We start from the raw sequence: 55,737 nt of genomic DNA, 5'->3' as shown, positions 1-55,737 counted from the left end.
GGTCCGGGTGCCCCCAGCTACCACAGCCCTAGAGGTAGTCCGCCCGCTGCAGGCCGTATTTGGCCATCTTCTCGTTAAGGGTACGCCGGGGCAGACAGAGTTCTTCCATCACGCTGGCAATGGACCCCTTGTGGCGACGCATGGTGTTGTCGATCAGCATACGCTCAAAGGCTTCGACGTATTCCTTCAGCGGCTTGCCCTCGGTTGTCATGACCGGCTGCATCTCCTCGTGATCCGACATCAGCAGCGACGCGATGGTCCCGGAACCGCGGCGTGACTGCAGAACCGCGCGCTCTGCCACGTTGATCAACTGACGCACATTGCCCGGCCAGGGCGCCTGCAAAAGCTGCGCTGCTTCCTGCGCGCTGACCTGCGGGGCCTCGCAGCCGTATTCCTCGGCGAATTGATCGCTGAGCCGCGTGAAGAGCGTCAGGATATCCTCGCCGCGCTGGCGCAGCGGCGGCACGGTGATGCGCAGGGCGGCAAGGCGATAGAAAAGATCGGAGCGCAGGGCATCCTCGCAAGTTCGGCCCGCTTCCTGCAGGTTCGAGATCGCGACGATCCGTGTCTCGGCGGGCGTGCCCTGTTCGTTGATGACGCTGAGCAGACGGGCCTGCAGCGTCTCGGACAGCGCCTCGATATCCTCCAGCACCAGCGTACCCCCACGCGCCTCTTCAATCGCGGGCAGTTGCGCGTCCTCGGGCTGCATCGGACCGAAGAGACGTTTCGACAACGCTTCTTCCTCGTAGGCGCCACAGGAGACCAGCACAAACTTCTTGCCCGCTCGCGAGCCCACGGCATGGAGCGCATGGGCCACGAGGGTCTTGCCGGTCCCGGTCTCACCGTCGATGAGCACATGCCCGTCGGCCTGGCCCAGATCAAGGATATCCTCGCGCAGCCGCTCCATGACAGGGGACTGACCGATGAGTTTCTTCATCAGCTGGCCGCCGTCCGACAGTTCGCGTCGCAGCGCGCGGTTGTCCATCACCAGACGCCGCGCGTTCGTGGCCTTCTTGGCCAGCTCGCTCATCCGGTCGGGGTTGAACGGCTTTTCAAGGAAATCGAAGGCCCCTACCCGCATGGCTTCCACCGCCATGGGCACGTCGCCGTGTCCGGTGATCATGATCACCGGCAGGGCGCTGTCGTTGCCCATCAGTTTTTTCAGGAACTGCATCCCGTCCATGCCCGGCATCTTGATGTCCGAGATCACGATGCCCGGGTAATCCGGCCCCAGCTTCTTGAGCGCATCCTCGGCCGAGCCGAAGGTTTCGGTGTCGTAGCCCGAAAGCGCCAGCCACTGGCTGATCGATTGCCGCATGTCCTGCTCGTCGTCGACAATCGCGATTTTCATTGCCTGCGCCATTTTATCACTCCGCAGCTTCTATCGTGTTCTTCTCGCCCATGATGGGCAATTGCATTTCAAAGACCGCCCCGCCGTGTTGTCCGTTCCGGGCTGTAAGTCTTCCGCCTAAGTCGTTGACAATCCCCGACGAGATGGCAAGCCCCAGCCCCACGCCATCGCCCGCCTGCTTAGTCGTGTAGAAGGGCTCGAAAAGCGCGTCGAGGTCCTCGATCCCCGGTCCATTGTCCCGCACGGTCAGCGTCGCAGTTTCCCCCGCCGACAGGATGATCTCCACCTGCGGGTCACGTACCGATTTGGTGGCATCAAGCGCATTGCGCAAGAGGTTGACGATGACCTGTTCGATGCGCATCCGGTCGCCGATCACCATGACCGGCTCATCGGGCAGGATCCGGGCGATCTGCACCTTCCGCTGACGCAGCTGCGGCTCCATCATCGACAGGGCGGAGGCCAGCGCAGCCCCAATATCCACTGGGGAAAACGCCTCCTGCCCCTTGCGAGCGTAGGATTTGAGCTGGCGGGTGATCGCCCCCATCCGCTCGATCAGATCGTCGATGCGTCCGAAGGATGACAGCGCCTCTTCGGGCCGGTTGCGACGCAGCAGCAGACGCGCCCCCGCAAGGTAGGTTTTCATCGCCGCCAGCGGCTGGTTCAACTCGTGGCTCACCGCCGCCGACATCTCGCCCAAGGCGGCCAATTTACTGGACTGCTCAAGGGTCTGTTCGGCCACCGCAAGCGTCTCCTGAACGCGTTTCCGCTCAGCGATTTCCCGCTGGAGGGCGGCGTTCAATGCGCGGAGTTTGGCCGATTCACGCTGGAAGATCGCCAGCCGCCCCGCCGTGCGGCGGCTCAGGAAATAGAAGGTCAGCGCGAGGAGAATCGCGAACCCCATCACCTCCAGCGCCAGCACGCCGTTCACCCTTTCACGGACGCTGGCGTAGGTCGTGTAGCTGACCATGCGCCAGCCCCGGAAGGGAATGCGGTTTTCCAACCGCATCACCGCCTCGCCTTGGAGATAGGCGTCGGGCGGCAGCGCGGTCCAGTCGGCGGTGGCCTGGATGGCCCGCTCGATGGCCGTCTGCGGCGTATGGTTCGCCAGCGCCTCTGGCTCCGTAAGGCCCCGCCAGCGCGGCGAGGTCGCGAGAATGATCTGGCCGGTGCTGTCCATCACGATCACCGCGTCCGAGATCCCGGCCCAGGCGCGCTCAAACTTCTGCAAATCGACCTCAACCGCGATCACCCCCAGCGTGCTGCCGCCCTCCTGGATGCGGCGCGAATACATGAACTGGTACCCGCCCCCCTCGCGCTGGATGGTGGTGAAGATGGTGGCGTTCGCGCGGATCGCATCGACGAAGTATGGTTCAGACCGGTGCATGGAGCCCAGCCTGTTGCGGTCCGTCGCCGCCACCGTCCGCCCGTCGATGTCATAGAGCATCAGCGAGGCCGCGCCGATCTCCTCGACAAAGGAGATAAGCCGTTGGGTCGAGAGCGAATAATCCGCGTCCTGTAGTGCCTTGATAAGCGAGGGGTCACGCGCCAGAAGCTGCGGGACGATGGCGTTCTGGCGCAGCTCGGCCATCAGGTTCCCGCTGTAAAGCGCGATGCGCAGCTCGGCCCGGTTGCGGGTGGTGTCGGTGAAGCGGTCGGTCAGAAGCTTGTTGGTGACCGATATGACAATCACCGCGATGACCATCAGAATGCCGATGGCCAGCCGCACCCGCCAGGAGACGGTCAGTGTCGATTTGGTTTCCGAGGCCGGAGTCATTGCGTCAGTCTACGCGTCGCGGGTCGCGCACTCAAGTTACGCCGCCGTGAGCGCTCCAGCCAATGCGCGGAAGAGCGCCGCCCCGTCGGTGCCGCCGTGGCCGGCATCCGCCGCCCGTTCCGGGTGCGGCATCATCCCGAGGACGCGGCGGTTTTCCGACAGGATGCCCGCGATATCGGCCTGCGCTCCGTTGGGATTGTCGGTATAGGTAAAGGCCACGCGGTCCTCTCCCTGAAGCCGTTCGATGGTGTCCGGATCGGCGAAGTAATTGCCGTCGTGGTGCGCGATGGGGATATTGATCACATCGCCCGCGTTGTAGCCGTTGGTGAAATCGCTGTTCGAGGTCTCCACCCGCAGACCGACGGTCTTGCAGATGTACTTGAGCCCCGCGTTGCGCAACAGCGCGCCCGGCAGCAGGCCGGTTTCCGTCAGCACCTGAAAGCCGTTGCAGATGCCCAGGACATAGCCGCCACGCTCTGCATGACTCTTCACGGATTTCACGATGGGAGATTGTGCCGCGATGGCCCCACAGCGCAGGTAGTCGCCGTAGGAAAAGCCGCCCGGTATGCCCACAATGTCCACCTTACCGGGCAGATCCGTGTCCTTGTGCCAGACCATCTCAACCTCGGCTCCCGCCCGCTCGAAAGCGACCGCCAGGTCGCGGTCGCAGTTCGATCCAGGAAAAACGATGACGGCGGCGCGCATCAGGACATCTCCACCGTGTAGCTTTCGATCACCGTGTTGGCGAGAAGCTTCTCGCACATCGCCGTGACATCCGCCTCGGTGATCCCATCGGCCAGATCGAGCTCGATCACCTTGCCCTGCCGCACGCCATTGACGCCTTCAAATCCAAGCGCGCCAAGCGCATGCCGCACGGCTTCGCCCTGAGGGTCAAGAACCCCGTTCTTCAGCATCACATGCACCCGTGCCTTCATCGCGCGACCCCTCGCTTCATCTTTCCACTACAACTCCGGTCCGACGCCAGCCTCAGTTGATGAGCGTCGGCTTGGTGATCGGCGTCGAGGACTTGGGCAGCACGCCCAGCCGCCGCGCGACCTCCGTATAGGCATCGGTGAGCGAGCCGAGGTCCCGACGGAACACGTCCTTGTCCAGCTTCTGTCCCGTCTCGATATCCCACAGCCGGCAGCTGTCCGGGCTGATCTCGTCCGCAACGATAAGACGCATGAAATCGCCGTCGTAGACGCGCCCGATCTCGATCTTGAAGTCCACCAGCCGGATGCCGACGGCCATCATCACGCCCGACAGGAAATCATTCACCCGCAGCGCCAGGCTCAGGATGTCATCCATGTCCTGCTGGCTGGCCCAGCCGAAAGCTGCGATATGCTCCTCGGTGACCAGCGGATCGCCCAGCTTATCGTCCTTGTAGCAGTACTCAACGATGGGACGCGGCAGTTGCATGCCCTCCTCGAGGCCCAGCCGCTTGGCCATGGAGCCGGCCGCGTAATTGCGCACGATAACCTCGAGCGGGATGATCTCGCACTGGCGGACAAGCTGCTCGCGCATGTTCAGACGCTTGATGAAATGCGTGGGCAGCCCGATCTGGTTGAGACCGGTCATGAAGAATTCGGAAAGACGGTTGTTCAGGACCCCCTTGCCTTCGATCACGTCTTTCTTCTGCGCGTTGAAGGCTGTGGCGTCGTCCTTGAAATACTGGACGATGGTGCCCGGCTCGGGACCCTCGTAAAGGATTTTCGCTTTGCCTTCGTAGATCTTCTTGCGCCGGGCCATGGGCGTCCTTTCGGATTGGAGGGTCGGGGTGGCTCCCCCGGCCTGTTGGGGCCCTCTTAGTCTATGCCCCCCTGTCCTGCAAGCGCGTGAAGCGTCTTGTCATTACCGCGGCGCATGTCCATCTTGGAATGCAAAGGTCCAGACCAAGGAGTGCCCCGTATGACCACGATGAAAGACCGCGAAAACGCCTTCGAGAACAAGTTTGCCCATGACGCCGAGATGCAGTTTAAGGCGGAGGCGCGCCGCAACAAGCTTCTGGGTCTCTGGGCCGCCGACCTTCTGGGTAAGTCTGGCAATGATGCGCAGGCCTATGCGCAGGAGGTTGTAAAGTCCGATTTCGAGGAACCGGGCGACGAGGACGTCTACCGAAAAGTGTCGGGCGATCTGGGCGACCGGGCGGACGAGGCCACGATCCGCGCCAAGATGGTGAGCCTGATGACCGAGGCGAAGGCCCAGATCATGGAAGAGCACGACTGAGGCTTTTCCAGAGCGGAATTCAAGCGGCGCCTCTCCGAAAGGAGGGGCGCATTTCATTTGGGGATTTGAAGGCGTGAGGATCCTGCCACCCAAACCAGCCCGTCCGGCCCCTGTATCTTCGCTCATCATCAAGATGAAGATTATGAAGTTGCCTTGAATGGCGACCTGTGAAAGGGGATCCGCAAACACTCCTACAGGGCTTCAAAAATGAGCACCTCCTTTACCGATCTTCTTGCCGAGAAAGGCACCCTTCTTGCCGATGGCGCGACCGGAACGAACCTTTTCAACATGGGTCTGATGTCGGGTGACGCGCCCGAGTTGTGGAACACGGATGAGCCCAGGAAGATCATCGCCCTTTACAAAGGCGCGGTCGAGGCAGGCAGCGATCTCTTCCTGACCAACAGCTTCGGCGCGAACGCCGCGCGGCTCAAGCTGCACGATGCCGCCAAGCGCGCCCATGAGCTGAGCCGCGTTTCCGCAGAACTCGCGCGCGAGGTTGCCGATACCGCGGGCCGCCCCGTGATCGTTGCTGGCTCCGTCGGACCGACCGGAGAGATCATGGAACCCGTCGGCACGCTCAGCCACGCGCTTGCCGTCGAGATGTTCCACGAGACGGCGGATGGGCTGAAGGCGGGCGGTGCAGATATCGGCTGGCTTGAGACCATCAGCGCCCCCGAGGAATACCGCGCCGCCGCCGAAGGCTTTGCCATGGCGGGGTTGCCGTGGTGCGGCACGATGAGTTTCGACACCGCCGGGCGCACAATGATGGGCGTCACCTCGGAGGCCTTGGTCGATCTGGTCGAGGAGCTGGACAACCCGCCGCTGGCGTTCGGGGCGAACTGCGGCACGGGGGCGTCGGATCTGCTGCGCACGATCCTTGGCTTTGCGGGCAAGAACCCCGCGCGTCCGATCATCGCCAAGGGGAACGCCGGCATCCCGAAATACGTCGATGGCCACATTCACTATGACGGTACACCCGAGCTGATGGGCAGATACGCCGTGATGGCGCGCAATTGCGGGGCCAGCATCATCGGCGGATGCTGCGGGACGATGCCCGAGCATCTCAAGGTCATGCGCGAGGCGCTGGACACGACCCCGAAAGGCAGCGCGCCAGAACTGGCCGAAATCGTATCCGCCTTGGGCGACTTCTCCTCTGCCAGCGACGGGACGGGCGACGGAGCGCCCCCCGCCCGCGCGCGGCGCGGGCGTCGCAGGGGCTGAGGGACCGTCATAGCAGCGACAACTGCGCCCCCGGCAGGATCGGCGGCCGGAACAGGTCTGACCGCATGGGGGTGGCTGCCGTGGCAAGGCCCAGGCGTTTCATGGCGATATCGAACCGTCGCGCGATCATCTCGGCATAGGGCCCCTCGCCCCGCATGCGCCGGTGCCAACGCGAATCGTACTCTTTGCCCCCGTGCATCTCGCGCAGGCGGGACACGATCCGCGAAGCCCGGTCCGGAAAATGCGCGGCCAGCCATTCCTGAACGAGCGGTGAGACCTCGAGCGGCAGGCGCAGCATGATCCAGCTCGCGTGTCGCGCACCCGCATCGCGCCCCGCCTCGAGGATCTTTTCCAACTCCGGGTCCGTGAGCGCCGGGATCATCGGCGATGCCATGACGCGCACCGGAATGCCCGCCTCGGCCAGACGCCGGATGGTCTGCAGCCGCCGCGCGGGTGACGGCGCACGCGGCTCCATCAGCCGGCTCAGCTTGGCATCCAAAGTCGTCACTGAAATGCCCACCCGGATCAGCCCGCGCCGGGCCATACGTGCAAGTATGTCGATGTCGCGCTCAATCAGGCTGCCCTTGGTCACAATGGCCGTAGGATGCCCCGCCTCTTCGAGAACATTGAGACATTCCCGCATGATAGCGAAATCCTTCTCGACCGGCTGATAGGGATCGGTATTTGTTCCGATGGCAATCGGCGCCACACGGTAGCGTTTGTTCGCGAGCTCTCGCCGCAACACTTCGGCCGCCTGCGGGCGCGCAATCAGACGTGTTTCGAAATCAAGACCGGGCGACAGGCCGAGGTAGGCATGGGTCGAACGGGCGAAGCAGTAGACACAGCCATGCTCGCAGCCCCTGTAAGGGTTGATCGATCTGTCGAAGGGCAGATCGGGCGAACGATTGTATGTGATCAGCCTGCGCGGCACCTCGATGGCGGTATGCGTGCGCAGGACAGGCAAGGGTTCCTCGTCCTCGTGCGCCCAGCCATCGTCGATGACCTCCCGACGGTGGCGCTCGAACCGGCCTTCGTGGTTGCTGCGCGCGCCGCGGCCCCTGATCCTGAAATGTCGGCTCTCATCGTCCATGTGTCCGAATAGAACAAATATAGAACATTTGCAATGTATCTCCGCTATGGCCCCGCCACGCTTGAAGAATTCTCATAATCATCTGAAGAAAAATGCGTCGCACAAAACGCGGCCCATGTCGTAATTTGCGTATGATGACGCTGCGTTTCGTGACAAAAGCTTTTGTCAAACGGCCCCAGGCGCAGCCCTGCAAGCATGGCAGAAGGAACAACAGATGTCCGACGAAGACGAAATCATCCTCTCCGAACTGGATGACGAGGAACTGGTTCAGCAGATGTTCGACGACCTCTACGACGGTCTCAAGGAAGAGATCGAAGAGGGCGTGGAGATCCTGCTGGAGCGCGGCTGGGAGCCATACGACATCCTGACCAAGGCGCTCGTGGGGGGCATGACCATCGTCGGCGCGGATTTCCGTGACGGTATTCTCTTCGTGCCCGAGGTGCTGCTGGCCGCCAACGCGATGAAGGGCGGCATGGCCATCCTCAAGCCGCTCCTGGCCGAGACCGGCGCGCCCCGCGTCGGCAAGATGGTGATCGGCACCGTGAAGGGCGACATCCACGACATCGGCAAGAACCTCGTCGGCATGATGATGGAAGGGGCCGGTTTCGAGGTGGTCGATCTGGGCATCAACAACCCTGTCGAGAACTACCTTGAGGCGATGGAACGGGAATCGCCCGACATTCTAGGCATGTCGGCCCTGCTGACGACGACGATGCCCTACATGAAGGTGGTGATCGACACGATGGTCGAACAGGGCATTCGAGACGATTACATCGTGCTGGTGGGCGGCGCGCCGCTGAACGAGGAATTCGGCAAGGCCATCGGCGCCGACGCCTATTGCCGGGACGCCGCCGTGGCGGTCGAGACCGCCAAGGCCTGGATGGCGCGCAAGCACAACAGCGCCAAATCCGCCTGAGGGTGGTTTCACTCTTTGCGAAGGGCCCTGCCACGCGGCGGGGCCTTTTTGTTTGGAACCGGGGCCCTTATCTTTGAGAGAGAGGAATATGCCATGCCAACTTTCCGATTTGCCCTGATCCCGCTGTCCGTACTTGTCGCGGCCGGCATCACCGTCTGGGGCCTCCCGCTCGCCGGCCCGCAAGGGCTGGTCATCGCCCTGCCCCTTGCGCTGATTGCGGCTGCAGCCCTGCAGCTTATCCGCCGGTGATCCCTTCCGACGAAAAACTGATCGAGGCAGGCCTGCCGCTGGCGATCCCCCGAGGCCGCGTTCTGCTTATCGCCTGTGGGGCGCTGGCCCGCGAGATACTGGACCTGAAAAAGCGCAATGGCTGGGATCACCTCGACCTGACCTGCCTGCCCGCCAAGTACCACCTCTATCCCGACAAGATTGCCGAAGAGGTCCGCAAAGCGGTGACGGCACACCGGGCGGACTACGACGATATCTTCGTGGTCTACGCGGACTGCGGCACCGGTGGCCTCTTGCAGGCCGCCTGCGCCGAACTTGGGGTTGAAATGGTCGCGGGCCCCCATTGCTACAGTTTCTTCGAGGGCAACGACGCCTTCGCGGCAAAGGCGGAAGAGGAATTCACCGCCTTTTACCTCACCGATTTCCTCGTCCGGCAGTTCGACGCCTTCGTCTGGAAGCCCATGGGCCTCGACCGCCATCCGGAACTGCGCGACATGTATTTCGGGAATTACGAAAAGCTCGTCTACCAGGCACAGACCGACGATCCGGCGCTGACGGAAATAGCCAGGGATTGCGCTGAAAGGCTCGGCCTCGCCTTCGAACGTCGCTTCACCGGTTACGGTGATCTTGCAACGGCCCTCGAAAGGCTCTGAGGTCTCTCCTCTTTCTGGCCAGAAAAAGTCCCGGGGTCTGGGGCAGAGCCCCAGTCCGACGCTGCACGTCTTGCTTCCTTCGAAGACTTTCAGGCCACCGCCGCCGCACTCTCCCTGATCCGCTCGATCATCGCGCGCAAACCGTTGGAGCGCTGCGCCGAAAGGTGATCGTTCAGCCCCAGCCGTCCCATCTCGGCGCGGGCGTCGACCGCGAGCACCTCCGCCGGGGTCAACCCGTTGAAGAGCGTGCGCAGCACGGCGATGAGACCGGAGACGATCATCGCGTCGCTGGCCCCATCGAAATGCAGCCTGCCGTCCTCGAAGGTCAGATGGAGCCAAACCTGGCTGGCGCAGCCTTCGACCTTGGTGGCCGGTACGCGAAGCGCCTCTTCCAGCGGCGCCATCGCCTTGCCCTGCTCGATCACGTGGCGGTAGCGGTCTTCCCAGTCGTCGAGAAACTCAAAATCCTCGACCAGTTCTTCAAACGCGGCATTCGCCATGGGTTCTTGCCCTTCCAAGTCTATCCGTCGGCCCTGAGTTAGGAGCCCATCCCGCAAAGGTCCAGCCCCTTCCCAAGGAACCCCCAATAGGGTAGTCAAAACACGAGCAGAACTTCCCAGGGCAATCCCGATGCGCAAGACACTTCCCCTTCTTCTGGCCGCGACCCTTGTTCTGAGCGCCTGTGCCACGGTCAGGGAAAGCCGCATCAACCCGTTCAACTGGTTCGGTCAATCCCGGTCCGAGCGGATCGAGCAGGCGGAAAACACCAATCCGCTGATCCCCAAGGGCGGCGGGCTTTTCTCCTTCAACCGGCCCGAAACCCAGGTCTACCTGGGACAGCCCTTTGAAGAAGTGACGGACCTCACGGTCGAGCGGGTACCGGGTGGCGCCATCATCCGCGCGACGGGCCTTGCCGCTCGGCAGGGCATCTACGCGGTGCAGCTGACGCCAGTGAACGAAGAGGAAGAAGCCGTTGACGGGGTTTTGACCTACCGTCTGGAAGGCATCCGGCCCAATCGTCCGACACCGGTCGGGACCAAGCCCACGCGCGAGGTGATCGCGGCGCGCAAGGTCACCGATCAGCAGTTGCGCGGCGTCCGCCAGATCCGCGTCGAAGGTCAGCAAAACGCGCGGGTCGTGCGCCGCTGACCTGACCCTTGAAGGGTTGTCGCGTCAGCCTGCTGCCGTCACGATGATTTCCACGGTAAAGTCTGGCCTGGCCAGCTTCGCCTCTCCGCAGGCGCGCGCGGGCGCGTGACCCTCCGGAACCCAGGCGTCCCAGACCCCGTTCATCTCGTCGAAGTCGGCCATGTCAGCGAGCCAGATCACCGCCTGAAGGATGCGCGACTTGTCAGAGCCTGCCTCGGCCAGCAGCGCGTCGATCTTGTCAAGGCAATCCTGCGTCTGCCGCGCCACGCTTTCGCCCGCCGTGCCCACCTGACCGGCCAGATAGATCGTGCCGTTGTGAGCTACGATCTGGCTCATGCGCTGGTTTGTGTGATGCCTCTTGATATCCGCCATACTTCGTCTCCAGTTTCAAAAGATCAGACCTCGACCACCTCGACGTCGCTGCCGCGCGCCGTCAGAGCGATCTTGCCCTCGCAAAGCCGCAGCGCATCGTTGCCGAAGACCTCGCGCCGCCACCCGCGCAGGGCCGGAATGTCCCGCAATCCCGCCGCGATCCCGTCAAGGTCGGCGGCGGGCGCGATCAGCTTGGCCGCCACGCCTTCTTGCTCGGTCTTGGCTTTCAGAAGCACGCGCAGCAGATCGGCAAGGGCCGGGTTCACCTGCAACTTGTCCCGGCTGCGGTCCGGTTTTGGCAGGTCCTCGGGCTTGCAGCCCCGCGCCCGGTCGATGGCCTTGAGTATCCCTTCCGCAATGTCGCCCCGCCGTGCCTCGCGCAGCAGAAGCCGGGCGCGGCCCAGTTCCTCGTGATCGGAGGGCTTGAGGCTGGCCAGTTCGATCAGGGCATCGTCCTTGAAAACGCGGTTGCGCGGCACGTTGCGTTGCTGGGCGTAGTCCTCGCGGAAGGCGGCCAGTTCGCGCACGAACCCGAGGAACTTAGGGGAATTCGTGCGCGTCTTGACGCGTTTCCAGGCGTCTTGCGGGGCGGTGATATAGGTATCCGGCGTTGTCAGCGTCGACAGCTCTTCCGCCACCCAGCGCTCGCGCCCGTTCTCTTCGAGCTTCTCCGCCAGATATTCGTAAATCTGCCGCAGATGTGTCACGTCCGCCAATGCGTATTTCTTCTGGGCATCCGACAACGGACGCCGCGACCAATCGGTAAAGCGTGACGTCTTGTCGACGCCGGAATGGCAAATCTTGCGCACCAGCGTCTCGTAGCCCACCTGCTCACCAAAGCCGCAGACCATGGCGGCAACCTGCGTGTCGAACAGGGGCTCAGGGAAGACCTGCGCATCGACGTAGAAGATCTCGAGATCCTGCCGGGCGGCGTGGAAGACCTTGACCACCCCGGTGTTGCGGAAAAGCTCGTAAAGCGGCTCAAGCGAGATGCCGCCCGCCAATGGGTCGACAAGCACGGCGTTGCTGTCGTCCTTTCCGGGCATTGCAAGCTGGATCAGGCAGAGCTTGGAATAATAGGTTCGCTCGCGCAGGAATTCGGTATCGACGGTGACGTAGGCCTCGGCGGCGGCCGCGTTGCAGAAAAGGGCAAGATCAACAGTCGTTGTGATTGTTTTCATATGTTCTCTTTACTCGTGCGCCGGGCAGAACCGCTGTTCTGAGGACGCTATAGCACGCGATCCGCCTTGGCCAGTCAGCCTTCGATCAGGACCGGCGTGCGGTCTCCGGCGACGAAGCGGCGCAGGACCGCCGGATAGAGCCGGTGCTCCAGTTTCAGGACACGCGCCGCCAGCGTGTCGGGCGTGTCGCCCTCGGCGACCTTCAGTGTGGCCTGGCCGAGAATCGGACCATCGTCCAGCGCCGCCGTGACCTCGTGCACCGTGCAGCCGTGCAGGGCGTCGCCTGCCTCCAGCACACGTGCGTGGGTGTGCAACCCCTTGTACTTGGGCAGCAATGAGGGATGGATGTTGATCATCCGTCCCGTCCAGAGGTCGGTGAAACCGCCGGTAAGCTGGCGCATGAAACCCGCCAGGCAGATGATGTCCGGCCCATGGGGCGCGATCCGAGCGGAAATCTCCGCCTCGAAAGCGGGCCGGTCGCCCTTGAAGGGGCGATGGTCGACGACCTCTGTCGGGATGCCCCGGTCGCGCGCCCAGGCGATGCCGCCGGCATCCGCACGGTTGGAGAACACCAGACAGGGACGCGCCGGGTGATCGCCGGTCATGTCCTCGACCAGCGCGCGCATGTTCGACCCGCCACCAGAGAGGAAGATCGCAACCCGCTTGGTCAAAGCAGGCTGCCTTTGTAGCTGACACCCGACCCTTCGACGATCCTGCCGATCTCGACCGGGGCGTGACCGTCGCTCGCAAAGGCCGCACGGGCCGCGTCAAGTTGCGTGGGCGGCACGACCGCGACCATGCCGATGCCCGCGTTGAAGGTTTTTAGCAGTTCCGCCTCGGCCATGCCGCCTTGCGCCACAAGCCAGCGAAAGACCGGCGGAAGGTTCCACGCGCCAAGGTCGATCCCGGCCCCAAGCCCTTCGGGCAGGACGCGCGGCAGGTTCTCGGTTAGCCCGCCGCCGGTGATATGCGCCAGCGCGTGAACCGCGTCCGCTTTCAGCGCCTCGACGGCGCCTTTCACGTAAAGCCGCGTGGGCGTCAGCAGGGCTTCGCCAAGGCTGCCGTCACCCCAGGGGCATGGATCGTCCCAGCCAAGCCCGCTTAGCTCCACCAGCTTGCGCACGAGCGAATAACCATTGGAATGCACGCCATCGCTGGGCAGACCCAGCAGGATGTCACCTGCGGAAACGTCACGCGGCAGGTCCGTGCCACGCTCCATCGCGCCCACGGCGAAGCCCGCGAGGTCGAAGTCGCCGGCACCGTACATGCCCGGCATCTCCGCCGTCTCTCCCCCGATCAGTGCGCAGCCGGAGCGCGCGCAGCCCTCGGCGATGCCTTCGATGATCCGTGCCGCCTGGTCAAGCTCCAGCTTGCCGGTGGCGAAATAATCGAGAAAGAACAAGGGCTCCGCCCCCTGGCAGACCAGATCGTTGACGCACATCGCCACGAGGTCGATGCCGATGCCATCCACGTTGCCCGTGTCGATGGCGATGCGCAGCTTGGTCCCCACGCCGTCGGTCGCGGCCACCAGCACCGGATCGGCAAAGCCCGCGGCCTTGAGATCGAAAAGCGCGCCAAAACCGCCGAGGCCGGACATCGTGCCGGGCCGGGCGGTGCGCTTGGCCGCAGGCTTGATCCGTTCGACAAGGGCGTTGCCCGCGTCGATATCGACCCCCGCGTCGGCATAGGTGATCCCGTTTTTCGAAGTGCTCATGCCTCAATCCCCTCGCTGCACACAGGCGCTTGCCGAGGGGTTAGTGCATCGCCCATGGCTGTGCAACGGTAAGCCTTGACGAAAGTACGCATCGCGCATACCCAAAAGCCATGGCGGGCCTGTAGCTCAATGGTTAGAGCAGAGCGCTCATAACGCTTTGGTTGCAGGTTCGAGTCCTGCCGGGCCTACCATGACTGCCTAGCGTGCAGCACTCACGTACCAGTTCACCGTCATCTCGACCACCGTATCCCCCTCGGCGTCGCGGATGTCGACGTGCACGTCGAAGGCTACCTTGCCGTCGGTTTCGATGGCCTTCATCAGGTCGGCGCCTTTTTGCGAGGTCTTTGCCTCTGCCGTCAGCGTCCCCATGGCGACCTTCTTGAAGGTGATCTGGGAGGTCGCGGCGACCGGGCGCATCTGCAGGATCACCGGTGCCAGCGCACCCGCCAGGGCAGCGCCAGAAGCTGCCTCGCCCAGCGTGAACATGGCGCCGGCGTGCATTGATTTGATATGGTTCGACACCTCTTCGCGCTGTGCCAGCTGGGCGCTGGCCGTGCCTTCCCCGATTTCGAGCAATTTGACACCAACGTGGTTGGCGAAGGGCACGGCGGCGTCGAGATGGGATTTGATCATGTCATAGGGGGTCATGCGAAGTCCTCGGCTGACGCGGAAAGGTGTGTCCTTTTGCACGGACCCGAGCCGCAATGACAATCGTTCCGCCACGTCCTTCGGTCGAAAAGGGATTCTTAACGCCTCTGAACTACCAGTTCAGGGCGAACAGACAGAGGACTTTGACTTGTTACGCGTCAATGCGGTCACCGAGGATCAGATCGACGGGAACATGGCGATGGCGATGCTGCGCCAGTCCCCCCAGTGCATCAAGATCCTCGACGAAAGCGGCAGGCTCCGCTTCATGAGTGAGAACGGCCAGGACATCATGGAGATCGAGGATTTCGATGCGCTCTGTGGGCAGGACTGGTGGGACCTCTGGCCCGAGGAATCGCGCGAGACGCTGAAGAACGCCGTTGCCTCGGCGCGGCGCGGCGTGACCGTCAGTTTCGATGCCCCCTGCCCCACCGCCGGCGGCACGCTGAAACACTGGCGCGTCCGGGTGAGCCTCGTGAAGGGGGGCGAGCTTGACGGCATGATCATCGCCGCCTCCGAGGACGTCAGCGACAAGGTCGCAACGGAGGAAGCGCGCAAGGCGCTGGAGATCGACAACCTCGCCCTGCGCAGGTTCACACGCTTCGTCGCTCACGACCTGCGCGGCCCGATCCGGCATCACAAGCTTCTGGCAGAAATCATCGCCATGTCGGCCGCCCCCGACGCGGCGGACAAGGACGACGTGCCCGTGCTGGCCGACGAGATTGAGAAATCCGCGGGCGCCCTGCTGGACCTGCTGGCGGGGCTGGAAAGGCTGCACGCCGCCGAAGATGACGAGATCGAAAGCCTCGAGGCGCTCAGCATCGATGCGCTGTGTCACCGCGCGGCCGAGATGACCGGACATACCCGCCTGTCTCTCGAGACGGAATGCAACGATCTGATGATCCGTGCCAACGCAGGCCAGATGCTGGCGGTGCTCGCAAATCTCTTCGAGAACGCCATCAAGTACGGTGCCACCGACCTCGGCAGCACGGTGCGTGTGACGGCGGAGCCGGCGGATGAGAACCGTGTGCGGATCGTGGTGTCTGACAACGGTGCGGGCTTTGCCCCGGACCGGATCGAAGACGTCTTTCAGCCCATGGTACGGCAATCGAACAGCCAGGGCATTGCCGGATCGGGCCTCGGCCTGTCCCTCGTTGAACGGGTCATCGCCCGGCATCACGGAACGGTCCGGCGTCTTGGGGCTCGCGAGAAAGCATTGAGCGGCGCCATCATCGAAATGGTGCTTCCAGCGGCAGCGGACGACGCAGAAAGGTAGAGCTGAGATGCGGCAGGCAAGAATCTTGATCGTGGACGATTCCCAGATCGACCGGATGATCCTCAGGCGCGCCTTCGACAAGGCCGATCTCAACACGGTCGATCTGGAGGAAGCCGAGGATGCTGTATCTGCGATTGCGACCCTCGACCGGAGCGACTTCGACGCGATCTTTCTCGATGTCAACATGCCGGGCGAGAACGGCTTTCACGTATTGCGTTCGCTGCGCGAAAAGCGCGCGCGGACCTGGCCCCTGGTGTTCATGTACTCCTCCTCGGATCATCCCGACGACATCGAGCTTGCCTATCGGGAGAAAGCGACGGCCTATCTGTGCAAACCTTCGGAATTTTCGCAGGTCAAGGACATGATGACCGATTGCGTCAGCTTGATCAGCCGCGCCGCGGGAGGGGGCGGGGGGCAGCGCTATCAGGCCTGAGGCGAACGCCCTCCATCGGCTCTTGGCGGTCCTGTACAGTGAGAACCCGATGCCAGACCATGGTATCCGCGGGCGCGATGCTGTGAAGGGATCGACTTAGCGGGCGATCACGATATCCGCGCGCAGCCCTCCCAGTCGGGAGGATTCACCCAGTCGCAATACGCCGCCATGGGCGCGGGCAATGTCCGTCGCGATCGCAAGCCCGAGGCCCACACCGCCGCCCTGATCCTGATTGCGCGCCGGATCAAGCCGGGTGAAGGGCTTGGCGGCCTCCTGCCTGAGGTCCTCAGGGATGCCCGGACCATCATCCTCGACCCTGATGCGCAGCGTCTTGTCCGAGAGCATCACGGAAACCTCGGCCTTCGCACCGTAGCGGACGGCGTTGGAGATCAGGTTGTCGACAGCGCGCCGCATGGCGGTCCTGCGCAGGCTCACCATGCCGTCCCCGTCGCCCTCGGCGGGCAGGAGCGTCACGTCACGGCCAGCCCTCTGCGCGTCCTCGACGATCTGGCGGACAAAGACATGCGGATCGACCTTTTCGGGCGTCCCCTCAGCCGCGCCCTTGGCGAAGTTCAGGAACTCATCCAGCATCCGCTGCATGTCGTCCACATCCTGCAGCAGCGGCGCGGCTTCCTCTTCGTCCAGCATCGATAGCCCCAGCCGTAGCCGCGTGAGGGGCGTGCGCAGATCGTGGCTTACCCCCGAGAGCATCAGGGTACGTTGTTCGATCTGACGCTCTATCCGGCTGCGCATGTCGACGAAGGCATTGCCTGCGCTGCGCACCTCGACCGCGCCCGCTGGCGTATAGGGCAAATGCCGCCCCCTGCCAAAGGCCTCGGCGGCCCGCGCAAGCCGCTTGATCGGTCGCAACTGGTTGCGCAGGTAGATCGAGGCGATGAATGTCATCAGGACGCCGAAAAAGATGGTGTAGACAAAGAGCTGGTGCGGATTGCTGGCCGATATCCGCCGCCTGTCGAACTGAAGCTCCAATGGCCCTTTCTCGCTGTCGAGATAGAGCCGAACAAGCCTGTTGGTCCGCAGATCGACAGCGCGGAACCCCTCGAGCATTTCCGAGAACCGCTCCACGATGACGCGCCCGGAATAATCGTACCAGACCATTTTACTGTTGTCCGGGATATCCCGGGGCGGCGCCGGAATTACCGCGATGTCGAGCGGACCGAATTGCCTGTTCACTTCCTCGGACACCTCGTCGGGCGTGGCCGCGTCTTCTGCGGCGCGCATGATCAAGGCGATCTCGCGCAGCATGGTGTCGGTCATCTGGTGGGTCACGCCCTCGAAATGCCGCTGGGCAAAGACGACGGTGACGACAAGCTGGATGAACACGACCGGCAAGAGCAGAATAAGCGCGGCACGTCCGTAGATGCCGCGCGGCATGTAGTGTTTGAGCCAGACGAAGGACATGCGCAGGTCACCGACCGATCGTTTCCGCCATAGCCGGGGCCGAAACGCCCGCAGCCTGTTTGAGATCGGATAGTGCTGTGAAATGCCCGCCTCCGCAATGCACGGTACGGAAGCACTTCTCGGGGCGCACCGGCGTCACAGGAGCATGGCGCGTAAAGCGGGTGCAAAAGACCGCCGCTTAGCATAAGTCTTGGACAGCGACATGAGCCGGAGAAGACCGATGCAGCCGCCTGACGATTTCAATCCGCCCGTAGGCAAAGCTGAGACACTCGCGCCCGGGCTGCGCAGGATCGTTGCGCCGAACCCGTCGCCCATGACCTATCGGGGCACCAATACCTACGTCGTCGGCGACAGGCAGCTTGCCGTGATCGACCCCGGCCCGGATGACGCCGCACATCTTCAAGCCATTCTCCGCGCGATCAAACCGGGCCAGGAAGTGAGCCACATCATCGTCACCCACACCCATCTGGATCACTCACCGCTGGCCCGGCCGCTGGCAGCCGAGGTCGGGGCCCCCGTGCTGGCCTTCGGCGATGCCGAGGCGGGGCGGTCGGATGTCATGGCGCAGCTTGCCGCGACCGGCCTGATGGGTGGCGGCGAGGGAATCGACGAGAGCTTCACTCCGGACCGGACCCTGAAGGATGGCGAGATCGTTGAGGGGGACGGCTGGGCGCTCGAGGCGCTGCACACGCCGGGACATATCGGCAACCACCTGTGTCTTGCCTGGGGCAGGACGTGTTTCACCGCCGACCACGTGATGGGCTGGGCCTCGTCGCTGGTCTCTCCCCCCGATGGAGATCTGACCGATTTCATGGCCTCTTGCGAAAAACTCGCCGCACGGGAATGGGACGCCTTCCTGCCCGGCCACGGTGACGCGATCGGCGCACCCGCAGCACGGCTCGACTGGCTTGTCACACACAGGCGCGCCCGCGAGGCGGCGATCCTCGATGCGCTCCGCAGCGCCCCCGCCACGGCGCGCGCAATCGCTACGGAAGTCTACACTGAAACGCCGCTCGCCCTTATCGGCGCCGCGACCCGCAACGTTCTGGCGCACCTTGTTGATTTGATGGGGAAATCCACGGTCTCTCCGGTGGGAGAACTGCACGCGGATGTCCCTTTCCGGCTCCTTTCGGACTGACCGGAATTTTTCCCGGAAACTCCGCAAAACCCTCTGGACGTGCCAAAACACCACTGCTATATCGCCCGAACCGTTCCGGCGTAGCTCAGCGGTAGAGCAGTTGACTGTTAATCAATTGGTCGTAGGTTCGATCCCTACCGCCGGAGCCATAATAAGCCCTCAAGTCATTTAGACTTGAGGGCTTATTTGTGTGTGTGAACGCGGCACGGACGGCAGTTCTCTGATCAGCGAAGGCCGTCCTTGCCCTCGACATCCCAGGCTTCCAGCCCACCCATGCGGCTGTGCAGCCGTCCGCCGCAGGACATGGCCAGGGCAAAGACGATTTCGTCGGCGCGCGGGCCGTCGGGCAGGCCCACCTCGATCCCGTCGAAATGGCTGCGCACGTAGGCGGCATTGATATGACCGAGAGGGATGTCGAGCCGGGTGCCGATTCCACCTCGTTTCATGCAGGAGGGCACGATGGCGTTCGACTGGCCCAGAAGGCCGCGCATGGCGTAGCCGCCCGGCACATGCCAGAGCGCGCCATGCTCCAGCTCGCCGTTTTCGCCAACGACCGCGCCCTTGCCGTAACCGTCGATCCCGTCCTTTCCGCCAAGGGCCGCGATCAGGCGTTCGCTCATCTCGGTGCCGAGGGGTTTGAGGTCTTCCATAGCGGGCTGCAGATCGGGTTCGTACCGGCCCGCAAAGGGGTTGCCGACGCAGGCCAGAATGGCGCCAAGCTTGCGCGGCGTTTGTGGCATCGGTCCGCCGTCGTGGCGGACCTCTTCTAGGATCAGTTGCATTTTCCGGACGGGGAAATCAGGCATGGCTCAGGACGCTTTCAGGCTGGGAATGGGTTGTGGCGACTTGCCTGTCGAGGACAAGGGCTGCTTGATGCAGAAGGTCGCGCTCTCGAAAATCCTCGCCCACACGCAGGCCCCGCTCAAGAGCCGCAGCGACCTCGTGGTCATGCAGTGCGCCAACGCCGGTGGTTACGAGCCTTTCGCCCAGATCGCTGTCCGGGTTCAGCGTCGTCGCAGGCGTTCGCGCGATGCCCGGATGCCCCGGCAAGTCGATGGCATTGGCAATCAGGGTCGCGGCAACATCGGCGGCGGCGGCGCTACGGGCAACAACGGTGACGGCGTCGGCAATGCCGAGCGAATGGCTGCGGCCGCGCCAGCCAGACGTTGCCATGCCGCGCGCGGGGCTGTCAGCGGTGATGCGTATCTCACCGGACGGAGCGAGGGATGTCATCGATTGCCCGGGGGCGAGGTGAAAGGCGATGTCGCCGCCATTGTTGACGTAGGCCCTGGGGATCGTGTCGCCCGCCACCAGGGCGGCCAGCATTTCATCGGCGACAGCACCCGCGACAGCCGCCATGGGTGTCACGAATTGCCCGGAGAAGGGAGCGACGGCGGCGGCCATCCGGCGCGCGACGGGATCCGAGAACCGGTGCCCGTCAAGCGGGCAGCGCAGCGCCGGCAATTCCCGCACCAGACCGTCGAGCAGCCCGTCAAAGCGCGCGATGGCCCGTTCGTAAGCTGCCTGTCGCGGGGCTCCGATCACCTCGATGATCAGATCGACCGGGCCGTGATGCAGATGCAGCCGCCGCCCGTCGGGCAGCAGGGCGGCCTGTGGACCTCTGCTCACGGTTTCTCCCCCAAAAGCCGCACCGCGCTGCCGTATTCGCCACCGGTTGCCAGAACGTCCGACAATTCGCGCACCGAAGCCGCGTGGCCGCCAAGGCGTTCGTACTCGTCCCGGGCAATGGTGAATTCCAGCGGCGCGACCAGCGCCGGTGTCGGCACATAGCCGAACGCCCCGTCTGGCAGGCCCAGCACGTCGACCATCAGGGTGATGCCCCCGCCCGGCCATATGTAGACCCGCGCGCCGCCCACGGTGACGCGGGTCCGCTCTGCATGGACAGACTGCGTCAGGCGGATCGGGTTGCGGGTCACGCCAGAGCGCAGCGACCCCCCCGCGCCGCCCATAAAAAGCACAGTGCAAAGGGCAGGTTCGCAGTTTTCGGCGATCAGATCGACGGAGGGTTGCAACGCCTGCGGCATAGGCTGTTCGACCGGCCGCAGATCATCGTTCAACTCGTAATAGCCGCTGTGCTCCCCGGTGGTGGAGACCATGAGCAGCCGTAGACCGGGGCGCGCGCCCTTCTCTGGGCGCCAGGGGCCCAGAATGCTCAGCGGATCGGCAATGTCGGTGCCGCCCCAGCCCAGCCCGGGCTTTGCCACCTTGAAATACCGCCCCGGCGTGGAGCGGTGGCCTAGGATGCGGATGCCGGTGTCGGGCCAGTCGATGACCTTCCCCGCCTGATGCTCGGATACGACCCCGGTGATGTGATCGTCCACGACCACGACCTCGTCCACCAGTCCCTTCCACTGAGAGGCGAACATGCCGATGGTCGCCGACCCGCAGCCGACGCGCATGCGTTCTTCGCGTGTGCCGTCCACGATGGGGGCCTGCCCGGCCTGCACCACCACGGTGGAGCCACCGTCAATGGTGAGTTCCACCGCTTCCTTGTTGCAAAGCCGAAGCAGCGCGTCGCAGGTCTTGCGCCCTTCGGCCTTGGAGCCGCCGGTCAGGTGATCCACCCCGCCCAGCGACAGCATCTGAGAGCCGTATTCCGAGGTCATCACATGACCGATGCACTCGCCTTCCGACCGCACGGCGGCGGTCTCGGGGCCAAGGTGGCGGTCGGTGTCGATCTTCACCTTCACCCCGCAATAGGAAAAGATCGCCTCCGTCACCACCGAGACGAAATCCACCCCGTCGATGTCCCGGCTGACGATGAAGGGCGCGGGCTTGTAATCGGGATAGGTGGTGCCTGCACCGATGGCCGTCACCACCATGTCGGCATTGTTGACCCGCTCTCCATCCCAGTCGGCGGCGAGGAACGGTTTGATCTCGTCCCCCTTTTCCAGCCGCCGGTCGAAGATCGTCAGGGGATCGCAACGGATGATCCTGCCGTTCTCATTGGCGTAGCGGTCGCAGGCGCCAATCTTGCCCTCGGCGATATAGCACATCACCGGGCAGGCATCGCAGCGGATCTTCTCGGGCCGCACGGGGGTGTCGGGCTGGGTCATCGCGCCTCCCGGATGGCGGCCAGCACGCGGTGCGGCAAGGCGGGCAGCCGCGTCACCCGCGCGCCCGAAGCATCGCGGATCGCGTTCAGGATCGCGGGGGCGGTGGGGATCAGCACATGCTCCCCCAGACCGCGCGCGCCCATCGGGCCTTCGGGATCGGGCTTCTCGATCAGGATCGAGACGACTTCGGGCATGTCGCCGATGGTGGGGATCAGGTAGTCATGCAGGTTCTCGGTGCGCCCGGGGATGAATTCCTCCATCAGGGCAAGGCCAAGCCCCTGCGCGATGCCCCCCTCGATCTGGCCTTCGGCCAGCACCGGGTTGATCACGCGGCCAAGGTCGTGCGCCGCCGTCATGCGCAGCACGCGGGTGGTGCCAAGGCGCATGTCCACCTCGACCTCGGCAATCTGCGCGCCGTAGCCGTGGACGGCGTAGGGCACCCCCTGCCCGTCCGCATCCAGCGCAGAGGTTGGCGGGTCGTAGGTTTCCTCGGCCGACAGCACATAGCCATGCGCATCCTGTTCAAGCGAGGCCAGCGGGATGTCGCGCCGTTCGGCCCCGTCACGCACGGTGAGGACACCGTTGCCCAAAGCGATGCTTTCCACGCGGGACAGGTTGGTCTGCCGCAGGATCGCGTCGCGCAGGGCCTCCCCTGCCTTCAGCGCGGCCTTGCCGGTGATGAAGGTCTGGCGCGAAGCGGAGGTCTTGCCGCAGTCCGGCGTCAGGTCGGTGTCCGGCCCCACCAGTTCGATCTCGGTAATCGCCACGCCCAGCGCGTCCGCCGCGATCTGGGCGATCACCGTATTGGCCCCCTGCCCGATGTCCGTGGCCCCCTGATGCAGGCGCAGCCGCCCCTCTGCGGTGATCCCGATACGGATGGTCGATGGATTGGGCAGCGCGGTGTTGCCGCAGCCGTACCAGCAGGAGGCGATGCCGACGCCGCGCCGGACCTTCTCGCTGGTTTCGTTGAAACGCCGCGCGGCATCGGTTGCCTTTTCCCAGGCTGGCGCAAGCGCATCGAGGCAATCCGCCATCCCGACCGATGTGAGCGCTTGGCCCGACGGCGTCTTGTCCCCGTCCCGCAGCGCGTTCAGCCGCCGGAAGGCCAGCCGGTCCTGCCCGCAAGCCGCCGCGAGATCGTCGTAGAGCAGCTCCTGACAGATCGCCGCCTGCGGCACGCCGAACCCCCGGAAAGCGCCCGACACCGGTCCGTTGGTGTGGATCGCCCGCGCATGGGCGCTGTAGCTTGGCGTCAGGTAGGGGCCCGAGGCATGCACCGGAACGCGCGTGGCGACAGTCGGGCCCCAGCTGGCATAAGCCCCGGTGTTGAAATCGCCATCGAAGCACATGCCGGTGATCCGCCCCTCCGCATCCGCCCCGATAGAGGCGGTCATCGTCGCCGGATGCCGCTTGGTGCTGGCTTGCATGGATTCGGCGCGACTGAAGACCATGCGGCAAGGCCGCCCGGTCTTGAGCACCGCAAGCCCCAGCAGGGGCTGCACCGAAAGATCGAGCTTTGCCCCGAAACCGCCGCCCGCCGCCGCCGGGATGATGCGCACCCCTTCGCGCGGCAGTCCGAGCACTTTCGCGGTATCGTCCCGGTCCATGACCGGGGCCTGCGTGCAGGCCTGTATCACCAGCTTGTCACCGTCAAGCCACGCTGCCCCCGCCTCGGGCTCGATGTAGGCGTGTTCGACGTAGCCCGTCTCGAACCGGCCCGAGACGACATGCGCCGAAGCTGCCAGCGCCGCGTCGGCATCGCCGGTGACGACCCGCCCGGTGATCAGCAGATTGCCCGGCCGGTCGGGATGCAGTTGCGCCGCGTCCTCTGCCGCTCCGGCGGCCTGTGTCACGCTGTGGGGCAGCGGAGTCCATGTGACGGGAAAGCGTTCAAGGTCGATGTCCTCTACCGCGCCCTGCTCTCCGACGACGAGGGCCACCGCCTCGCCGAGAAAGCGGGTAGTCTTCTCGGCCAACGCGGGCTGATCGGCCAGCGGGGGGATCACGCCAAAGCGGTTCTCGCCGGGGATGTCGGCCGCGGTCAGGACCGCAACGACACCGGGATGTGCGGTTTTCCAGGCGTCGATATCACCGAAGGTGAAAGACGCATGGAAATGCGGCGCGCGCACCGCCCGCACCAGCAAGGCGCCCTCGGGGACGTGGTCCGCACCGAAGACCTCGGTCCCCTTGACCTTCGGCAGCCCGTCGAGACGCGGGACTGGACGACCCACGCTACCGCCCGCCTCGGGGACTGGCGCGGCGGGCGGCAAATCCGTGGCCTGCATGACCGCCGCGATGATCTTGCGATAGCCGGTGCAGCGGCAGAGCACACCGCCGAGGGCGTCCTTGACCTGCCGCTCATCGGGCCGTGGCGTATCACGCAGAAGTTCCAGAGCGGCCATCATGACACCCGGCGTGCAGATGCCGCATTGCGCCGCGCCATGGGCGAGAAAGGCCGCCTGCAACTGACCGATCAGCGGGTCCTGCGTACTCTCCAACGTCTCGATTGTCGCCCCTGCCACCTGCGCCACCGGCACGAGACACGCACAGGTCTGCGCCCCGTCCACCAGCACCGTGCAGGCCCCGCAGTCGCCCGCATCGCACCCGACCTTGACGCTCCTGAGGCCCATATCCTCACGCAGAACTTCCGACAGGCGGCGGCCCGGCTGTGCCATCACCGGGCGCGCCTGTCCGTTGATCTTCAGAGTCAGCCGAGGGGGCTGGATATTCATGCCACCTCCTCCGCGGCCATTGCCGCCAGCGTGCGGCGCAGCACCTCCGCCGCCGCCTCGGACCGGTAACGCGCGTCGGCCCTAACATCGTCGATCGGTGAGAGGGCAGCGGCGACAGCGGCATCCGTGACCCGCGACGGATCGAGCGGATGACCGACCAGCGCTGCCTCCACCGCGCCGAGACGCAACGCCAACGGGCCACAGGCCCCGATGGAAAGGGCGGCATCGGTCACCACGCCATCCCCGACCTCTATCCGTACCGCGCACATGGCGATGGAGATCACCAGATATGCGCGTGCGCCCAGTTTCAGGAAATGTGACTGGCCGCGCAATGCCGCCTCTGGCAGATGGATCGCTGTGACCATCTCTCCGCTTTGCAGCGCGGTCTGCCGGGGCCCGGTGATGAATTGGGCCAGCGGCAAGCTGCGGCTGCCTGCGACGCTCTGCAGTTCGACTTGGGCATCGAGTGTCAGCAGCGGCGGCACACCGTCCGCCGCCGGAGAGGCGTTGCAGAGGTTCCCCGCAAGGGTGCCCCGATTCTGGATCTGCCGTGCACCGACCTCGCGCGCCGCCAGTTGCAGCCCGCGCAACGCCGGTGGCAAATCCGCACGCAGGATATCCGTCCAGGTCGTTGCAGCACCGATGCGCAAGCCATCCGGTGTTCGCGCGATCCCGCGCAACCCAGCGATTCCGGTGATGTCCAGCACCGGTCCCGGCAGACCGCGCGTCGGTGTCATTGGAAAAAGATCGGTGCAGCCCGCCGCAATCCTTGGCCTGGCCTCAGCCAGCGCCGCAAGGGCCTGGTCCAGCGTCTCGGGTCGGAGATAGTGCATGGGCGGGTGCAGAGCCACCAATCTTGATTGAATACGGGTGGAGCGTGCGACAGGCCTGACGGGCTGTCAACACGGCACCATTTCGCGCCCCCGATAACGCGCGGCGGGGACTGCGCCGGAATTCACCATTGACGGACCCGAGCGCGCTGCGCTCATACTCGCGGCAAACCGAACCCGGAAAGGACGGCCCTTGGCAGGTGGCAAAATCATCGGTGTGGATGTCGGCGGCACCTTCACGGACCTCATCCAGATCAACGCGCAGGGCGGCGGGCTGCGCATCGCGAAGACCCCGACAACGACCGATAACCAGGCCTTTGGCGTTTTGGCCGCGATCAGGGAGGCGGAGGTCGACCTGGCGGAGGTCGATCTGATCGTCCATGGTACGACGACCACGACCAACGCCGTGCTGGAGCGCAAGCTGTCGCGGACCGGCCTGATCACCACCGCCGGATTTCGGGACGTCCTCGAACTCGGTCGACGGACCCGCCCGCAGGCCTATGGCATGAAGGGCACCTTCCGCCCGATCATCCCGCGCGATCTCCGGCTTGAGGTGCCCGAACGCATGGATGCGGCGGGCGAGATCGTCACGCCGCTGGACGAAGACGCCGTGCGTCGCGCCGTCACGCACCTGCTGGAACAGGGCTGCGAGGCGCTGGTCATCCATTTCCTGCACGCCTACGCCAACCCCGCACACGAGTTGCGGGCGGCCGAGATCGCGCAAACGCTCTGGTCCAACGATTTCATCACCACCGGCCACAGCCTGCTGTCGGAGACGCGCGAATTCGAACGGGGCGTGACCGCCGCCGTCAACGCCTCGGTCCAGCCCTTGCTTGAGCGCTACATGGCGCGTCTGCGCGCCGAGCTGCGCGCGGGGGGATATGCGGGTGACGTTCTGGTGATGAACGGTAACGGCGGCATGATTTCCTCGGAACTGGTGTCCCGCGAGGCCGCCAAGACGGTGATGTCCGGCCCCGCCTCGGGCGTGATGGCGGCGGCCTATACGGGTCGCATGGCGGGCGAGAAGAACCTGCTGACCTACGACATGGGCGGCACATCGACGGACGTCGCGCTGATCCGCGATGGCTACCCTTCGGTCTCGAACGAGATCGAGGTGGAATACGCCATGCCGATCCATGTGCCGATGGTCGACGTGCGCACGGTCGGGGCCGGGGGCGGTTCCATCGCCCATGTGAACCTCGCAGGACTGCTTGAGATCGGGCCCGAAAGCGCCGGTGCCGACCCGGGCCCCATCTGCTACGGCAAGGGTGGCACTGAGCCCACGATCTCGGATGCGAACCTGCTGCTCGGGCGGCTCGATCCCGGCAAGTTGAATGCCGTGGCGGGTGGTGTGGGGCTGGAACAGGTGCGCAGCGCCTTCGAGACGCAGATCGGCCAGAAGCTTGGGCTCAATGCCAAGCAAACGGCCGAGGCCGTGATCAGCGTGGCCAACGCCAAGATGGCCGGGGCGATCCGGATGGTGTCGCTGTCACTAGGCGAGGACCCGCGCGACTTTGCCCTTTTCGCCTTCGGCGGCGCGGGGCCGCTGCATGCTGCCGCGCTGGCGCGGGAACTGGGCATTCCAAGGGTGCTGGTCCCTGCCCGGCCCGGCCTGACGAACGCGCTGGGGTGCATCGTGGCGGACCTGCGCCATGATTACGTCCGCACGATCAACGCTCCGCTCGACAGCGCCGACATGGAAGCGCTGCATGCGCTCTTTGCCGACCAGGCCGACCAGGGGCGCGCGGCCCTCGCGCGCGAGAACGTCGAACTGCGCGGCATCATCTGCAATTTCAGCGTCGACATGCAGTTCCAAGGGCAGAGCCATATCGTGCGTGTCCCCCTCGACGATGGCAAGCCCAGCCGCGAGGACCTGCGCAGCCGTTTCGAAGAGGTCTACTGGAAGCGCTTCCGGGTCGAGCTTGCGCAGATCAACGCGCGGATCGTGAATGTGAACTGCTCCGTCATCGGCTCACGCGCCGAGATCGACCTCGTGCAGTTGATCGACCCGGCGGGCCGCAAGGAAAGTGCCAAGCCATCCGCGCACCGGGATGTGATCTTTGAAGGGGAGCCGCACCGCACGCCCGTGTTCTGGCGCGACCACATGCCTGCCGAGATCGATCTGGAGGGCCCCGCGATCATCGAGCAATTCGACACCACCATCCTGGTCCCGCCCGGCGACAGGGTCGAGGGCCGCGCGGACGGCAACCTGATCATCCATATCGGAGGGGCGTCATGACCATCGACCCGATCACCCTGTCGGTCATCCAGGCCGGTCTGCAACAGGTCTGCGACGAGATGGACCTCAGCTTTTCCCGCGCCGCCTTTTCGCCCGTGATCGCCGAGGCCAACGACCGGTCGGACGGGATCTACGCCGCCGACGATGGCTCCCTGATCGCGCAGGGTGCCGGGGGCCTGCCGGTCTTTGTCGGCACGATGCAGTATTCGACACGCACCCTGATCGAGATGATTGCAGACGGCCGGGTGGCCGCGCCCCAACCCGACGACATCTATATCGTCAACGATCCCTACCTCGGCGGCACGCACCTGATGGACGTGCGGTTTGCCCGTCCTTTCTATCGCAACGGCCAGATCTTCTGCTGGCTGTCCAACACCGGGCATTGGCCAGACACCGGCGGCGCGGTGCCCGGCGGCTTTTCGGCATCGGCAACATCGGTCGAACAGGAGGGCCTGCGCCTGCCCCCCGTACGCCTCTACAAGCAGGGGGTGCTGGACCAGGAAATCTATTCGATCATCTGTTCGAACATCCGCGTCGCCGACCAGCGCATCGGCGACGTGAAGGCACAGGCGGCGGCGCTGATGGTGGGCGAGGAACGGTTGAACGCCCTGCTGGACCGCTACGGCGACGACGCCGTGCGGGAGGCCATCGCCGAGCTGCGCATCCGCGCCCGCGAGCAGATGAGCACCCTGATCGATGAGATCGCCGACGGTAGCTACCGCTCAACCGCCTGGGTCGACAGCGACGGCGTGGTGAACGAGCCGCTGGCCATCAGGCTCACCATCACGAAAACGCCGGGACACCTGAAATTCGATTTCTCGGAAAGCAGCCCGCCCTGCCAGGGGCCGATGAACTCGGTTCTGGCAACGACCCTGTCATCGGTCTACCTCGCCATGCGGCATATCTTTCCCGAAGTTCCCATCAGCGCGGGCGCCTTCGAGCCGCTCGAGGTGATCCGGCCCGAGGGGACATTCCTCGACGCCCGCTATCCTCGCCCCGTCTCGGGCTGCGCGGCGGAGATCAGCCAGCGCATTGCCGAGGCGGTCTTCGCGGCACTGGTCGAAGTGCTCCCCGACAGGGTCACGGCGGCACCGGCGGGCACCAGCGGAAACTTCGCCCTTGGCGGGTACGATCCGCTGACCGGGCGCGATTTCGTGATGTACCAGCTTTCGGGCGGCGGGTATGGCGGCAATGCCGATCATGACGGGCTGTCGAACGGCTGTTCGACCATCGGGATATCCAAGTCACCGCCGGTAGAGATCATGGAGCAGAACTTTCCGGTACTCTATCGCCGCTATGCCCTGCGCGAGGGGTCGGGCGGCGCGGGTCGGCACCGGGGCGGTCTGGGGCTCGATTACGAGGTCGAACTGCGGCGCGGGTCTGCGCGGGCAAGTTTCGTGATGGATCATGGCCGGTTCGGACCGCAGGGCGCACTGGGCGGCGCGGACGGTGCGCCGAACGTGGTCGAGGTCTGGCGCGATGGCGAGATGTACACGCCCGAGCATCTGTCCAAGGAACAGGACATTCCGCTGAAGGCCGGGGACCGCGTACGGGTCAAGACGCCGGGAGGTGGCGGCTATGGCCCGGCGGGCGAACGCGATGCACGGCTGATCGAACAGGACAAGCGCCTGGGCCGGGCATAGAGCAACGGCCTTCGAAAAAACCCTCATAGCGCCGCAATCGGCGGTTTGCCGCCATGGCTGCCAGAGGCATATCGGGCATCCATGCAGCGCGTCCGGAGAGGGTCAGGAACCCCGGCTTTCTGACCCAAGAAAGCGCCGCTGCCATGCCCGGTTTTTCCGCACCTCCCCGGCCATGCCCCGCAAGGCCCAGATAATTGTTGACAAATTTTTTGATGAATCTCTACGCTGAAGACTGGGGTGTGTATTGGCTTTTGAAGCTTGCGTCCGTTTTTGGCTAGACGCGTTTCTTTCTGCAAATACCGAAACAAGACAGGGTCCGGCCATGGCGTGGTTTGTCACGATCGTTTTGCTGATCATCGCAGTCGTTCTGCTCATTCTGTTCATGAACAGATACTACCGGAAAGCGACGCGTGAGATCAGCATCGTGCGGACCGGTCTGGGCGGGCAGAAAGTGGTTCTGGACGGAGGGTGCCTCGCGCTGCCGTTCCTGCACAAGGTCTCCGAGGTCAACATGCGGACCTCCAAGCTCGAGATCGACCGCCTTGGGCCGAAGTCGATCATCACCAAAGACCGTTTGCGCGTCGATATCGGTGCGGAATTCTACGTCCGCGTGAGGGCGTCTGAGGAAGGCGTGGCCACGGCCGCGCAGGCACTGGCGGGAAAGTCTTTCAGAGCCGCCGACCTCGAAGAAATCCTCGAAGGTAAGCTCGTCGACGCCATGCTGTCGGTCGCGGCCTCCTATACAATGGACGAATTGCAGGACAATCGCGGGAAATACGCCAAGGAAATCAGCGAAATGCTGAGCGAAAACCTGTCCCAGAACGGCCTGATGCTGGAATCGGTCTCGCTCACGCGGATCGACCAGACACCGTTCCACGCGCTGGACGAGAACAACGCCTTCAACGCGCTTGGGATGCGGCGGCTGGCCGAGATCATCGCCGTCAACAAGAAGGAACGCGCGGTCATCGAGGCCGATGCCGATGTCTCAGTCCGTCAGAGCCAGCTTGATGCCACCAAGCGCAAGCTCATCATCTCGCGCGAGGAAGAAGAGGCGATGATCGACCAGCAGCGTGACATCGAAATCGCGCGCTCCCGCTCGGCGGCCCAGACCGCAGAAGAGCAATCGCAGTCCGAAAAGCGGCGTGAGGCCGCGCGGATCGACCGCGAACGCGAAGTGCGCATGTCCGAGATCGCGCGCGACACCGAGTTGCGCCGCAAGAGCCTCGAGTCCGAGCTCAATTCGGCCATGAAGAAATCCGAGAACCTGATCGCGCTGGCCAAGCAGCGCGAGGAAGAGGCCCGCGCCGAGGCCGAGGCAATCGCCGCCAAGGCAAGCGAGGCGGAAGCCGAGGAAAGGGTGCAGACCGTTCGCGAAACCGCCGCGGCGGAACGTGAAAAGGCGCTTGCGCTGATCCGGGCCGCCGAACAGGCCGAGGTGGACGACCTGCGTGTGAAATCCGAAGCCGGTACCATCGTGTCGATGGCCGAAGCGGATGCCAAGGCGCTGCGCGATCGTGCGCAGGCCGAGCGTGACAGGCTGCTGTCGGAAGCCGAAGGCCGTGCGGCGATCATCGCTTCCGAGAACACGCAGACACCGGAAGTTATCGCGCAAAAGCTGCACGAGGCCCGCCTGCGCGCCCTGCCCCGCGTGGTCGAACAGATGATGAAACCCGCCGAAAAGATCGAGACCATCCGCATCAACCAGGTCAACGGCTTTGGAGGTGGAACTGGTGGCGGCGAAGGCGGCGGCGACAAATCGACGGTGAACCAGGTGGTCGATTCAGTGCTTGGCATGGCCCTGCAACTGCCCGCGATCCAGAAGCTTGGCGAAGAGGTGGGCATGAACATTGGCGGCGGGCTGCGCGGCATCTCCGCATCGCTCGACGATCCGACGGAGCGTAAGACCAAACCGAAAGATGACGCGAAATCGGGCGATACGAAGCCCGAACAAAAAGGCTGAGGGCGGCACCCGTCAGCCAAAACCCCAACAGGAGAGATCACTCATGAGTATTTCCAGAAGACATTTCGTGATGGGCACCACGGCCATGGCACTCGCGGCACCGGCGACCATCGGGCGCGCGCAGACCGACTCCATCCGGTTCGCCTCCATCCTTGACCTCTCAGGCGGTCTGGACATCTACGGCGCGCCCATGGCCGAGACGACCAAGCTGGCGATCGAGGATATCAACGCGGCGGGCGGCCTTCTGGGCCGCGAGGTCGAACTGACCCTCTACGATGCGCAGTCCACCATCCAGTTTTACACCCAGTACGCCACGCAGGCGGCGGCGGGCGACAAGGCACATACCGTGCACGCGGGCATCACCTCGGCCTCGCGCGAGGCGATCCGGCCCACCCTGTCGCGTTTCCAGACGCTCTATTTCTACAACGTCCAGTACGAGGGCGGGGTCTGCGACTACAACAACTTCTGCACCGGCTCCACGCCCGCGCAGACGGTGGCCAAGGTCGTGCCCTATGGGATGGAGAAATGGGGCAAGAAGGTCTACATCGTCGCGGCGGATTACAACTACGGCCAGATCACCGCGCAGTGGATGCAGAAGTTCGTGGCCGAGAACGGCGGCGAAACGCTCGACGTGGAATTCTTCCCGCTCGACGTGACCAATTTCGGTCCGACAATCAACAAGATCCAGACGGCCAAGCCGGACTTCGTCATCTCGGCCCTCGTCGGCGGCGCGCATGTATCCTTCTACCGCCAGTACGCCGCGGCCGGCATGATGCAGGAGATCCCGATCGCCTCCACCACCTTCGGCGTCGGCAACGAGCAAAAGCTGATCTCGGCCGAGGAAGGCAACGGAATCCTGGCCTCCTACGGCTACTTCGAAGCGGCGGACAACCCCGTGAACGCGGCCTTCCTCGAAAGGCTCAAGGCCAAGCTTGGGGACGACGCACCGGTGATGAACGAACTGGCGATCCGGTCCTACGAGGGCGCTATGCTCTGGGCCGAGGCCGTCAAGGCGGCAGGCACGCCCGACCGGGGGCCGGTGATCGAGGCGCTGCGCTCGGGTCTCAGCTATGACGGCCCCTCCGGCACGGTGACCATCGACCCGCAGACCAACCACTGCTCGATGAACGTCTACATCGGCGAACTGAAGGACCAGGAGTGGAACATCGTGGAAAGCTTCGAGGCGCAGCCGCCCGCCGATACGGCGCTGGTCTGCGACCTGAACGCCAACCCGAACCAGTCGACGTTCCTGTTCGAAAACGGGCTTGAGGCCGCTGGTATCAAGTAAGACGCCCCTCGCCGGCCCGGCATCCCGCCGGGCCGATCCTCCGCACTTCGGGAGAGACCCTTGGACCTAGTTCTCGCCGTCCTGTTCCAGCTTGTCTACGTCATCGCCAACCTGGCATTGATCAGCCTTGGGCTGGCGATCATCTTCGGGATGATGCGTGTCATCAACCTCGCCCATGGGGAATTCCTCATGGTCGGCGGCTACACGGTTGTCGTGGCGACGAACAACGGCGTGAATGTCTGGATCGCGATGCTGATCCTCGCGCCGCTTGTCGTGGGCGTGATGGGTGTCATCGTGGAGCGATTGCTGATCCGGTGGCTATACGGTCGGATGGTGGATACCCTGCTGGCCACATGGGGCTTGTCTCTCTTGCTGATCGGACTTGTGACCTCGATCTTCGGCGCCTCCACTGCCACCACCATCAAACCGCCGCTCGGCATCATCCGGATCGGAGACTACACCGCTTCGGGGTATGAACTTCTGCTGATCGGGATCACGATCCTGCTGTTTATCGCGGTCTTTGCCGTGCTCAAGCTGACCAGGCTAGGGCTTGTCGCGCGCGGCACGATGCAGAACGCCGAGATGTCCTCGGCACTCGGCGTATCCACCTCGCGCATCTACATGATCACTTTCGGTCTGGGGGCAGCCGTCACCGGTCTGGCGGGCGGGCTGCTCGCCCCGGTCACCGGGGTGCTGCCGACAATCGGTGCCACCTACATCGCCAAGGCCTTCATCACCGTCATCTCCGGCGGCGCGTCGATCCTTGCGGGCACCGCCGCAGGCTCCATCCTGCTGGGCGGGATCAACGGCATCTTCTCCTTCCTTGCCGGACCGACACTGGGCGAGGTTGCCCTTCTGATCGCGGCCATCGTCCTGCTGCGGCTGATGCCGCGCGGGATCACCGGGCGGTTCTTCCGTAAATCCCTATGAACGGCAGCTCCACCCTTCGCAGCATGCGCCCGGTCCTGATTTTCGCGCTGATCGGCGTGATCTTCATGTTCGCCGCTCCGTATGTGCTGCAGCTGTTCACCATCATCAACCTGACCACGGCCATCGCGCTTGCGGTCCTTGCGCTGAGCCTCGCCCTCGTCTGGGGCTACGGCGGCATCCTGTGCTTCGGACAGGTCGCCTTCTTCGGCCTCGGCGCCTATGCCTACACGATCGCGGCAATCAATTTCGGAGGCTCCACCTGGGCCATCCTGGTGGCGATCCTTGTCGCCTCGGCCTTTGCCGCGCTCCTGGGGTATTTCATGTTCTTCGGGCGCGTCTCGGATGTGTACCTCGGGGTGATCACGCTGACGGTCACACTGATATTCTTCTCGCTCATCCGCCGCACCTCGGGACCGGAATACAAGATCGGCAAGGCGCTTCTGGGTGGCTTCAACGGGATCACCTCGCCCCCCCTGAACCTGCCGTGGAACACGGGTTCCTTCCTCTTCCCGGAGCAGGTCTTCTACGTCGCGATGGCGGCGCTCATTCTCTGCTATGTCTTTTGCGGCTGGCTGGTCACCACGCACTTTGGACGGGTCTGCGTCGGCATCCGTGAAAACGAGCTGCGCGCGGAACTTCTGGGCTACGACTCCCGCCTCTACAAGCTGGGGATTTTCACGATCTCGGCGGGGATTGCCGCGATCGGCGGGGTTCTCTTCTGCAACGGCGTGGGGCGGATCACGCCGGATGTGTTCAACCTCTACAACGCCGCGCTGACCATCATCTGGGTGATCGTAGGCGGGCGCGGCACGCTCATCGGGCCGATCATCGCGACCTTCGGTCTGTTCTATCTCACGTCCGCGCTCGGCGGGCAGACGGTTCTGAACAACAACCTCGTGCTCGGCATTATCCTGATCTTCTTCGTGCTGATCGTGCCCAAGGGCATTGCGCCCACGATCATCGATTGGGTCGAGGCACGGCGCAAATCCAGGAAACGCGGGCGGCGGCGCGGATCGCGGCGGCGGGCGCGGGAAGGAGCAGGGTCATGAGCCGGCGGAAGGACCGCCGCGAGGTGATCGTGGAGACACGCGGGCTGTCGATGCATTTCGGCGGGGTGCGCGCGGTCGACCAGGTCGACTTCACCCTCTACGAGAACGAGTTGCGCTGCCTGATCGGCCCCAACGGCGCGGGCAAGTCCACGTTCTTCAAATGCCTGACCGGGCAGTTGGTCCCCACCGCGGGCGAGATCAAGATACGAGGCGACGACACCACCGGCTGGGAGCCGCACGAGATCGCGGGCCTTGGCGTCGGCATCAAGACGCAGGTGCCCAATGTCTTCGATGGCGTATCGGTCGAGGAAAACATCTGGCTCTCCGCCCGCCGCTGGCATGGGATGCGCCGCGCCAGTTCCCTGACCACCGAGACCATCGAGCGCCTGCGGCTTGGCGATATCCGCCGCGATATCGTGGGCCAGCTGGCCCACGGCCAGCGCCAGTGGGTCGAGCTTGGCATGGTGGTGGCCGCAGAGCCATGGCTCGTCCTGCTCGATGAACCGGCGGCAGGCATGACGCACGAGGAAACCGCCCGCACCGCCGAACTGATCCGCGAGATCAACGAACGCGCGGCGATCATCGTCGTGGAGCACGACATGCAATTCATCCGCATGATCTCTCAACAGGTCACGCTCTTTCACGAAGGCCGCATCCTGATGGAAGACACGATGGAAGCGATCTCGGCCGACAAGCGCGCCCGTGAAGTCTACCTTGGGAGCCAGGCATGACCGCGCTGCTGAGCATCAAGGGCCTGCGCGCGGGCTATGGCAAGGTGCCGGTGCTGCACGGCATCGACCTCGAGGTGCAGGAGGGCGAAATCCTCGGAGTGCTGGGTCACAACGGGATGGGCAAGACGACCCTCTTGAAGACCATCATGGGCATCGTGCCCGCCACGGCGGGTGTGATGGATTTCGACGGCGAAGACCTCGTCAGCCTGCGCTCCTCGCGCCGGGCGCAGATGGGCATCGGTTATGTGCCGCAGGGGCGCGGGATATTCCCCAACCTCTCTGTGCGGGATAATCTGCGGATGGGCGTCGCGGCCCATTTCATGGACGAACAGGATGCCATCGATCAGGTCCTGCGCGATTTTCCACGGCTCGAACGGCTGCTCGACCGCGACGGCGGCGCCCTGTCGGGGGGCGAACAGCAATTGCTGGCCCTTGCGCGCTGCCTGATCTCTGAGCCGGACCTTGTGCTGCTGGACGAGCCGACGGAAGGCATCCAGCCCTCGATCATCGACGAGATCGTGGAGTTGCTGAAGACGCTGAACGAACGCACCGGGGTTTCCATCGTGCTGGTCGAGCAGAGCCTCGATTTCATCACCGCGCTCTCGGACCGGGTCCTGCTGATCCAGAAGGGCACCATCGCGGGAGAGGTGTCCGGTTCGGAGACTTCAAACCCCGCATTGATAGAGGAATTCACCGGCTTCGGCGCAGCGGGCGGCGCACCCGCACACACGGGCCACAGCCCGAAGCTGCCCGGCAAGCCCGATGCGAAGTCCTCTGCCCCCGCCATGACCGGCCACAAGCCGCAGACGCAGACTGCCGCCCCGCAGGGCGCGCCTGCCTCACTGACCGAAAGGATGTCTTACATGACCGTCCAACGCCCCACGCACGCCCAGATGAAAGAAGTCGTGGCCGAACTCGGCATGCATATGTCCGATGCACGGGTTCAGGAATTCCTCGACGTAATGCAGGGCACACTTGACGCCTACGACGTCGTGGATGCGCTACCTGACTACCTGCCACCAGTCCTCTACCCGCGCACCTCGGGCTATCGCCCGACTGCGGAAGAGAACCCGATGAACGCCTGGTATGTGAAGACCGAGATCCGGGGCGCACCGCGCGGACCGCTGTCGGGCCGTACCGTCGCGATCAAGGACAACGTCTGCGTCGCAGGCGTGCCGATGATGAACGGGGCCTCGACGCTCAAGGGCTATACGCCCGATCTCGATGCCACGGTGGTCACGCGCCTGCTGGATGCCGGGGCGATCATCGCGGGCAAGGCGCATTGCGAATACTTCTGCCTCTCGGGCGGCTCGCACACCAACGCGACAGGACCGGTGCACAACCCGCACAAGCACGGCTATTCCGCCGGCGGCTCCTCCTCCGGCTCGGGCGCGCTTGTGGGCGCGGGCGAGGTGGACATGGCCATTGGCGGGGACCAGGGTGGTTCGATCCGCATGCCATCTTCCTTCTGCGGCTGCTATGGGATGAAGCCGACCCACGGTCTGGTCCCCTACTCTGGCATCATGCCGATCGAGACCACCATCGACCACACCGGCCCGATGACCCAGAACGTCATGGACAACGCCCTGATGCTGGAGGTGATCGCCGGGGCGGACGGGCTCGACCCGCGCCAGTATGACGTGAAGACGGAACGCTACACGTCCGCCGTTTCGCGCGGCGTGTCGGGGCTGCGGATCGGCGTCATCAAGGAAGGTTTCGGCCAGGCAGGCGCCGAGGCCGACGTGAACGACAAGGTGCGCGCGGCAGCCGAGACTTTCCGCCGCCTCGGTGCCACCGTGGACGAAATATCAGTGCCCTGGCACCTGCACGGCGTCGCGATCTGGACGCCCATCGCGCTCGAAGGTCTGACCCAGCAGATGATGCTGGGCAACGGCATGGGCACCGGCTGGGAGGGGCTGCATACCACGTCACTGCTGGAATACCATTCCAACTGGCGCTCCCGCGCGGATGAGCTGAGCGATACGCTCAAGATCTCGATGCTGATCGGGCAGTACCACCTCAAGCACACGCGCGGGCGGTATTACTCCAAGGCGCAGAACCTCTCGCGCCAGCTCAAGGACGAATTCAACAAGGTCTTTGCCTCCTACGACCTGCTGCTGACCCCGACGACCCCAATGAAGGCCCCGCCGATCCCGCCTGCGGATTCCTCGCTCGAACTCTGGTGCCAGCGCGCCTTCGAGATGATCACCAATACCGCGCCCTTCGACGTGACGGGCCACCCGGCGATGTCGGTGCCCTGCGGGATGAGCGACGGCCTGCCCGTCGGCTTGCAGATCATCGGACGCCGCTACGATGAATCCACGATCTACCGGGCCGCCGGTGCCTTCGAGCAGGCCGGCGACTGGCGGTCGATGTAAAGGGGGGAGGCGCGCAGGTGACCCGTCCGATCAACGGTCTGTCCCATGTGCGCGGCAGCACGGCGCGTCCGCTGATCGAAGCGACGATCCCCGCCTTTCTGAAGGAAGTTTGCCGACGCCATGGCGACCGGGCCGCTTGCGTCTTTTCCGAGCAGGGCGAACGCTGGACCTATGATCAACTCGCGCGCCGGATCGACCGGCTGGCGGCGGGGCTGCTTGCCATCGGCGTCTACAAGGGCGACCGCGTGGGCATCTGGTCGCCCAACCGGCCCGAATGGGTGCTGACCCAGTTTGCCACGGCGCGGATCGGGGCGGTGCTGGTCAACATTAACCCGTCTTACAAAAAGGACGAACTGGCCCATGCGCTGCGCGCGGTCGGCGTCAGAACGCTGATCACCGCCACAGGGCATCGTGACGCCGATTACCTCGGCATGATCCGCGCCCTCGCGCCCGAGCTTGCTCGCGCGCCGGTAGGACGGCTGTCCGCGGCGGCCCTGCCCGCGCTGCGCCGGGTGGTGCACTTGGGCGAGGACGACAAACCGGGAATGCTGCGTTTCGCAGATGTCATGGATCGCGGTAGATCGGGCTACCGCGCCCGTCTCGATGCGATTACGAGAAGCCTCTCGGCCCATGACGCCATCAACATCCAGTTCACCTCCGGCACCACGGGGCGGCCCAAGGGCGCCACGCTCAGCCATTACAACGTCGTCAACAACGCGATCTCCGCTGCGCGGGCCATGCGCCTGTCGCCCGGTGATGGGTTGTGTATCCCCGTCCCGCTTTATCACTGCTTCGGCATGGTCCTCGGCGTGCTCGCAGCGACGGCCTACGGGGCCAAGATGGTTTTCCCCGCCGAAGGCTTTGACGCGCTCGCCACCCTGAAGGCGCTACAGGACGAAGGATGCACCGCCGTGCATGGTGTGCCCACGATGTTCTCCGGCATGCTCGACCATCCCGACTTTGCCCGTTTCGACCTGCGCCGGATGCGCACCGGCATCATGGCGGGCGCCCCCTGCCCGGCCCCGCTGATGCGGCGGGTCATGCGCGAGATGCACTGCAAAGAGATCACCATCGCCTACGGGATGACCGAAACCAGCCCCATCTCCTTCCAGACCGCGCCCGACGATCCGCCGGAGCGGCGCGTGAACACCGTTGGCCGCGTCCAGCCCCATGTCGAGGTGCGCGTCGTGAACAAGGACGATGAAGTCGTCCCCGTCGGCCAGGAAGGCGAGGTGCAAACACGCGGCTACCTTGTGATGAAAGGCTACTGGGGCGATCCGGAGCGCACCGCCGAAGTGATCCAGGACGGCTGGATGCACACCGGCGATCTGGGCGTGATCGACGCGGAGGGCTATGCCCGGATCACCGGCCGCGCGGGCGACATGCTGATCCGGGGCGGCGAGAACATCTACCCCGCCGAGGTCGAAGCGGTGCTGCTGACCCATCCCGATATCGCGCAGGCACAGATTTTCGGAATGCCGGATGAGCGTCTGGGCGAAGAGGTGGCCGCCTGGATCATCCCGCGCGCCGGGGCACGGATCGACGCCGACGGGTTGCGCAAATGGTGCGAGGAACGCATGGCACGCTTCAAGGTGCCGCGCCACATCCGCTTCGACACCGAGATGCCGCTGACCGCCACGGGCAAGCCCCAGAAATTCCGCATGCGCGAGATGATGCAGGCGGACCAGACGCCCGCGCACTAAAGGAAAGGATTGTCCATGGAAACCCTGACCGCGATCATCCGCGCCAAGCCGGGCCATGAAGATACCGTGGCGGCAGAACTGGCAAAGGTCGGCGCATTCGCCGCCGAGCACGAGCCGGACACGATAGGCTTCTTCGTGGCGCAGGACCCCGACGACCCCTGCCGGTTCACCACCTACGAACGGTTCACCGATGCCGCCGCCCGTGACCGGCACAACAACGGTGCCGGATCACAGGGGTTCTTTGCGGCGGCGGGCCACCTGCTTGACGGTGAGGTGACCATCGTAACGGCCAGGGAAATCTGGCCGCGCTAAAGCTGCACACCCTTGGTGAGCGCCCCATCGATCACCAAATTGGTGCCGGTGGTGAAACTGGACGCCGGGCTCGACAGGAACACCACGCCGCGCGCGATTTCCTCGGGTTTGCCCATGCGGCCCGTGGGATTGAGCGCCAGCGCCTGCGCGAAAAGCTCCGGATTGTTCTGTTCGATGTTCTCCCAGATGCCACCGGGGAAATAGGTATTGCCCGGCGACACGGTGTTGGCCCGGATACCGGCACCGGCAAGCTTCATGGCCAGCCCTTGCGCATAGTGCACCAGAGCCGCCTTGAAGGCCCCATAGGCGGGGCCGGTGAAATCCACCTCGCGGCCCGACACCGACGAGATCAGCGTGATCGCCGCCGCATCCGACTTTTGCAGGAACGGCATCGCCGCGTTCACAAGACGCACCGAATGCATCATGTCGACGCCAAAGCCGGCTTCCCACGCCGCCTCGTCATCCGCGACGGCCAGGGCCGAGACGTTCGCCACGACGATGTCGATGCCCCCCAGCGCAGCCGCCGAATCCTTCACCCATGACGTCAAGGCGTGCTTGTCGGCCACGTTCACGCCGCGGCCAATGGCTTTGACACCCTTTTTCTTCAGCGATTCAATCGTTTCCGTCACGCCCGCGCTGTCACGCGCGCAGATGGCGACATTGGCACCTTCCTCAGCAAAGATTTCGGCGCAGTGGCGGCCAATGCCCTTGGTGCCGCCGGTGATCAGAACGTTCCGGCCCTTGAGTCCGAGATCCATGAGAACTCCCCTTCCCTGTTATGCGAGATATTCTTTCTTCATCGACGCGCCGAGCGTGTACTTTGGATCGACCATGTTGCCGACCCGCATGCGCCCGGCTTGGGTGGCAAGGAAATAAGCCTCCGATTCCTCAAAGCCGTAATCCGCCACCATCCACGCCACCAGGTCGCGGTAAGCCATCCGCGCGGCGTCTTCCATCGGACGGGCGCTGCCCAGCGACATGATGAACTCCTCGTTCTCCAGCCGGACACCCGGGATCGACCAGCCCTTGATGACGTCGATCTGCACGGTCACCGTGGCGGGGATTTCCACCGCCACGCCGCAGAGTTCACCGTCACCTTGCCGCCCGTGGCAGTCACCGATGAAGAAATGCGCCTCGTCCCGCTGGACGGGGAAATAGACCACAGCACCCGGTGCCACGTCGGGACAGTCCATGTTGCCGCCCCAGTAGTCCGGTTGCAGGGAACTGACCGCTTCGATCTCGGGACTGACGCCCATGGTGCCGACGAAAGGCTCATAGGGCAGCGTCACCCGGTCCGAGAATTTGACACCGCCTTCCGGCGTCACCTCCATCTTCTTGACCCTTTCGGCGATCGGCACGTTCAGCATCTGCAACCCGTCGGCGACCAGCGCGCCGAAGCTGGGGATCAGCGCCGTGGTGCCCGCCGGTTGCGGGCCGCGCGGCAAGAGGTCAAGGATCTGCACCGCCAGAACGTCGCCCTTCTGCGCCCCTTCAACGGCGATGGGGCCGTTCTGGGGATTGACGAAAGGCATGTTGAGCACCTGGCTTGGCAGGTCCGCCTCGGACTTGATCGCGCCGCCGAAGGCATCGAGCGTTTCGACCTCGACCGTATCGCCGGGAGCGATGCGCATCACCGGCTTGGCGTAGGGGCCATAGACGTAGTGATACTCGCCCTGGTCTTCCTCGCTCAGCCGATGGGTGGTGCCATTCGCGCCGCCAGACACGCCCCTGCGCGCCATGATTGAGGTTTCGATCCAGCCCATTTTCGCCTCCCTGATGATCACCCTGTCCCGACACAAGCTAGCCCAAATCGGGATGCCTGCAATGCCAATCGGTGGCGTTCTGGTATGCCGCACCGGCCCTCAGGATCACCGCTTCGGACAACATCGGGCCGACGATCTGCATGCTGGTCGGCATGCCCTGCCCGTCCAGCCCGTTGGGCAGCGTCAGCGTCGGGCTGCCCGAGAAATCGAACGGCGCCGTGTAGCGCAGGATCGCGTTCAGCACCTCCGGATCGGCGCCGTAACCGGCCATCTGGGCCAGTGTCGGCGTGGGCGTGGGCATTGTGGGGCAAAGCATGCAGTCGATCCCTTCGAACATCGTCTCCAACGCCTGCGAGAAGGTCACCCGCAGGATATTGCCGCGCGCCACCTGAACGCCCGTTGCCGCCAGCCCTTGGTCGATCAGGTTACTGAGGTCCGGGCCATATTCGGCGGCCCGCGCCGGGTAAGTCTCGCGGTGAACGTACGCGGTTTCGACGGCGCACATCATTACCCATTCGGCAACCAGTTCCTCGTAGGGCGGCAGCGTGATCTCAACGATCCGGGCACCGAGGCGCTCGAACTGCGCGATGGCGGCCTCCAGCGCGGCCGCGACGCTGGCCTCGACCCCGTCGAAGGCATAGTCCCGGTCCACCCCGATGCGCAGGTCGCGCACGCCGCGCCCAAGGCCCGACATGTAGTCCGGCACCGGTACGTCAAGCGATGTGGGGTCCTTGGGATCGTGGCCCGCGATGACCTGAAGGGTCGCCGCGCAATCAGCGGCGCTGCGGGTCATGGGGCCGACGTGGTCCAGCGTCGGGGCAAGATCGAACACGCCATGGCGGCTCACCCGCCCCCAGGTTGGCTTAAGCCCGCTCAGTCCGCAAGTGGCGCTGGGATACCGGATGGACCCGCCCGTGTCGCTGCCCAGCGACGCGAAACAGAAGCCCGCAGCGGTCGCCACGCCCGAGCCCGATGAGGAAGTCCCGACCCAGTGATCGCGGCTGAGCGGGTTGACCGGGACGGAGACGTTGGGGTGATGCCCCGTGTAGGCCCCTTCGGTCATGGCGATCTTGCCCAGAATGACCGCGCCTGCCGCCTCAAGCCGGTCGACCACGGTGGCGTTGGTTTCAGACATCAGCCCTGCGTTGATCCCCATCCCGGCGGTGGTCGGCGCGAAATCCGTGCGGCACAGGTCCTTCACCGCGATAGGCATTCCGTGCAGCGGGCCAAGGCAGCGCCCGTCGCGCAGCGCCGCGTCGGCGGCATCTGCCTTTGCCAATGCCCGCTCCGTACAGACGTGGAAATAGGAATGGTAGCCCGGGTCCAGCGTGCCGATCCGCTCCAACATCGTCTCGGTCAGGGCGCGCGCGCTGGTCTCGCCGGTTCTGAGCGCCTCGGCGGTCTCAACAAGGCTGCGGTAGTGAACGGGTCGGGTATCCATATTCGTCCTCTCCTCGGCGGGCGCGCCTTGCGGCGCGGCATCTCTCTGCCAGTCTCCGCTTACCGGATCGCGATGTCCATTGCGCTCTGACGCCATGTGGATATTCAGCAGCCCCGAGGTGCGGCCTGACGGCGCGACTGGCCGTCGGCCCCCGCGAACGGCGCACCATTGAGCATCCTCAACTTGCCAAGTGGCCGCGCGAATGATCGTATCATGCAGCAAAGGGAGCAAAGGCATCATGCGCTGCAATCACACCATTCACCAGCACCACCATCACTTTGGCTGGAACAACCAGAACCAACCGGTGCTCAGTGTCCGTCCTGGCCAAACGGTCGAGATGGAGACCGTGGACAGCTCGGGCGGCCAGCTCGGGCCCGGCGCGTCCCTGCTCGATCTTGAGAATCTCTCCTTCGACAAGGTCAATCCGGTAACCGGGCCGATCTTTGTGGAAGGGGCCGAGCCCGGGGACGCTGTGGCGGTCACCTTTCTTGACTTCAAGCCCTCCGGCTGGGGCTGGACGGCAAACATTCCCGGTTTCGGGCTGCTGTCGGACCAGTTCAAGGACCCGGCGCTGCACATCTGGATGTACGACGCGACCGCGATGACGCCCGCGCTCTATGGGCCGGGGGGCAAGGTGCCGCTCAAGCCCTTTGCGGGCACCGTCGGTCTGGCACCGGCCCAGCCCGGCGCCCATTCCATCGTCCCGCCGCGCCGGGTCGGCGGCAATCTCGACATCCGGGACAATTGCGTCGGCACGACGCTGTACCTGCCGGTTGAGGTGGCAGGCGGATTGCTGTCGATCGGCGATACCCACGCCGCCCAGGGCGACGGCGAAATCTGCGGCACGGCAATCGAAAGTCCTATGGTGGTTTCGGTGAAGATCGACCTGCTCAAGGACGCGCGGCTGCCGTTTCCCCGGTTCGAAACCTCGGGGCCTGTCACCCGGCATTTCGACGGGGCGGGATACAAGGTCACGACCGGGATCGGCACCGACCTGATGCAATGCGCGCGCGACGCGGTCTCGGGCATGATCGACTGGCTTTGCGCGACGACGCATATGACGGATGTCGAAGCCTATATGCTCTGCTCGGTTTGCGGGGATTTGAGGATCAGTGAGATCGTGGACATGCCCAACTGGACCGTCTCGTTCTATTTTCCCAAGGTTGTTTTGGGTTGAGGATCGAAACCACCGTTCCACCGAACGACCGGTCGGTGTCGGATTGATCCCGGTCGAGGGAAATGCCTGACGTCATCTTCGTGCGTTCTTGATACGCGACGGCGAAACGCCCAGTCTGCCGGCATGGACGGATTGACACCGATAAAGCTTGCCACTGACTCTCTTCGCGCCGCCATTCTGCCGAAGGGCGCGACACTGGCTGCGCTGCGCCTCGGGCCGGATGGCGACAACCTCGTCCTTGGGTTTCGCAATCCGCGTGATCATGTCGACGTGCCTGCCTATGTCGGACCGCTCGTGGGCCCGGTTGCCAACAGGATTGCGGAGGGCCGGGTCAATCTGGGCGGCAAGAGCTACCAGATGCCCCGCAACGAAAACGGGGAGACCTGTCTGCATTCAGGCGCCGAAGGCCTACACGCGCAGGTGTTCGAAGTGCGGGAACTGACGAAAAGCGCTGTCACCCTTGCGCTCACGCTTCCCGACGGCGCGCAGGGCTTGCCCGGGCGGCGCGAGATCGCGGCGCGTTACAGCGTGGAAGGGTCCTGTCTGACCTTGGAGATATTCGCCAAGACGGACCGGACCACGCCCATGAACATCGCGGCGCATCCCTACTGGAAGTTCGACGATCGTCCCGACGTGTCAGGCCACCTGCTGCAGATATCCGCGGAGAAGTATCTGCCCACTGATGAGCGCAAGCTTCCCACCGGAGAGATTCGCTCGGTGACAGGCACGGATCTCGATTTCCGCACCCCGCGTCCGGTACCCCTGACACCCGCCCTCGATGTCAATTACTGCCTCGCACGGCAGCAGAGGCCCGAAACCGCCCCCTGCGCGACGCTGAAAGGCGCGACGGGGATCACGCTGCATGTCTCGACCGATGCCCCCGGACTGCAGATATACAACGGCGCCTTCCTGCCGCGGATAGCCGGGGTATTGGACAACGGCGGCAATCTGGCGCCCTACGGCGGGATCGCGATTGAGCCGCAATTCTGGCCCGACGCACCACGCCACGCGGGCTTCCCCTCGATCATCCTGCATCCCGGCGAGACATGGCGTCAGACGACGCATTTCCGCCTCACGCTGCCCGGATAATACCCCCGCATCGCCCCATTGCCGCCGCGCCCACGGCATCCTGTTGGCGCAGACTGCTGCTCTAGGCTGGACAGACCCGCCTGTCTGGCCCTTGCAAAAGGAGCAGCCAGATGGCACGTCCCGAACCCCAGAACCCCCCGCCCGCGCCGCCGAAACCGGCGACGGGACAGACACAACGCCCCAAACCCACGGCAAAACCGCGCCCAAAGCCGATCATCACCGATTACGCCAGCATCTGAGCCGTGACAGGGCCGCGACTTCGGCCCTAGACTGGGAACATGAGAACACCAGTCTCGACCATCCGAAACCTCGGCCCCGCGGTCGAGGCCGCCTGCACCGCCGCAGGCATTCCCGATGCCGAAACCCTGCGCGCTCTTGGCGCTGAGGCAGCCTACGCGAAGCTGATTGGCAGCGGTATGAAACCGCATTTCATTGGCTATTGCGCCATGGTGATGGGCCTGCAGGGCCGCCCGTGGAATGACTGCCACGGCGATGAAAAGAAGGCGCTCCGGGCCCGTTTCGACAGTCTGAAAGCGCAAATCGCTGCAACCCCCGAAGACGAGCTTGAGCGGTTGCTGGACGAAATCGGTGTCCGCGCCCGTTAGGATAACTGCGGAACCAAGCCGGACCCAAGGGGTTTTCTGCACATGACGGATATCGAAGATACTCCCCCAGGCCTCAATGCGACGCAGAAAGAAGACCTGAACCGTCTTCGGCGACTGGCAAAGACGATGGACAGCGCCTACCGCCTGCCCATAATCGGCACCCGCATCGGCTGGGACGCGATCCTCGGCCTGATCCCCGGTGTTGGCGATGCGCTCGCCCTCGCGCCCTCTTTCTACATCATCGCGAAGGCGCACGGCATGGGCGCGCCATCCGGCCTGCTTCTTCGCATGGGGGCGAACACGGCAATTGACCTTGCCATCGGGGCAATCCCGCTGTTGGGCGATATCTTTGACATCGCCTGGAAATCCAAGCTGCGCAACCTGGCGCTCCTTGAAAAACACCTGGGCCAGCGACCCGGCTAAAGAAAAAGGGCCGCGCAACGGCGGCCCTCTCCCGAAACTCTTTGGATCGGCTTAACCGACCAACTCAAGGCCGGAAAAGAAATAAGCGATCTCGACCGCCGCCGTCTCTGGCGCGTCGGAGCCGTGGACAGAGTTCTCACCGACGCTTTCGGCGAACTCGGCCCGGATCGTGCCGGGGGCCGCATCGGCGGGGTTCGTAGCACCCATGACTTCGCGGTTCTTGGCAATGGCGCCCTCGCCTTCCAGCACCTGCGCAACGATGGGCGCGGAGGCCATGAATTCGCACAGCTCTTCGTAGAAGGGACGCTCGGCGTGCACCTTGTAGAATTCGCCCGCCTGCGCCTTGGTCAGGTGGATACGCTTTTGCGCGACGATGCGCAGACCGGCATCTTCGAATTTCTTGTTGATCGCGCCAGTGAGGTTACGGCGAGTGGCGTCGGGCTTGATGATCGAGAAGGTACGCTCAAGGGCCATGTGGCTTGCTCCTTTGGGGGGTGTGAATTTGCGCGCTCCCTAGCATGGGGCAAATCCCTTGAAAACCCGCGATTGACGAGGCCCGCACATTGGGCCACACCGCCCCCATGCTGCGCATATCCGACATCAGCTACTCGGTCGAAGGACGCCCCCTGTTCGAGGAGGCCTCGGCCACGATCCCCGAAGGTCACAAGGTTGGCCTCGTCGGGCGCAACGGCGCGGGCAAGACCACGCTTTTCCGGCTGATCCGGGGCGAGCTGAGCCTTGACGGGGGCGAGATCGCCCTGCCCTCGCGCGCCAGGATCGGCGGCGTGGCGCAGGAGGTGCCGTCGTCCGAGACCTCGCTGCTCGACACGGTTCTGGCGGCGGACACCGAGCGGGCGGCGCTGATGGCCGAGGCAGAAACCGCAAGCGACCCGGGCCGCATCGCCGAGATACAGGCGCGTCTCGCGGATATCGACGCCTGGTCCGCAGAGGGCCGCGCAGCAGCGATCCTCAAGGGGCTTGGCTTCGACGATAACGAACAGCAGATGCCCTGCTCGGCCTTCTCTGGCGGCTGGCGGATGCGTGTGGCACTGGCGGGCGTGCTCTTTGCCCAGCCCGACCTGCTGCTGCTAGACGAACCGACAAACTACCTCGACCTCGAAGGCGCGCTCTGGCTGGAAAGCTATCTGGCGAAATATCCCCATACGGTCATCATCATCAGCCACGACCGGGGCCTTCTGAACCGCGCCGTGGGCAGCATCCTGTATCTCGAAGACCGCAAGCTGACCTTCTATCAGGGCCCCTATGACCAGTTCGCGCGCCAGCGCGCTGAACAGCGCGCCGTGCAGGCGGCCATGGCCAAGAAACAGCAGGCCCGGCGCGATCACATGCAGGCCTTTGTTGACCGCTTCAAGGCCAAGGCGTCAAAGGCCAAGCAGGCGCAGTCCCGGATCAAGATGATCGAGCGGATGGACATGATCGCCTCGCCGGAACAGGCGGCGAAACGTGTCTTTACCTTTCCCGAACCCGAAGAGCTTTCACCGCCCATCGTTGCCATCGAAGGCGGCGCGGTGGGCTATGCTGAGGACAAGCCGGTGCTGCAGCGCCTGAACCTGCGCATCGACCAGGACGACCGCATCGCGCTTCTGGGCAAGAACGGACAGGGGAAATCGACCCTGGCCAAGCTACTGTCGGACCGGTTGCCGCTGATGCAGGGCAAGGCCGTCAAGGCCAAGAAACTGCGCGTGGGCTTTTTCGCCCAGCATCAGGTGGACGAGTTGCGCGTAAATGAAACCCCGCTTCAGCACATGATCGCGGCCCGCCCCGGCGTGCACCCTCCCAAGTTGCGGGCGCAGCTTGCGGGCTTTGGCCTCGGCGCGGAACAGGCCGAGACCGAGGTAGGACGCCTCTCGGGCGGTCAGAAAGCACGGTTGTCCCTGCTGCTGGCCACGCTTGACGCGCCGCACCTTCTGATCCTCGACGAACCGACGAACCACCTCGATATCGAAAGCCGCGAGGCGCTGGTCGAGGCGCTGACGAAATACACCGGTGCGGTGATCCTTGTCAGCCACGACATGCACCTGCTGTCGATGGTGGCCGACCGCCTGTGGCTGGTCTCGAACGGCACCGTGAAGCCCTATGATGATGACCTCGAGGCTTACCGACAGATGCTTCTGGCCCCGGCAAAACCGGCGGGCAAGGAGACCAGGCCCAAGGAGGCCCCCAAGCCGAAACGCGCCAGCCGCGACGAGGTGCTCGCGCTGCGCTCCGAAGTCCGCAAGGCCGAAGCGCGCGTCGACAAGCTGAACGAGATGCGCGACAAACTGGCCCAGAAACTTGCCGATCCGGCACTTTACGAAGACGCCAACGTCGGCAATCTGGAGGTCTGGAATCGCAAATACGCAGAAGTGATGGAGGCACTGGACCGTGCCGAGGCGCTCTGGATGACAGCCGAGGAGAACCTGGAAAAGGCGACCGCCTGATGCCCTCTTTCTTGCCATATCAATTCCCGGGGAGTCAGCCTTGCTGACGGGGCAGCGCCCCAAATTCCCGATGAAATAAGACAGAACGACACCAATGGAACTCGACACCGCCTACATGATCACCGTTTTCGTCACCATGTTCGTGGTGATCGACCCCATCGGTATCGCGCCCCTGTTCCTCGCCCTCACGCGCGGCATGACGCCCGGCCAGCGCCGCCGCATCGCGGTGCGGGCCACCATGACTGCGGCCTTCGTGTTGGCGCTCTTTGCCTTCTTCGGCGAGGCGCTTCTGGGCTTTGTCGGGATCTCCATGCCCGCCTTTCGCATCGCGGGCGGAATCCTGCTGTTCCTGACCGCGCTCGACATGCTTTTCGAGCGCCGGACAAAGCGGCGCGAGGACAAGACCGAAGAGCAGCATCCGGATGACCCTTCGATCTTTCCCCTGGCGATCCCCCTCATGGCAGGACCGGGTGCCATTGCCTCGGTGATCCTGCTGATCGGAGAACGCCCAGGCGGCGAAGGGATGATAACCGTGTTGTCAATCACCGCACTCGTGCTCATTGCAATGACACTGATCCTGATGGCGTCGAGCTATCTCGACCGGCTCATCGGCAAGACCGGGATCGACGTGATCACCCGCATCCTCGGCATGCTACTCGCCGCGCTTTCGGTGCAATTCGTGCTTGATGGGCTCGCGGCCTTCGGATTTGGCCCTCGCCCCTCCTGACTGGGCGATATGGGATACCTATATCTGGGTCATGGAAAGCATCGAAACCGGACAATTGATCTATCTCGTTGTGCTGCTGGCCATGGTCGGCGGCTGGTTCCTCATGCAATCGCGTGAGGGGCTGAATAAGACACTGCAATATGCGGCTGTTTGGGCCATGATATTCGTGGGTGGGGCGGCCGCCGTAGGGCTCTGGCAGGACATCAGCCGCGATGCGCGTACGCCGCAGTACTCCGTGGCGGGCAGCGATCAGATCATCGTGCCAAGGGCGCGGGACGGACATTACTACCTGGGCCTCGAGGTCAACGGCGCGCCGATCCGCTTCGTCGTGGACACCGGCGCCACCGACATGGTGCTGACGCAGGCCGACGCGGCGCGCGCGGGGCTCAACCCCGATGAACTGTCCTTCCTTGGCCGGGCAAGTACCGCGAACGGGCTGGTGCGGACCGCCTACGTTCGGCTGGACGAGGTGCAACTGGGCGGCGTGACCGACCGGGACGTCCCGGCAGTCGTGAACGAGGGCGAGATGGCGCAATCCTTGCTTGGCATGGGGTACCTGCAGCGCTGGGGCCGAATCGAGATCGCGGGTGGTGAACTGGTTCTGACCCGTTAAGGGGGTTGGACGGGGCGTCCACCTTACCAGACAGTGCTGAGCCTCGCGCCGAGATCGTCATGCAACGCGTTGTAAGGTGGGCGTGTCGCCCACCCCACCCTCAGGTCTCGGCCTTCTTCTCCCAGCGCCCCGATTCCTCTGACCAGTATTGCGCCGCCGCACCGGCCTCCTTGAGCGCTTTCCACTGCGCCCGGGCCTGCGACAGTGCGGCATCATCGTTCCCGTCAAAAAGGATGCATACGCGCTCAAGTGCCTTGACCTCATCCGCCGTCACCCCGGCACCCAGCACCGACATCACGCAATGCGGCGCATTCACCGCCTCGGTCTCAGTCGTCAGCAGAACCGGCTGCTCAGCGTCCATCGGGCCGCCCGCCATCCCGTGCGGCAGAAAGCCGTCTTCCGGCCCCAGCCACAAGGCGCGGTCGAGCGCTTCCAGACCCGCCGCATCCGGACCGCGCACCGCGACACGCCAGCCGTTCTCCAGCGACTTCGTCAGCAACATGCGCAACGTTTCAACCAACGGTCGGCGCGTCAGGTGATAGAAATAGGCCGCACCCATCGCGCGCCTCAGGCTTTTTCGAACATATCAGCCACGAGACGATTGAGCGCCGCGACACCCCAGCCGGTCGCCCCCTTCGGTGCCAGCGTCGTGTCTGCCTTCACCGACGCGACCCCCGCGATATCGAGGTGTATCCAGGGTGTCTCGTCCTTGACGAAACGCTTGAGGAACTGCGCGGCGGTGATCGACCCCGCCGGGCGCCCGCCGACGTTCTTCATATCAGCGATGTTGCTTTTCAACTGCTCGTCGTAGGCCTGGCCCAGCGGCATACGCCAGGCCCCCTCTCCCTCGGCCTTCGCGGCCTTGAGGAAGGCATCGCAAAGCGTGTCGTCGTTCGAGAATACGCCGGCATTCTCATGCCCCAAGCCGATGATGATCGCCCCGGTGAGCGTGGCGAGGTCGATCATGCCCGCAGGCTTGAACCGTTCCTGCGCGTACCACATGACGTCACAGAGCACGAGACGGCCCTCCGCATCGGTATTGATCACCTCGACCGTGTCGCCCTTCATGCTCTTGATCACATCGCCCGGGCGAATGGCTGTACCGGAGGGCATGTTCTCGACAAGGCCGACCAGACCAACGACATTGGCCTTGGCCTTGCGCAATGCCAGCGCCTTCATCGTGCCTGCGACGACACCCGCACCGCCCATGTCCATGGTCATGTCTTCCATGCCACCTGCAGGCTTGAGGCTGATCCCGCCGGTGTCAAAGACGACACCCTTGCCGATGAGGGCCAGCGGCCTGTCGGCTTTTGCGCCACCGTTCCATTCCATGACGACCACCTTGGAAGGACTGTCGGATCCCTGTCCCACGGACAAGAGGGTGCGCATTCCAAGCTTTGCGAGCTCTTCTTCATCCAGAACCTGAACTTTCACGCCGACCTTCTTGAGCGCCAGAAGTTGCTCGGCGAAAGTCGTTGTCGTCAGCACATTGGCGGGCGCGCTGACGAGATCGCGGGTAAGGAACGCCCCTTCGGCCACCGCCAGCAGCGGCGCGGCCGTCTCCGTGGCCTCGTCCGGTTTGCTGCACATGATCTCGACCGCGCCCTTGCGGGACTTGGGTTCGCTCTTTTGCTTCTCGTAAGAGTAGTCGCGCATGGCGAGGCCAAAAGCCACTTCCGCCACACGGCGCATGCCTGCAGCCAGCAAGAGCGCATCGGCCTCGCCCCGCAGCTTGGCCAGCGATGCGCCTGCCTTGCGCGCGTCCTCGACGCTTGCCTTGCGCGGCAGGTGGATCACGTCGACGGCTTCGGCCGCCATACCGGTCGGATAAGCCAGTGTCAGCGCATCACCGGGTTTCGACTTGGCGAATTTCTGCCCCTCGACCAGCCGCGCCAGCGCCCCCTTGGTCAACTTGTTGACCCTGCGCGCACCCGCATCGAGCCGGCCTTCGGGGTCCACAAAAACGGCAACGCGGCCCGTATGGGATGCGATTTTCTCGATATCTGTCTCAACAAAGCGGATCGGCGTCAGTTCGGTCATTTCATGTGTCCCTGTTCTCGGTCGCCACCACACCTAGCGCGGCTGGCCAGACATGACCAGTTAGCAGTTTTCCATTGCCATATTTTGCTTTAGACAGGAGAAAAAAATCAGCCCGGCAGGCATTTTTGGGGGACCGCAGTGGCCAGACTAGACCGCTATATGCTGTCACAGCTTCTGCTGCTGTTTGGCTTTTTCGCCCTCGTCCTCGTGGCACTTTTCTGGATCAATCGCGCGGTTGTCCTCTTCGACCGGCTGATCGGCGATGGTCAATCCGCGCTGGTGTTTCTCGAGTTCACGGCGCTGGGTCTGCCCAAGCTGATCACCACGGTGCTGCCCATCGCGGCCTTCGCGGGGGCGGTTTATGTCACCAACCGGATGAGCAGCGAGGCGGAGATCACCGTCCTGCAATCGACCGGCTCCAGCCCCTGGCGACTGGCAAGGCCTGTGTTCATCTACGGGCTCTGCGTGGCGCTGATGATGAGTGTCCTCAGCCATTTCCTCGTCCCCATGGCACAGGCCCAGCTGAATCAGCGCGAGACCGAGATATCGCAGAACGTCACCGCAAGCTTGCTGCGCGAGGGGCGTTTCCTGCATCCAACCGAGAACGTCACCTTCTACACGCGGCTTATCGATGAAGACGGGGTGCTGCGGGATGTTTTCCTTTCCGACCGGCGCAAGCCGACCGAGGGGGTCATCTATACCGCTGCCGAGGCGTACCTCGTGCGCAACGGTCCCGGCACGACGCTGATCATGGTCGACGGGCTGGCCCAGCGGATGAACAAGGCCGACAAGCGGCTTGCCACGGCCAATTTTCGGGACTTTTCATTCGATATCTCTTCCCTCGTGAAGCAGACCGCCGACAGCAACCTGGTCGTGCCCAACATCGTGACACCGCGGCTGCTGACCGACTGGGATCGCATCTCGGACCGGACGGGCGACAGCATCGGCATCATCGCGGAGGAACTGCATTCGCGTTTCGCGCAGCCGCTCTTTTGCATCGTCGCCGCCATGGTGGGCTTTGCGACCCTGCTGCTGGGCGGGTTTTCCCGTTTCGGCATCTGGCGCGAGGTCGCGATCGCCTTCGGCATGCTGGTGGCAATCGACGGGATACGTGGTGCGATGGTCAATTCAGTGCGCGCCGATGCCGCACTCTGGCCGCTCATGTACGTGCCATCGGCAGTTGGCGCGCTGCTGGTTGTCGGCATGCTCTGGCACCTGTCAAACCCCGGGCGGTTCCGGCGGCGGAGGTCGGCTGCATGATCTTGCATGTCTACTTCGCCCGTCGCTTCGCCATGGCCTTTCTGCTCATCACCGGGGTGCTCTTTGCGCTGGTGATGCTGATCGACGTGGTCGAACAGACCCGCAAATTCGGCAGCTTCGGCATCGGTTGGCAGAAAATCCTCGGTCTGACGCTTCTCAATGCGCCGCAGACCATCAACCTGATCCTGCCGCTGATCGTGATCCTTGCCACGGTGACGCTCTTTGTCTCGCTTGCCCGCTCCTCCGAACTGGTCGTGACCCGCGCGGCGGGACGGTCGGCGATGCGAGCGCTGATCGCGCCCGTCGTTGTGGCGCTGATCATCGGTGTGATGGCTGTGGGCATGCTGAACCCCATCGTTGCCGCGACGGGCAACCGCTACCTGCAATTGTCCGAAAGCTACCGCGCGGGCGGTGCATCCGCCCTGTCGATTTCCGACGAGGGCCTCTGGCTGCGGCAGGGCAGCGCAGCCGGGCAAACGGTAATCCGGACCTGGCGCTCGAACGCGGACGCTTCGGTGCTCTATGACGTGACCTTCCTGACCTACGACTCCCAGAACGGTCCCGTGCAGCGAATCGAGGCAGGCAGCGCCGCCCTTCGCGACGGCGAGTGGTCGCTGCGGAATGCCAAGACCTGGCCGCTGAGGCCCGGCATCAATGCCGAGGCAAATGCCACGTTTCACGATACCATGACAATCCCGTCCTCGCTGACGCTCGAGCGGATCAGAGAGAGCATCGGGCGCCCCGCCGCTGTCTCGATCTACGATCTGCCGACCTTCATACGGCAGTTGGAACAGGCCGGGTTCAGCGCACAGCGGCACAAGGTCTGGCTGCAGACGGAATTCGCGCGTCCGCTCTTCCTGATGGCGATGGTGCTGGTCGCCAGTGCCTTTACCATGCGCCACACGCGTTTCGGCGGCACTGGCGTCGCGGTCCTGACGGCAGTGCTGCTGGGCTTCGCGCTTTATTTCATCCGCAGCTTCGCGCAAATCCTGGGCGAGAACGGGCAAATCCCTGTGCTGCTGGCCGCCTGGGCACCACCCGTTGCGGCGATCCTGCTTGCCGTTGGTCTTCTGCTTCATGTCGAGGACGGCTAGGGGATGCGACTGCTTCTTCTCACGCTCGCGCTGCTTCTGGTGCCGCTCAGCCTTGTCGCACAGGATTCTGAGCCAAGGCCCGCGATCCTGATCGCGGACAATGTCTTCATCAACGCAGATCGCACGCTTGTGGCCGAAGGCAATGTCGAGGCCTTCCAAGGTGGGACACGCATCCGGGCCCGCGCAATCCGCTACAATCAGGACAGCGGCGCACTGGAGATCGAAGGGCCAATCACTTTGACCGACGGCGCGGACACCATCATCCTTGCCGATGCCGCCCAGCTCGACGCGGATTTCCGGAATGGGCTGCTGACCGGAGCCCGGTTGATCCTGGCCCAGCAACTGCAGCTGGCCGCACGCCGGGTCGACCGGGTCAATGGCCGTTACAACCAGCTTTCCAAGGCCAGCGTCACCTCCTGCCGGGTCTGTGACGACGGGACACCCCCGCTCTGGCAGATCAGGGCCAAACGGATCATCCACGACGAGCTGGAGCAACAGCTCTACTTCGACGAGGCGCAGTTCCGCATTCTCGACGTCCCCGTTTTCTATGTCCCGCGTCTCCGCCTGCCGGGGCCGAAGCTCGAACGCGCGACGGGTTTCCTCGTACCCTCGATCCGCACGACCTCCCAACTTGGGACCGGGTTCAAGATCCCCTACTTCATCAAGCTGAGCGATCACCGCGACCTGACCGTCACCCCCTACCTGTCCAGCGTTACCCGCACTGTCGAGCTGCGCTACAGACAGGCCTTCCGGCAAGGACGGATCGAGTTCAACGGCGCCGTCACCCGTGACGACCAGCGCCCCGACAAGACGCGCGGATATCTCTTCGGTCGGGGCGACTTCGAGCTCGCGCGCGACTACAAGCTGAACTTCGACGTCGAGATCACAACCGACCGGGGCTACCTCAACGAATACGGGTATTTCCTTCAGGACCGGCTCGAAAGTCAGGTGACGATCAGCCGTGCGCGGCGCGACCAACTGGTGCGCGGCAGTTTCTACAATTTCGAAAGCCTTCGTGCCGGGGACATCAACGACAATCTCGCCACCGTGGTCTTTGACGGCGAATACGAGCGGCGGTTCTTTCCGCGAAAGGGGGGCGGCGAATTGCGCTTCCGGATCGAGGCACACACCCACCGGCGCAATTCGGACCGCGATACCGACGGCCCGGATCCCGATCTCGAGGTCGATGGCCGTGACGTGGCGCGCATCCACGGCCGTGTGGACTGGCTGAAACGGTACACCTGGCCTGTGGGCCTCGTTACCGATGCCCAGGCAGGCATTAGCTTCAACCTTTTCGACATCACGCAGGATGCGACCTTTGCGCAGAACCAGTCGGATATCGTGCCACGGGCGGCGCTGACGCTTCGCTATCCCTTGCTGCGCCGCGACGGCGGCGGCATCAC

54 protein-coding genes and 2 tRNA genes (1 of these 56 only partly in view) are annotated in these 55,737 nt (G+C 64.3%); 32 read left to right on the top strand and 24 right to left on the bottom strand.

Translation table 11 applies throughout. The annotated features are described in order from the left end of the window. Positions 1-28: 28 nt before the first annotated feature. The 5 genes from AB2B41_RS04220 to purC are packed head-to-tail and all read right to left on the bottom strand — an operon-like array spanning position 29 to position 4,874. Positions 29-1,363: a sigma-54-dependent transcriptional regulator gene (locus AB2B41_RS04220; protein ID WP_367876493.1), complete on the bottom strand. Its 1,335-nt coding sequence runs from the start codon at positions 1,361-1,363 to the stop codon at positions 29-31. 4 nt (positions 1,364-1,367) lie between these two features. After that, positions 1,368-3,125, bottom strand: a complete 1,758-nt coding sequence (locus AB2B41_RS04215) for a sensor histidine kinase (protein ID WP_367876492.1) — start codon at positions 3,123-3,125, stop codon at positions 1,368-1,370. A 36-nt stretch (positions 3,126-3,161) separates the two neighbouring features. Beyond that, entirely contained in the window at positions 3,162-3,830 is a 669-nt protein-coding gene (gene purQ, locus AB2B41_RS04210; protein ID WP_367876491.1) for a phosphoribosylformylglycinamidine synthase subunit PurQ, read from the bottom strand. Next, the gene (gene purS / locus AB2B41_RS04205) at positions 3,830-4,060 is read right to left on the bottom strand and encodes a phosphoribosylformylglycinamidine synthase subunit PurS (RefSeq protein ID WP_367876490.1); all 231 of its coding nucleotides are present in this window, start codon (positions 4,058-4,060) and stop codon (positions 3,830-3,832) included. Before purS ends, purQ begins: the two co-directional genes overlap by 1 nt. 52 nt (positions 4,061-4,112) lie before the next feature. Further along, a complete protein-coding gene (purC, locus tag AB2B41_RS04200) occupies positions 4,113-4,874 on the bottom strand; it encodes a phosphoribosylaminoimidazolesuccinocarboxamide synthase (protein WP_367876489.1) in 762 nt (253 codons plus the stop codon). Between the two features lie 159 nt (positions 4,875-5,033). Between purC and AB2B41_RS04195 the strand changes: the two genes are divergently transcribed. Together AB2B41_RS04195 and bmt are read left to right on the top strand one after the other, a co-directional pair. Further along, positions 5,034-5,351: a DUF1476 domain-containing protein gene (locus tag AB2B41_RS04195; RefSeq protein WP_367876488.1), complete on the top strand. Its 318-nt coding sequence runs from the start codon at positions 5,034-5,036 to the stop codon at positions 5,349-5,351. A gap of 207 nt (positions 5,352-5,558) precedes the next feature. Beyond that, positions 5,559-6,572, top strand: a complete 1,014-nt coding sequence (gene bmt / locus AB2B41_RS04190; protein WP_367876487.1) for a betaine--homocysteine S-methyltransferase — start codon at positions 5,559-5,561, stop codon at positions 6,570-6,572. A gap of 7 nt (positions 6,573-6,579) precedes the next feature. Here the strand turns inward: bmt and AB2B41_RS04185 are convergent, their stop codons facing one another. Continuing rightward, positions 6,580-7,662 carry a PA0069 family radical SAM protein gene (locus AB2B41_RS04185; RefSeq protein WP_367876486.1) on the bottom strand — a complete coding sequence of 361 codons (1,083 nt, stop codon included), beginning with the start codon at positions 7,660-7,662 and terminating at the stop codon, positions 6,580-6,582. A 214-nt stretch (positions 7,663-7,876) separates the two neighbouring features. On the opposite strand from AB2B41_RS04185, the gene AB2B41_RS04180 reads away from it, so the two are divergent. From AB2B41_RS04180 to AB2B41_RS04170, 3 genes are all read left to right on the top strand, one after another. Beyond that, the gene (locus AB2B41_RS04180; protein ID WP_367876485.1) at positions 7,877-8,578 is read left to right on the top strand and encodes a corrinoid protein; all 702 of its coding nucleotides are present in this window, start codon (positions 7,877-7,879) and stop codon (positions 8,576-8,578) included. 93 nt (positions 8,579-8,671) lie between these two features. Further along, a complete protein-coding gene (locus tag AB2B41_RS04175) occupies positions 8,672-8,827 on the top strand; it encodes a hypothetical protein (RefSeq protein WP_367876484.1) in 156 nt (51 codons plus the stop codon). Continuing rightward, positions 8,824-9,459, top strand: coding sequence for a DUF1638 domain-containing protein (locus AB2B41_RS04170; RefSeq protein ID WP_367876483.1), 636 nt, complete (start codon positions 8,824-8,826; stop codon positions 9,457-9,459). Before AB2B41_RS04175 ends, AB2B41_RS04170 begins: the two co-directional genes overlap by 4 nt. Before the next feature lie 89 nt (positions 9,460-9,548). On the opposite strand, the gene AB2B41_RS04165 is transcribed toward AB2B41_RS04170, so the two are convergent. Then, a complete protein-coding gene (locus AB2B41_RS04165; protein ID WP_367876482.1) occupies positions 9,549-9,959 on the bottom strand; it encodes a SufE family protein in 411 nt (136 codons plus the stop codon). 130 nt (positions 9,960-10,089) lie between these two features. On the opposite strand from AB2B41_RS04165, the gene AB2B41_RS04160 reads away from it, so the two are divergent. Continuing rightward, positions 10,090-10,608, top strand: coding sequence for a hypothetical protein (locus AB2B41_RS04160; RefSeq protein ID WP_367876481.1), 519 nt, complete (start codon positions 10,090-10,092; stop codon positions 10,606-10,608). A gap of 24 nt (positions 10,609-10,632) precedes the next feature. Here AB2B41_RS04160 and AB2B41_RS04155 read toward each other — a convergent pair whose 3' ends face one another. The 4 genes from AB2B41_RS04155 to purM form a co-directional block, all read right to left on the bottom strand. Beyond that, a complete protein-coding gene (locus AB2B41_RS04155) occupies positions 10,633-10,980 on the bottom strand; it encodes a RidA family protein (RefSeq protein WP_367876480.1) in 348 nt (115 codons plus the stop codon). 23 nt (positions 10,981-11,003) lie between these two features. After that, complete coding sequence (gene rnd / locus AB2B41_RS04150; protein ID WP_367876479.1) at positions 11,004-12,161, bottom strand: ribonuclease D; 1,158 nt, start codon at positions 12,159-12,161, stop codon at positions 11,004-11,006. Between the two features lie 74 nt (positions 12,162-12,235). Further along, positions 12,236-12,832, bottom strand: a complete 597-nt coding sequence (gene purN, locus AB2B41_RS04145) for a phosphoribosylglycinamide formyltransferase (protein ID WP_367876478.1) — start codon at positions 12,830-12,832, stop codon at positions 12,236-12,238. Beyond that, positions 12,829-13,875, bottom strand: coding sequence for a phosphoribosylformylglycinamidine cyclo-ligase (purM, locus tag AB2B41_RS04140; protein ID WP_367876477.1), 1,047 nt, complete (start codon positions 13,873-13,875; stop codon positions 12,829-12,831). Before purM ends, purN begins: the two co-directional genes overlap by 4 nt. 115 nt (positions 13,876-13,990) lie before the next feature. Here purM and AB2B41_RS04135 point away from each other — a divergent pair. Continuing rightward, positions 13,991-14,066, top strand: a tRNA-Ile gene (locus AB2B41_RS04135). 7 nt (positions 14,067-14,073) lie between these two features. On the opposite strand, the gene AB2B41_RS04130 is transcribed toward AB2B41_RS04135, so the two are convergent. After that, complete coding sequence (locus AB2B41_RS04130; protein WP_367876476.1) at positions 14,074-14,523, bottom strand: PaaI family thioesterase; 450 nt, start codon at positions 14,521-14,523, stop codon at positions 14,074-14,076. A 148-nt stretch (positions 14,524-14,671) separates the two neighbouring features. On the opposite strand from AB2B41_RS04130, the gene AB2B41_RS04125 reads away from it, so the two are divergent. Together AB2B41_RS04125 and AB2B41_RS04120 are read left to right on the top strand one after the other, a co-directional pair. Continuing rightward, the gene (locus AB2B41_RS04125; RefSeq protein WP_367876475.1) at positions 14,672-15,796 is read left to right on the top strand and encodes a sensor histidine kinase; all 1,125 of its coding nucleotides are present in this window, start codon (positions 14,672-14,674) and stop codon (positions 15,794-15,796) included. Between the two features lie 7 nt (positions 15,797-15,803). Further along, positions 15,804-16,229, top strand: a complete 426-nt coding sequence (locus AB2B41_RS04120; protein WP_367876474.1) for a response regulator — start codon at positions 15,804-15,806, stop codon at positions 16,227-16,229. 96 nt (positions 16,230-16,325) lie between these two features. Here AB2B41_RS04120 and AB2B41_RS04115 read toward each other — a convergent pair whose 3' ends face one another. Then, positions 16,326-17,651: an ATP-binding protein gene (locus AB2B41_RS04115; protein WP_367876473.1), complete on the bottom strand. Its 1,326-nt coding sequence runs from the start codon at positions 17,649-17,651 to the stop codon at positions 16,326-16,328. 220 nt (positions 17,652-17,871) lie between these two features. On the opposite strand from AB2B41_RS04115, the gene AB2B41_RS04110 reads away from it, so the two are divergent. Further along, the gene (locus AB2B41_RS04110) at positions 17,872-18,789 is read left to right on the top strand and encodes an MBL fold metallo-hydrolase (protein ID WP_367876545.1); all 918 of its coding nucleotides are present in this window, start codon (positions 17,872-17,874) and stop codon (positions 18,787-18,789) included. Positions 18,790-18,863: 74 nt separating this feature from the next. After that, positions 18,864-18,938, top strand: a tRNA-Asn gene (locus AB2B41_RS04105). Between the two features lie 75 nt (positions 18,939-19,013). Here AB2B41_RS04105 and AB2B41_RS04100 read toward each other — a convergent pair. Genes AB2B41_RS04100 through AB2B41_RS04080 form a run of 5 tightly spaced genes read right to left on the bottom strand, consistent with a single transcriptional unit; the run spans position 19,014 to position 25,431 of the window. Then, entirely contained in the window at positions 19,014-19,595 is a 582-nt protein-coding gene (locus tag AB2B41_RS04100; RefSeq protein WP_367876472.1) for an amino acid synthesis family protein, read from the bottom strand. Next, positions 19,588-20,418, bottom strand: a complete 831-nt coding sequence (locus AB2B41_RS04095; RefSeq protein ID WP_367876471.1) for a UPF0280 family protein — start codon at positions 20,416-20,418, stop codon at positions 19,588-19,590. Before AB2B41_RS04095 ends, AB2B41_RS04100 begins: the two co-directional genes overlap by 8 nt. Continuing rightward, positions 20,415-21,866 carry a 6-hydroxynicotinate reductase gene (locus tag AB2B41_RS04090; RefSeq protein WP_367876470.1) on the bottom strand — a complete coding sequence of 484 codons (1,452 nt, stop codon included), beginning with the start codon at positions 21,864-21,866 and terminating at the stop codon, positions 20,415-20,417. Before AB2B41_RS04090 ends, AB2B41_RS04095 begins: the two co-directional genes overlap by 4 nt. Continuing rightward, positions 21,863-24,598 carry a molybdopterin-dependent oxidoreductase gene (locus AB2B41_RS04085; protein ID WP_367876469.1) on the bottom strand — a complete coding sequence of 912 codons (2,736 nt, stop codon included), beginning with the start codon at positions 24,596-24,598 and terminating at the stop codon, positions 21,863-21,865. The genes AB2B41_RS04090 and AB2B41_RS04085 overlap by 4 nt, the downstream gene beginning before the upstream one ends. Next, entirely contained in the window at positions 24,595-25,431 is an 837-nt protein-coding gene (locus tag AB2B41_RS04080; RefSeq protein WP_367876468.1) for an FAD binding domain-containing protein, read from the bottom strand. The genes AB2B41_RS04085 and AB2B41_RS04080 overlap by 4 nt, the downstream gene beginning before the upstream one ends. A 190-nt stretch (positions 25,432-25,621) precedes the next feature. Between AB2B41_RS04080 and AB2B41_RS04075 the strand changes: the two genes are divergently transcribed. The 10 genes from AB2B41_RS04075 (at position 25,622) to AB2B41_RS04030 (ending at position 39,661) form a co-directional block, all read left to right on the top strand. Beyond that, positions 25,622-27,667, top strand: a complete 2,046-nt coding sequence (locus tag AB2B41_RS04075; RefSeq protein WP_367876467.1) for a hydantoinase/oxoprolinase family protein — start codon at positions 25,622-25,624, stop codon at positions 27,665-27,667. Then, positions 27,664-29,310 carry a hydantoinase B/oxoprolinase family protein gene (locus AB2B41_RS04070; protein WP_367876466.1) on the top strand — a complete coding sequence of 549 codons (1,647 nt, stop codon included), beginning with the start codon at positions 27,664-27,666 and terminating at the stop codon, positions 29,308-29,310. Before AB2B41_RS04075 ends, AB2B41_RS04070 begins: the two co-directional genes overlap by 4 nt. A gap of 322 nt (positions 29,311-29,632) precedes the next feature. Then, a complete protein-coding gene (locus AB2B41_RS04065; protein ID WP_367876465.1) occupies positions 29,633-31,270 on the top strand; it encodes a flotillin family protein in 1,638 nt (545 codons plus the stop codon). A gap of 43 nt (positions 31,271-31,313) precedes the next feature. After that, positions 31,314-32,558, top strand: a complete 1,245-nt coding sequence (locus AB2B41_RS04060; RefSeq protein ID WP_367876464.1) for an urea ABC transporter substrate-binding protein — start codon at positions 31,314-31,316, stop codon at positions 32,556-32,558. A 60-nt stretch (positions 32,559-32,618) separates the two neighbouring features. After that, positions 32,619-33,488 (top strand): branched-chain amino acid ABC transporter permease, encoded by an 870-nt coding sequence (locus AB2B41_RS04055; RefSeq protein WP_367876463.1) that lies wholly within the window; start codon positions 32,619-32,621, stop codon positions 33,486-33,488. 23 nt (positions 33,489-33,511) lie between these two features. Next, entirely contained in the window at positions 33,512-34,537 is a 1,026-nt protein-coding gene (locus AB2B41_RS04050; RefSeq protein ID WP_367876462.1) for a branched-chain amino acid ABC transporter permease, read from the top strand. Next, positions 34,534-35,268, top strand: a complete 735-nt coding sequence (locus AB2B41_RS04045; RefSeq protein ID WP_367876461.1) for an ATP-binding cassette domain-containing protein — start codon at positions 34,534-34,536, stop codon at positions 35,266-35,268. Before AB2B41_RS04050 ends, AB2B41_RS04045 begins: the two co-directional genes overlap by 4 nt. Beyond that, positions 35,265-37,646, top strand: coding sequence for an amidase (locus AB2B41_RS04040; protein ID WP_367876460.1), 2,382 nt, complete (start codon positions 35,265-35,267; stop codon positions 37,644-37,646). Before AB2B41_RS04045 ends, AB2B41_RS04040 begins: the two co-directional genes overlap by 4 nt. A gap of 17 nt (positions 37,647-37,663) precedes the next feature. Next, the gene (locus tag AB2B41_RS04035; RefSeq protein WP_367876459.1) at positions 37,664-39,349 is read left to right on the top strand and encodes an AMP-binding protein; all 1,686 of its coding nucleotides are present in this window, start codon (positions 37,664-37,666) and stop codon (positions 39,347-39,349) included. 15 nt (positions 39,350-39,364) lie between these two features. Continuing rightward, complete coding sequence (locus AB2B41_RS04030; protein ID WP_367876458.1) at positions 39,365-39,661, top strand: putative quinol monooxygenase; 297 nt, start codon at positions 39,365-39,367, stop codon at positions 39,659-39,661. On the opposite strand, the gene AB2B41_RS04025 is transcribed toward AB2B41_RS04030, so the two are convergent. From AB2B41_RS04025 to AB2B41_RS04015, 3 genes are read right to left on the bottom strand one after another with little or no spacing between them, the layout of a single operon-like run. Further along, on the bottom strand, positions 39,658-40,419 hold the full coding sequence (locus tag AB2B41_RS04025; protein ID WP_367876457.1) for an SDR family NAD(P)-dependent oxidoreductase: 762 nt from the start codon (positions 40,417-40,419) through the stop codon (positions 39,658-39,660). The two genes, AB2B41_RS04030 and AB2B41_RS04025, sit on opposite strands and share 4 nt — an antisense overlap. Before the next feature lie 18 nt (positions 40,420-40,437). After that, on the bottom strand, positions 40,438-41,424 hold the full coding sequence (locus tag AB2B41_RS04020) for an acetamidase/formamidase family protein (RefSeq protein ID WP_367876456.1): 987 nt from the start codon (positions 41,422-41,424) through the stop codon (positions 40,438-40,440). 37 nt (positions 41,425-41,461) lie between these two features. Continuing rightward, entirely contained in the window at positions 41,462-42,865 is a 1,404-nt protein-coding gene (locus AB2B41_RS04015; protein WP_367876455.1) for an amidase, read from the bottom strand. A 238-nt stretch (positions 42,866-43,103) separates the two neighbouring features. Here AB2B41_RS04015 and AB2B41_RS04010 point away from each other — a divergent pair, with 238 nt between their 5' ends. From AB2B41_RS04010 to AB2B41_RS03990, 5 genes are all read left to right on the top strand, one after another. After that, positions 43,104-44,042, top strand: a complete 939-nt coding sequence (locus AB2B41_RS04010; protein WP_367876454.1) for an acetamidase/formamidase family protein — start codon at positions 43,104-43,106, stop codon at positions 44,040-44,042. Positions 44,043-44,165: 123 nt separating this feature from the next. Next, positions 44,166-45,131 (top strand): aldose epimerase family protein, encoded by a 966-nt coding sequence (locus AB2B41_RS04005; RefSeq protein ID WP_367876453.1) that lies wholly within the window; start codon positions 44,166-44,168, stop codon positions 45,129-45,131. A 110-nt stretch (positions 45,132-45,241) separates the two neighbouring features. Then, positions 45,242-45,370 (top strand): hypothetical protein, encoded by a 129-nt coding sequence (locus AB2B41_RS04000; RefSeq protein ID WP_367876452.1) that lies wholly within the window; start codon positions 45,242-45,244, stop codon positions 45,368-45,370. Positions 45,371-45,409: 39 nt separating this feature from the next. Next, entirely contained in the window at positions 45,410-45,736 is a 327-nt protein-coding gene (locus AB2B41_RS03995; protein WP_367876451.1) for a TfoX/Sxy family DNA transformation protein, read from the top strand. A 42-nt stretch (positions 45,737-45,778) separates the two neighbouring features. Next, a complete protein-coding gene (locus AB2B41_RS03990) occupies positions 45,779-46,159 on the top strand; it encodes a DUF4112 domain-containing protein (RefSeq protein ID WP_367876450.1) in 381 nt (126 codons plus the stop codon). Positions 46,160-46,210: 51 nt separating this feature from the next. Here the strand turns inward: AB2B41_RS03990 and ndk are convergent, their stop codons facing one another. Then, complete coding sequence (ndk, locus tag AB2B41_RS03985) at positions 46,211-46,633, bottom strand: nucleoside-diphosphate kinase (protein ID WP_367876449.1); 423 nt, start codon at positions 46,631-46,633, stop codon at positions 46,211-46,213. A gap of 107 nt (positions 46,634-46,740) precedes the next feature. On the opposite strand from ndk, the gene AB2B41_RS03980 reads away from it, so the two are divergent. The 3 genes from AB2B41_RS03980 to AB2B41_RS03970 all read left to right on the top strand — a co-directional run bounded on the left by AB2B41_RS03980 (position 46,741) and on the right by AB2B41_RS03970 (position 49,940). Beyond that, positions 46,741-48,600 (top strand): ABC-F family ATP-binding cassette domain-containing protein, encoded by a 1,860-nt coding sequence (locus AB2B41_RS03980; protein WP_367876448.1) that lies wholly within the window; start codon positions 46,741-46,743, stop codon positions 48,598-48,600. Positions 48,601-48,694: 94 nt separating this feature from the next. Further along, a complete protein-coding gene (locus AB2B41_RS03975) occupies positions 48,695-49,327 on the top strand; it encodes a MarC family protein (protein WP_367876447.1) in 633 nt (210 codons plus the stop codon). 31 nt (positions 49,328-49,358) lie between these two features. Continuing rightward, positions 49,359-49,940, top strand: coding sequence for a retropepsin-like aspartic protease family protein (locus AB2B41_RS03970; RefSeq protein WP_367876446.1), 582 nt, complete (start codon positions 49,359-49,361; stop codon positions 49,938-49,940). 100 nt (positions 49,941-50,040) lie between these two features. Here the strand turns inward: AB2B41_RS03970 and AB2B41_RS03965 are convergent, their stop codons facing one another. Then, entirely contained in the window at positions 50,041-50,499 is a 459-nt protein-coding gene (locus AB2B41_RS03965; RefSeq protein WP_367876445.1) for a DNA polymerase III subunit chi, read from the bottom strand. An 8-nt stretch (positions 50,500-50,507) separates the two neighbouring features. Then, entirely contained in the window at positions 50,508-51,980 is a 1,473-nt protein-coding gene (locus AB2B41_RS03960; RefSeq protein ID WP_367876444.1) for a leucyl aminopeptidase, read from the bottom strand. Positions 51,981-52,118: 138 nt separating this feature from the next. Between AB2B41_RS03960 and lptF the strand changes: the two genes are divergently transcribed. The 3 genes in view from lptF to AB2B41_RS03945 are tightly spaced (at most 3 nt apart) and all read left to right on the top strand, a layout consistent with a single transcriptional unit that may run on beyond the window. Further along, positions 52,119-53,240: an LPS export ABC transporter permease LptF gene (gene lptF, locus AB2B41_RS03955; RefSeq protein WP_367876443.1), complete on the top strand. Its 1,122-nt coding sequence runs from the start codon at positions 52,119-52,121 to the stop codon at positions 53,238-53,240. Beyond that, the gene (lptG, locus tag AB2B41_RS03950; protein WP_367876442.1) at positions 53,237-54,334 is read left to right on the top strand and encodes an LPS export ABC transporter permease LptG; all 1,098 of its coding nucleotides are present in this window, start codon (positions 53,237-53,239) and stop codon (positions 54,332-54,334) included. Before lptF ends, lptG begins: the two co-directional genes overlap by 4 nt. A gap of 3 nt (positions 54,335-54,337) precedes the next feature. Further along, positions 54,338-55,737 carry the 5' portion of an LPS-assembly protein LptD gene (locus AB2B41_RS03945; RefSeq protein ID WP_367876441.1) on the top strand. 748 nt of this gene lie beyond the right edge of the window, so 1,400 of the gene's 2,148 nt are visible here — the first part of the coding sequence; the start codon lies at positions 54,338-54,340; its stop codon lies beyond the right edge, outside the window.

It is taken from the genome of Sulfitobacter sediminis (assembly GCF_040811725.1).
In the GTDB taxonomy this organism is placed as follows: Bacteria; Pseudomonadota; Alphaproteobacteria; order Rhodobacterales; family Rhodobacteraceae; genus Sulfitobacter; species Sulfitobacter sediminis.
This window is presented reverse-complemented; position numbering and strand designations above follow the sequence as displayed.

Excerpts from the sequence above, each read along its gene's own strand:
- AB2B41_RS04220 (WP_367876493.1), bottom strand. The coding sequence starts at position 1,363 with ATGGCGCAGGCAATGAAAATCGCGATTGTCGACGACGAGCAGGACATG.
- AB2B41_RS04215 (WP_367876492.1), bottom strand. The coding sequence starts at position 3,125 with ATGACTCCGGCCTCGGAAACCAAATCGACACTGACCGTCTCCTGGCGG.
- purQ (WP_367876491.1), bottom strand. The coding sequence starts at position 3,830 with ATGCGCGCCGCCGTCATCGTTTTTCCTGGATCGAACTGCGACCGCGAC.
- purS (WP_367876490.1), bottom strand. The coding sequence starts at position 4,060 with ATGAAGGCACGGGTGCATGTGATGCTGAAGAACGGGGTTCTTGACCCT.
- purC (WP_367876489.1), bottom strand. The coding sequence starts at position 4,874 with ATGGCCCGGCGCAAGAAGATCTACGAAGGCAAAGCGAAAATCCTTTAC.
- AB2B41_RS04195 (WP_367876488.1), top strand. The coding sequence starts at position 5,034 with ATGACCACGATGAAAGACCGCGAAAACGCCTTCGAGAACAAGTTTGCC.
- bmt (WP_367876487.1), top strand. The coding sequence starts at position 5,559 with ATGAGCACCTCCTTTACCGATCTTCTTGCCGAGAAAGGCACCCTTCTT.
- AB2B41_RS04185 (WP_367876486.1), bottom strand. The coding sequence starts at position 7,662 with ATGGACGATGAGAGCCGACATTTCAGGATCAGGGGCCGCGGCGCGCGC.
- AB2B41_RS04180 (WP_367876485.1), top strand. The coding sequence starts at position 7,877 with ATGTCCGACGAAGACGAAATCATCCTCTCCGAACTGGATGACGAGGAA.
- AB2B41_RS04175 (WP_367876484.1), top strand. The coding sequence starts at position 8,672 with ATGCCAACTTTCCGATTTGCCCTGATCCCGCTGTCCGTACTTGTCGCG.
- AB2B41_RS04165 (WP_367876482.1), bottom strand. The coding sequence starts at position 9,959 with ATGGCGAATGCCGCGTTTGAAGAACTGGTCGAGGATTTTGAGTTTCTC.
- AB2B41_RS04160 (WP_367876481.1), top strand. The coding sequence starts at position 10,090 with ATGCGCAAGACACTTCCCCTTCTTCTGGCCGCGACCCTTGTTCTGAGC.
- AB2B41_RS04155 (WP_367876480.1), bottom strand. The coding sequence starts at position 10,980 with ATGGCGGATATCAAGAGGCATCACACAAACCAGCGCATGAGCCAGATC.
- rnd (WP_367876479.1), bottom strand. The coding sequence starts at position 12,161 with ATGAAAACAATCACAACGACTGTTGATCTTGCCCTTTTCTGCAACGCG.
- purM (WP_367876477.1), bottom strand. The coding sequence starts at position 13,875 with ATGAGCACTTCGAAAAACGGGATCACCTATGCCGACGCGGGGGTCGAT.
- AB2B41_RS04130 (WP_367876476.1), bottom strand. The coding sequence starts at position 14,523 with ATGACCCCCTATGACATGATCAAATCCCATCTCGACGCCGCCGTGCCC.
- AB2B41_RS04120 (WP_367876474.1), top strand. The coding sequence starts at position 15,804 with ATGCGGCAGGCAAGAATCTTGATCGTGGACGATTCCCAGATCGACCGG.
- AB2B41_RS04115 (WP_367876473.1), bottom strand. The coding sequence starts at position 17,651 with ATGTCCTTCGTCTGGCTCAAACACTACATGCCGCGCGGCATCTACGGA.
- AB2B41_RS04110 (WP_367876545.1), top strand. The coding sequence starts at position 17,872 with ATGCAGCCGCCTGACGATTTCAATCCGCCCGTAGGCAAAGCTGAGACA.
- AB2B41_RS04100 (WP_367876472.1), bottom strand. The coding sequence starts at position 19,595 with ATGCCTGATTTCCCCGTCCGGAAAATGCAACTGATCCTAGAAGAGGTC.
- AB2B41_RS04090 (WP_367876470.1), bottom strand. The coding sequence starts at position 21,866 with ATGACCCAGCCCGACACCCCCGTGCGGCCCGAGAAGATCCGCTGCGAT.
- AB2B41_RS04085 (WP_367876469.1), bottom strand. The coding sequence starts at position 24,598 with ATGAATATCCAGCCCCCTCGGCTGACTCTGAAGATCAACGGACAGGCG.
- AB2B41_RS04080 (WP_367876468.1), bottom strand. The coding sequence starts at position 25,431 with ATGCACTATCTCCGACCCGAGACGCTGGACCAGGCCCTTGCGGCGCTG.
- AB2B41_RS04070 (WP_367876466.1), top strand. The coding sequence starts at position 27,664 with ATGACCATCGACCCGATCACCCTGTCGGTCATCCAGGCCGGTCTGCAA.
- AB2B41_RS04065 (WP_367876465.1), top strand. The coding sequence starts at position 29,633 with ATGGCGTGGTTTGTCACGATCGTTTTGCTGATCATCGCAGTCGTTCTG.
- AB2B41_RS04060 (WP_367876464.1), top strand. The coding sequence starts at position 31,314 with ATGAGTATTTCCAGAAGACATTTCGTGATGGGCACCACGGCCATGGCA.
- AB2B41_RS04050 (WP_367876462.1), top strand. The coding sequence starts at position 33,512 with ATGCGCCCGGTCCTGATTTTCGCGCTGATCGGCGTGATCTTCATGTTC.
- AB2B41_RS04045 (WP_367876461.1), top strand. The coding sequence starts at position 34,534 with ATGAGCCGGCGGAAGGACCGCCGCGAGGTGATCGTGGAGACACGCGGG.
- AB2B41_RS04040 (WP_367876460.1), top strand. The coding sequence starts at position 35,265 with ATGACCGCGCTGCTGAGCATCAAGGGCCTGCGCGCGGGCTATGGCAAG.
- AB2B41_RS04030 (WP_367876458.1), top strand. The coding sequence starts at position 39,365 with ATGGAAACCCTGACCGCGATCATCCGCGCCAAGCCGGGCCATGAAGAT.
- AB2B41_RS04025 (WP_367876457.1), bottom strand. The coding sequence starts at position 40,419 with ATGGATCTCGGACTCAAGGGCCGGAACGTTCTGATCACCGGCGGCACC.
- AB2B41_RS04020 (WP_367876456.1), bottom strand. The coding sequence starts at position 41,424 with ATGGGCTGGATCGAAACCTCAATCATGGCGCGCAGGGGCGTGTCTGGC.
- AB2B41_RS04015 (WP_367876455.1), bottom strand. The coding sequence starts at position 42,865 with ATGGATACCCGACCCGTTCACTACCGCAGCCTTGTTGAGACCGCCGAG.
- AB2B41_RS04010 (WP_367876454.1), top strand. The coding sequence starts at position 43,104 with ATGCGCTGCAATCACACCATTCACCAGCACCACCATCACTTTGGCTGG.
- AB2B41_RS04005 (WP_367876453.1), top strand. The coding sequence starts at position 44,166 with ATGGACGGATTGACACCGATAAAGCTTGCCACTGACTCTCTTCGCGCC.
- AB2B41_RS04000 (WP_367876452.1), top strand. The coding sequence starts at position 45,242 with ATGGCACGTCCCGAACCCCAGAACCCCCCGCCCGCGCCGCCGAAACCG.
- AB2B41_RS03995 (WP_367876451.1), top strand. The coding sequence starts at position 45,410 with ATGAGAACACCAGTCTCGACCATCCGAAACCTCGGCCCCGCGGTCGAG.
- AB2B41_RS03990 (WP_367876450.1), top strand. The coding sequence starts at position 45,779 with ATGACGGATATCGAAGATACTCCCCCAGGCCTCAATGCGACGCAGAAA.
- ndk (WP_367876449.1), bottom strand. The coding sequence starts at position 46,633 with ATGGCCCTTGAGCGTACCTTCTCGATCATCAAGCCCGACGCCACTCGC.
- AB2B41_RS03980 (WP_367876448.1), top strand. The coding sequence starts at position 46,741 with ATGCTGCGCATATCCGACATCAGCTACTCGGTCGAAGGACGCCCCCTG.
- AB2B41_RS03975 (WP_367876447.1), top strand. The coding sequence starts at position 48,695 with ATGGAACTCGACACCGCCTACATGATCACCGTTTTCGTCACCATGTTC.
- AB2B41_RS03970 (WP_367876446.1), top strand. The coding sequence starts at position 49,359 with ATGGAAAGCATCGAAACCGGACAATTGATCTATCTCGTTGTGCTGCTG.
- AB2B41_RS03965 (WP_367876445.1), bottom strand. The coding sequence starts at position 50,499 with ATGGGTGCGGCCTATTTCTATCACCTGACGCGCCGACCGTTGGTTGAA.
- AB2B41_RS03960 (WP_367876444.1), bottom strand. The coding sequence starts at position 51,980 with ATGACCGAACTGACGCCGATCCGCTTTGTTGAGACAGATATCGAGAAA.
- lptG (WP_367876442.1), top strand. The coding sequence starts at position 53,237 with ATGATCTTGCATGTCTACTTCGCCCGTCGCTTCGCCATGGCCTTTCTG.